45 protein-coding genes and 2 pseudogenes (2 of these 47 cut by a window edge) are annotated in these 57,671 nt (G+C 53.4%); 26 read left to right on the top strand and 21 right to left on the bottom strand.

The window, feature by feature from the left end:
• The 5 genes from ugpB to ugpQ all read left to right on the top strand — a co-directional run.
• Positions 1 to 353 carry the 3' portion of a sn-glycerol-3-phosphate ABC transporter substrate-binding protein UgpB gene (ugpB, locus tag OGX96_RS05880; RefSeq protein ID WP_003827583.1) on the top strand. The gene continues 964 nt to the left of window position 1, outside the view, so only the last 353 of its 1,317 coding nucleotides appear in the window; its start codon lies off the left edge, out of view; its stop codon occupies positions 351 to 353.
• Between the two features lie 110 nt (positions 354 to 463).
• Positions 464 to 1,351: a sn-glycerol-3-phosphate ABC transporter permease UgpA gene (gene ugpA, locus OGX96_RS05875; RefSeq protein ID WP_167820484.1), complete on the top strand. Its 888-nt coding sequence runs from the start codon at positions 464 to 466 to the stop codon at positions 1,349 to 1,351.
• The gene (gene ugpE, locus OGX96_RS05870) at positions 1,348 to 2,193 is read left to right on the top strand and encodes a sn-glycerol-3-phosphate ABC transporter permease UgpE (RefSeq protein WP_003023450.1); all 846 of its coding nucleotides are present in this window, start codon (positions 1,348 to 1,350) and stop codon (positions 2,191 to 2,193) included. Before ugpA ends, ugpE begins: the two co-directional genes overlap by 4 nt.
• 2 nt (positions 2,194 to 2,195) lie before the next feature.
• Positions 2,196 to 3,266: a sn-glycerol-3-phosphate import ATP-binding protein UgpC gene (locus OGX96_RS05865; protein ID WP_008786359.1), complete on the top strand. Its 1,071-nt coding sequence runs from the start codon at positions 2,196 to 2,198 to the stop codon at positions 3,264 to 3,266.
• On the top strand, positions 3,263 to 4,006 hold the full coding sequence (ugpQ, locus tag OGX96_RS05860) for a glycerophosphodiester phosphodiesterase (protein WP_003827589.1): 744 nt from the start codon (positions 3,263 to 3,265) through the stop codon (positions 4,004 to 4,006). The genes OGX96_RS05865 and ugpQ overlap by 4 nt, the downstream gene beginning before the upstream one ends.
• On the opposite strand, the gene OGX96_RS05855 is transcribed toward ugpQ, so the two are convergent.
• Positions 4,003 to 4,443, bottom strand: coding sequence for a DUF2756 family protein (locus tag OGX96_RS05855; RefSeq protein ID WP_048215386.1), 441 nt, complete (start codon positions 4,441 to 4,443; stop codon positions 4,003 to 4,005). The two genes, ugpQ and OGX96_RS05855, sit on opposite strands and share 4 nt — an antisense overlap.
• Positions 4,444 to 4,561: 118 nt before the next feature.
• Here OGX96_RS05855 and ggt point away from each other — a divergent pair, with 118 nt between their 5' ends.
• Positions 4,562 to 6,307 carry a gamma-glutamyltransferase gene (ggt, locus tag OGX96_RS05850; protein ID WP_048215387.1) on the top strand — a complete coding sequence of 582 codons (1,746 nt, stop codon included), beginning with the start codon at positions 4,562 to 4,564 and terminating at the stop codon, positions 6,305 to 6,307.
• Positions 6,308 to 6,617: 310 nt separating this feature from the next.
• Here ggt and tssD read toward each other — a convergent pair.
• The 3 genes and pseudogenes from tssD to yhhY form a co-directional block, all read right to left on the bottom strand.
• Positions 6,618 to 7,758, bottom strand: a pseudogene (tssD, locus tag OGX96_RS05845) (type VI secretion system tube protein TssD).
• Between the two features lie 269 nt (positions 7,759 to 8,027).
• Positions 8,028 to 8,912, bottom strand: a complete 885-nt coding sequence (locus OGX96_RS05840) for a hypothetical protein (RefSeq protein ID WP_048236954.1) — start codon at positions 8,910 to 8,912, stop codon at positions 8,028 to 8,030.
• 46 nt (positions 8,913 to 8,958) lie between these two features.
• Positions 8,959 to 9,447, bottom strand: coding sequence for an N-acetyltransferase (yhhY, locus tag OGX96_RS05835; protein ID WP_008786353.1), 489 nt, complete (start codon positions 9,445 to 9,447; stop codon positions 8,959 to 8,961).
• A 470-nt stretch (positions 9,448 to 9,917) separates the two neighbouring features.
• Here yhhY and OGX96_RS05830 point away from each other — a divergent pair, with 470 nt between their 5' ends.
• The 5 genes from OGX96_RS05830 to gntU all read left to right on the top strand — a co-directional run bounded on the left by OGX96_RS05830 (position 9,918) and on the right by gntU (position 15,079).
• The gene (locus OGX96_RS05830) at positions 9,918 to 10,955 is read left to right on the top strand and encodes an oxidoreductase (protein ID WP_198802868.1); all 1,038 of its coding nucleotides are present in this window, start codon (positions 9,918 to 9,920) and stop codon (positions 10,953 to 10,955) included.
• 123 nt (positions 10,956 to 11,078) lie between these two features.
• On the top strand, positions 11,079 to 11,774 hold the full coding sequence (gene yhhW, locus OGX96_RS05825; RefSeq protein ID WP_003023472.1) for a quercetin 2,3-dioxygenase: 696 nt from the start codon (positions 11,079 to 11,081) through the stop codon (positions 11,772 to 11,774).
• Positions 11,775 to 12,071: 297 nt separating this feature from the next.
• Positions 12,072 to 13,067, top strand: a complete 996-nt coding sequence (gene gntR / locus OGX96_RS05820; protein WP_008786351.1) for a gluconate operon transcriptional repressor GntR — start codon at positions 12,072 to 12,074, stop codon at positions 13,065 to 13,067.
• A gap of 141 nt (positions 13,068 to 13,208) precedes the next feature.
• On the top strand, positions 13,209 to 13,739 hold the full coding sequence (gntK, locus tag OGX96_RS05815; RefSeq protein ID WP_003023475.1) for a gluconokinase: 531 nt from the start codon (positions 13,209 to 13,211) through the stop codon (positions 13,737 to 13,739).
• Positions 13,739 to 15,079 carry a gluconate transporter gene (gntU, locus tag OGX96_RS05810; protein ID WP_003827609.1) on the top strand — a complete coding sequence of 447 codons (1,341 nt, stop codon included), beginning with the start codon at positions 13,739 to 13,741 and terminating at the stop codon, positions 15,077 to 15,079. Before gntK ends, gntU begins: the two co-directional genes overlap by 1 nt.
• On the opposite strand, the pseudogene OGX96_RS05805 reads toward gntU, so the two are convergent.
• From OGX96_RS05805 to yhgN, 3 genes and pseudogenes are all read right to left on the bottom strand, one after another.
• Positions 15,002 to 15,181: pseudogene (locus OGX96_RS05805) on the bottom strand (MarC family protein); the annotation flags it as partial. The gene gntU and the pseudogene OGX96_RS05805 sit on opposite strands and share 78 nt — an antisense overlap.
• On the bottom strand, positions 15,175 to 15,621 hold the full coding sequence (locus tag OGX96_RS05800) for a hypothetical protein (RefSeq protein ID WP_198802870.1): 447 nt from the start codon (positions 15,619 to 15,621) through the stop codon (positions 15,175 to 15,177). The pseudogene OGX96_RS05805 and the gene OGX96_RS05800, both read right to left, overlap by 7 nt.
• A 454-nt stretch (positions 15,622 to 16,075) precedes the next feature.
• Positions 16,076 to 16,669, bottom strand: a complete 594-nt coding sequence (yhgN, locus tag OGX96_RS05795; RefSeq protein ID WP_003023480.1) for an NAAT family transporter YhgN — start codon at positions 16,667 to 16,669, stop codon at positions 16,076 to 16,078.
• Positions 16,670 to 16,859: 190 nt separating this feature from the next.
• Between yhgN and asd the strand changes: the two genes are divergently transcribed.
• The 6 genes from asd (at position 16,860) to glgP (ending at position 27,609) form a co-directional block, all read left to right on the top strand.
• Positions 16,860 to 17,966: an aspartate-semialdehyde dehydrogenase gene (gene asd, locus OGX96_RS05790; RefSeq protein WP_286582406.1), complete on the top strand. Its 1,107-nt coding sequence runs from the start codon at positions 16,860 to 16,862 to the stop codon at positions 17,964 to 17,966.
• A 273-nt stretch (positions 17,967 to 18,239) separates the two neighbouring features.
• A complete protein-coding gene (glgB, locus tag OGX96_RS05785; RefSeq protein ID WP_286582404.1) occupies positions 18,240 to 20,423 on the top strand; it encodes a 1,4-alpha-glucan branching enzyme in 2,184 nt (727 codons plus the stop codon).
• On the top strand, positions 20,423 to 22,399 hold the full coding sequence (glgX, locus tag OGX96_RS05780) for a glycogen debranching protein GlgX (protein ID WP_153687786.1): 1,977 nt from the start codon (positions 20,423 to 20,425) through the stop codon (positions 22,397 to 22,399). The genes glgB and glgX overlap by 1 nt, the downstream gene beginning before the upstream one ends.
• 14 nt (positions 22,400 to 22,413) lie before the next feature.
• A complete protein-coding gene (gene glgC / locus OGX96_RS05775) occupies positions 22,414 to 23,709 on the top strand; it encodes a glucose-1-phosphate adenylyltransferase (protein ID WP_003827621.1) in 1,296 nt (431 codons plus the stop codon).
• Positions 23,709 to 25,142: a glycogen synthase GlgA gene (gene glgA / locus OGX96_RS05770; protein WP_003827622.1), complete on the top strand. Its 1,434-nt coding sequence runs from the start codon at positions 23,709 to 23,711 to the stop codon at positions 25,140 to 25,142. Before glgC ends, glgA begins: the two co-directional genes overlap by 1 nt.
• 19 nt (positions 25,143 to 25,161) lie before the next feature.
• Entirely contained in the window at positions 25,162 to 27,609 is a 2,448-nt protein-coding gene (gene glgP, locus OGX96_RS05765) for a glycogen phosphorylase (RefSeq protein WP_003827624.1), read from the top strand.
• Between the two features lie 90 nt (positions 27,610 to 27,699).
• On the opposite strand, the gene glpD is transcribed toward glgP, so the two are convergent.
• A complete protein-coding gene (gene glpD, locus OGX96_RS05760) occupies positions 27,700 to 29,208 on the bottom strand; it encodes a glycerol-3-phosphate dehydrogenase (RefSeq protein WP_008786343.1) in 1,509 nt (502 codons plus the stop codon).
• Between the two features lie 198 nt (positions 29,209 to 29,406).
• Between glpD and glpE the strand changes: the two genes are divergently transcribed.
• The 3 genes from glpE (at position 29,407) to OGX96_RS05745 (ending at position 31,446) form a co-directional block, all read left to right on the top strand.
• Positions 29,407 to 29,733 (top strand): thiosulfate sulfurtransferase GlpE, encoded by a 327-nt coding sequence (gene glpE / locus OGX96_RS05755; RefSeq protein ID WP_003827629.1) that lies wholly within the window; start codon positions 29,407 to 29,409, stop codon positions 29,731 to 29,733.
• A gap of 75 nt (positions 29,734 to 29,808) precedes the next feature.
• Positions 29,809 to 30,642 carry a rhomboid family intramembrane serine protease GlpG gene (gene glpG, locus OGX96_RS05750; protein ID WP_103284628.1) on the top strand — a complete coding sequence of 278 codons (834 nt, stop codon included), beginning with the start codon at positions 29,809 to 29,811 and terminating at the stop codon, positions 30,640 to 30,642.
• 45 nt (positions 30,643 to 30,687) lie between these two features.
• Positions 30,688 to 31,446 carry a DeoR/GlpR family transcriptional regulator gene (locus OGX96_RS05745; protein ID WP_003023499.1) on the top strand — a complete coding sequence of 253 codons (759 nt, stop codon included), beginning with the start codon at positions 30,688 to 30,690 and terminating at the stop codon, positions 31,444 to 31,446.
• Between the two features lie 41 nt (positions 31,447 to 31,487).
• Here OGX96_RS05745 and malT read toward each other — a convergent pair whose 3' ends face one another.
• Positions 31,488 to 34,193, bottom strand: coding sequence for an HTH-type transcriptional regulator MalT (gene malT / locus OGX96_RS05740; protein WP_003827634.1), 2,706 nt, complete (start codon positions 34,191 to 34,193; stop codon positions 31,488 to 31,490).
• Between the two features lie 618 nt (positions 34,194 to 34,811).
• Between malT and malP the strand changes: the two genes are divergently transcribed.
• A complete protein-coding gene (malP, locus tag OGX96_RS05735; protein WP_103284630.1) occupies positions 34,812 to 37,205 on the top strand; it encodes a maltodextrin phosphorylase in 2,394 nt (797 codons plus the stop codon).
• A 9-nt stretch (positions 37,206 to 37,214) separates the two neighbouring features.
• Positions 37,215 to 39,302 carry a 4-alpha-glucanotransferase gene (gene malQ, locus OGX96_RS05730; RefSeq protein ID WP_198802885.1) on the top strand — a complete coding sequence of 696 codons (2,088 nt, stop codon included), beginning with the start codon at positions 37,215 to 37,217 and terminating at the stop codon, positions 39,300 to 39,302.
• Positions 39,303 to 39,389: 87 nt separating this feature from the next.
• Here malQ and gntT read toward each other — a convergent pair whose 3' ends face one another.
• From gntT to gntX, 3 genes are all read right to left on the bottom strand, one after another.
• Positions 39,390 to 40,706: a gluconate transporter gene (gene gntT, locus OGX96_RS05725; RefSeq protein WP_003023507.1), complete on the bottom strand. Its 1,317-nt coding sequence runs from the start codon at positions 40,704 to 40,706 to the stop codon at positions 39,390 to 39,392.
• A gap of 379 nt (positions 40,707 to 41,085) precedes the next feature.
• A complete protein-coding gene (gene nfuA, locus OGX96_RS05720) occupies positions 41,086 to 41,661 on the bottom strand; it encodes a Fe-S biogenesis protein NfuA (RefSeq protein WP_003023509.1) in 576 nt (191 codons plus the stop codon).
• A 58-nt stretch (positions 41,662 to 41,719) separates the two neighbouring features.
• Positions 41,720 to 42,403 carry a DNA utilization protein GntX gene (gene gntX, locus OGX96_RS05715; protein ID WP_198802889.1) on the bottom strand — a complete coding sequence of 228 codons (684 nt, stop codon included), beginning with the start codon at positions 42,401 to 42,403 and terminating at the stop codon, positions 41,720 to 41,722.
• 37 nt (positions 42,404 to 42,440) lie between these two features.
• Between gntX and bioH the strand changes: the two genes are divergently transcribed.
• On the top strand, positions 42,441 to 43,211 hold the full coding sequence (gene bioH / locus OGX96_RS05710) for a pimeloyl-ACP methyl ester esterase BioH (protein WP_198802891.1): 771 nt from the start codon (positions 42,441 to 42,443) through the stop codon (positions 43,209 to 43,211).
• Positions 43,212 to 43,255: 44 nt separating this feature from the next.
• Here bioH and OGX96_RS05705 read toward each other — a convergent pair whose 3' ends face one another.
• From OGX96_RS05705 to greB, 6 genes are all read right to left on the bottom strand, one after another.
• On the bottom strand, positions 43,256 to 44,230 hold the full coding sequence (locus OGX96_RS05705) for an Rpn family recombination-promoting nuclease/putative transposase (RefSeq protein ID WP_198802893.1): 975 nt from the start codon (positions 44,228 to 44,230) through the stop codon (positions 43,256 to 43,258).
• 245 nt (positions 44,231 to 44,475) lie between these two features.
• On the bottom strand, positions 44,476 to 44,712 hold the full coding sequence (feoC, locus tag OGX96_RS05700) for a [Fe-S]-dependent transcriptional repressor FeoC (protein WP_198802895.1): 237 nt from the start codon (positions 44,710 to 44,712) through the stop codon (positions 44,476 to 44,478).
• Positions 44,713 to 44,723: 11 nt separating this feature from the next.
• Positions 44,724 to 47,042 (bottom strand): Fe(2+) transporter permease subunit FeoB, encoded by a 2,319-nt coding sequence (gene feoB / locus OGX96_RS05695; RefSeq protein ID WP_003827652.1) that lies wholly within the window; start codon positions 47,040 to 47,042, stop codon positions 44,724 to 44,726.
• An 18-nt stretch (positions 47,043 to 47,060) separates the two neighbouring features.
• Positions 47,061 to 47,288 carry a ferrous iron transporter A gene (gene feoA, locus OGX96_RS05690; RefSeq protein ID WP_003023519.1) on the bottom strand — a complete coding sequence of 76 codons (228 nt, stop codon included), beginning with the start codon at positions 47,286 to 47,288 and terminating at the stop codon, positions 47,061 to 47,063.
• A 432-nt stretch (positions 47,289 to 47,720) separates the two neighbouring features.
• A complete protein-coding gene (locus OGX96_RS05685; RefSeq protein ID WP_057067157.1) occupies positions 47,721 to 50,054 on the bottom strand; it encodes a Tex family protein in 2,334 nt (777 codons plus the stop codon).
• A gap of 98 nt (positions 50,055 to 50,152) precedes the next feature.
• Positions 50,153 to 50,626, bottom strand: a complete 474-nt coding sequence (gene greB, locus OGX96_RS05680; protein ID WP_198802897.1) for a transcription elongation factor GreB — start codon at positions 50,624 to 50,626, stop codon at positions 50,153 to 50,155.
• A gap of 225 nt (positions 50,627 to 50,851) precedes the next feature.
• Here greB and ompR point away from each other — a divergent pair, with 225 nt between their 5' ends.
• Positions 50,852 to 51,571 (top strand): osmolarity response regulator transcription factor OmpR, encoded by a 720-nt coding sequence (gene ompR, locus OGX96_RS05675; protein ID WP_001157751.1) that lies wholly within the window; start codon positions 50,852 to 50,854, stop codon positions 51,569 to 51,571.
• Positions 51,568 to 52,920 carry a two-component system sensor histidine kinase EnvZ gene (envZ, locus tag OGX96_RS05670; protein ID WP_003827658.1) on the top strand — a complete coding sequence of 451 codons (1,353 nt, stop codon included), beginning with the start codon at positions 51,568 to 51,570 and terminating at the stop codon, positions 52,918 to 52,920. The genes ompR and envZ overlap by 4 nt, the downstream gene beginning before the upstream one ends.
• Positions 52,921 to 53,251: 331 nt before the next feature.
• Here the strand turns inward: envZ and nadS are convergent, their stop codons facing one another.
• From nadS to pckA, 3 genes are all read right to left on the bottom strand, one after another.
• Complete coding sequence (gene nadS / locus OGX96_RS05665; protein ID WP_048236945.1) at positions 53,252 to 53,548, bottom strand: NadS family protein; 297 nt, start codon at positions 53,546 to 53,548, stop codon at positions 53,252 to 53,254.
• A 52-nt stretch (positions 53,549 to 53,600) separates the two neighbouring features.
• Positions 53,601 to 53,918, bottom strand: a complete 318-nt coding sequence (locus OGX96_RS05660; RefSeq protein ID WP_047408175.1) for a type II toxin-antitoxin system RelE/ParE family toxin — start codon at positions 53,916 to 53,918, stop codon at positions 53,601 to 53,603.
• 122 nt (positions 53,919 to 54,040) lie between these two features.
• Entirely contained in the window at positions 54,041 to 55,663 is a 1,623-nt protein-coding gene (pckA, locus tag OGX96_RS05655; RefSeq protein ID WP_003023529.1) for a phosphoenolpyruvate carboxykinase (ATP), read from the bottom strand.
• Positions 55,664 to 56,041: 378 nt separating this feature from the next.
• On the opposite strand from pckA, the gene OGX96_RS05650 reads away from it, so the two are divergent.
• A protein-coding gene (locus OGX96_RS05650; protein WP_198802899.1) for a DUF4153 domain-containing protein crosses the window boundary here: on the top strand, positions 56,042 to 57,671 show its 5' portion. Its footprint extends 89 nt past the window's final position; 1,630 of the gene's 1,719 nt are visible here — the first part of the coding sequence; the start codon lies at positions 56,042 to 56,044; the stop codon falls past the right edge of the window.

Here is a 57,671-nt window from a genome sequence, read left to right as displayed (position 1 = left end):
AAGGCGTGGCGCAGTTCCTCAACTTCCTGGCGAAGCCTGAAATTGCTGCTGAATGGCACCAGAAGACCGGCTATCTACCGATCACCACCGCTGCCTACGACCTGACCCGTGAACAGGGCTTCTATGAGAAGAACCCTGGGGCTGATATCGCCACCCGCCAGATGCTGAACAAGCCGCCGTTGCCGTTCACCAAAGGGCTGCGTTTGGGCAATATGCCGCAGATCCGCACTATTGTGGATGAAGAGCTGGAAAGCGTCTGGACTGGGAAGAAAACCCCGCAGCAGGCACTGGATGCCGCCGTTGAGCGTGGCAATCAGTTACTGCGCCGCTTTGAGCAATCGACCAAGTCTTAAGTGTATAAGTGCCTGATGGCGTTGCGCTTATCCGGCCTACAAGTTCGTAGTTTGTAGGCCGGGTAAGGTGCTTGCACCGCCATCCGGCACCTTCCAGGAAAAGAACCTACATGTCTTCATCCCGTCCGGTATTCCGCTCGCGTTGGCTTCCCTATTTGTTGGTGGCTCCGCAGCTGGTTATCACCGTTATTTTCTTTATCTGGCCCGCCGGTGAAGCGCTGTGGTACTCGCTACAATCCGTTGATCCGTTTGGTCTTTCCAGCCAGTTTGTCGGACTGGAAAACTTTGTCGCGCTGTATCATGACCCGTACTACCTCGACTCATTCTGGACCACCATTAAGTTCAGTACGTTAGTCACGGTAAGCGGTCTGCTGGTGTCGTTATTTTTTGCGGCGCTGGTGAATTACGTGGTGCGCGGCAGCCGTTTTTACCAGACGCTGATGCTGTTGCCCTATGCCGTCGCGCCTGCCGTCGCCGCCGTATTGTGGATCTTCCTGTTTAACCCAGGTCGCGGGCTGATTACCCATTTTCTCGGTGAGTTTGGCTATGACTGGAACCATGCGCAAAACAGCGGTCAGGCGATGTTCCTGGTGGTGTTTGCATCGGTCTGGAAGCAGATTAGTTACAACTTCCTGTTCTTCTTTGCCGCACTGCAGTCTATCCCGCGATCGCTGATCGAAGCTGCTGCGATTGATGGCGCAGGGCCGGTTCGCCGCTTCTTTAAGCTGGCGCTGCCGTTGATAGCCCCGGTCAGCTTCTTTCTGCTGGTGGTGAATCTGGTTTATGCCTTCTTTGATACCTTCCCGGTTATTGATGCCGCCACGGCGGGTGGGCCGGTGCAGGCGACGACCACGCTGATTTATAAGATCTACCGTGAAGGGTTTGTCGGGTTGGATCTGGCTTCTTCCGCCGCACAATCGGTGGTGCTGATGTTCCTGGTCATTATTTTGACGGTGGTGCAGTTCCGCTATGTGGAAAGTAAGGTGCGTTACCAATGATTGAGAACCGTCGTGGGCTGACAATATTCAGCCATGCCATGTTGATTATGGGGATCATGGTGATCCTGTTTCCGCTGTACGTCGCGTTTGTCGCGGCGACGCTGGACAACAAAGCGGTGTTTGAAACGCCGATGACGCTGGTTCCCGGCACGCAGTTGCTGGAGAACATGAAATACATCTGGGTCAACGGTGTGGGCGTCAACAGCGCGCCGTTCTGGTTGATGATGCTTAACAGCTTCATCATGGCGTTCAGTATTACGGTAGGGAAAATCACCGTCTCCATGCTCTCCGCATTCGCCATCGTCTGGTTCCGTTTTCCGCTGCGCAACCTGTTCTTCTGGATGATTTTTATCACCCTGATGCTGCCGGTTGAGGTGCGAATCTTCCCCACCGTGGAGGTTATCGCCAACCTGAAAATGCTCGACAGCTATGCGGGTCTGACGCTGCCGTTGATGGCATCGGCTACTGCGACCTTCCTGTTCCGACAGTTCTTTATGACCCTGCCGGATGAGCTGGTTGAGGCGGCGCGAATTGACGGTGCGTCACCGATGCGTTTTTTCCGCGATATCGTACTACCACTGTCAAAAACCAATCTGGCGGCGCTGTTCGTTATCACCTTTATCTACGGCTGGAACCAGTATTTGTGGCCGTTGTTAATTATTACCGACGTCAATTTGGGCACTGCGGTGGCGGGTATCAAAGGCATGATCGCCACCGGTGAAGGCACCACGCAGTGGAACCAGGTAATGGCTGCCATGCTGCTGACGCTTATCCCTCCGGTAATCATCGTGTTAGCCATGCAGCGCGCCTTCGTACGCGGTCTGGTCGATAGTGAGAAATAAAAATGGCTGGTTTAAAACTACAGGCAGTAACCAAAAGCTGGGACGGCAAAACCCAGGTGATTAAACCGCTGACGCTGGACGTCGCGGACGGGGAATTTATCGTGATGGTTGGCCCATCCGGCTGCGGAAAGTCTACGCTGCTGCGGATGGTGGCTGGGCTGGAGCGGGTGAGCGGTGGCGATATCTGGATTGATAATAAACGCGTCACCGAGATGGAGCCGAAGGATCGCGGCATTGCGATGGTCTTTCAAAACTACGCGCTCTACCCGCATATGAGCGTGGAAGAAAACATGGCCTGGGGGCTGAAAATCCGCGGGATGGGCAAGGAGCACATTGCTGAACGGGTAAATGAGGCGGCGCGTATTCTCGAGCTGGGTGAGCTGCTCAAACGTCGTCCGCGCGAACTTTCTGGCGGTCAGCGCCAGCGCGTAGCGATGGGGCGAGCGATTGTGCGTGACCCAGCGGTATTCCTGTTCGATGAGCCGCTTTCTAACCTCGATGCCAAGCTGCGCGTGCAGATGCGTCTGGAGTTACAACATCTGCATCGCCGCCTGAAAACCACTTCGCTATACGTGACGCACGACCAGGTTGAAGCGATGACCCTCGCCCAACGGGTGATGGTGATGAACAAAGGCATTGCCGAGCAGATAGGTACACCGGTTGAGGTGTATGAAAAGCCTGCCAGCCGCTTTGTGGCGAGTTTTATCGGCAGCCCGGCGATGAACCTGCTGGACGGGTGCATCAGTACCTCGGGCACCCATTTTGAACTGGAGGGCGGCATGACGCTACCCATCGGCAGAAGCGCGAGAGAGTCTATTGGGCGTAAAATGACGTTGGGTATCCGCCCAGAGCATATTGCGCTAAGCTCGCAGGCCGAAGGCGGCGTGCCGTTGGTTGTTGATACACTGGAAATGCTGGGCGCAGATAACCTGGCACACGGACGCTGGGGCGAGCAAAAGCTGGTGGTGCGACTGGCGCATCAGCATCGCCCAACGGCAGGCAGCACGCTGTGGCTGCATCTGCCGGAAAATCATCTGCATCTTTTTGATGGCGAAACAGGACAACGCGTATGAGTAACTGGCCTTACCCCCATATTGTCGCCCATCGTGGCGGCGGTAAGCTGGCCCCGGAAAACACCCTGGCGGCGATCGACGTGGGGGCGCGATACGGGCATACCATGATCGAGTTTGACGCTAAATTGTCGAAAGACGGTGAGATCTTCTTACTGCATGATGACAACCTGGAGCGAACCAGCAACGGCTGGGGCGTGGCAGGCGAGCTGAACTGGCAGGATTTATTGCGCGTGGACGCCGGCGGCTGGTTTAGCGGTGAGTTTAAAGGTGAACCGCTGCCGCTGCTCTCGCAAGTGGCCGAGCGCTGCCGTCAGCACGGTATGATGGCGAATATTGAAATTAAACCCACAACCGGCACCGGAACGTTAACTGGCAAAGTCGTGGCGCTGGCCGCGCGGGAGCTGTGGGCGGGAATGACGCCGCCACTATTGTCATCCTTTGAAATTGATGCACTTGAAGCGGCGCAGCAGGCGGTACCTGAACTGCCGAGAGGCTTGCTGCTTGATGAATGGCGCGAGGACTGGCGCGAGCTGACCACGCGGCTTGGCTGCGTCTCTATTCATCTTAATCACAAACTGCTGGATGAAGCGCGTGTGGATGCGCTGCGTGATGCGGGGCTACGTATTCTGGTATATACCGTCAACCGACCCCAGCGCGCGGCGGAACTGCTGCGCTGGGGCGTGGACTGCATCTGTACCGATGCCATTGATACGATTGGTCCGGATTTCCAACCTTTTTAAGGCCCAATCGTTTTTAACGGAACGTTAGGCTGCGGCGTGCTGGAGGGCTTCAGCATGTCGCCGTTCTTTTTCTCTGACAGCATATGTTGCTTATTCAGAGAGCTGTCCGGGTTACGGGTTCCACTCAACATCCCACCGTTGCTGTTGGGCAGCATTTGCTGCTGGCTGGGATTCAACTCGCCTGGCTGAGACTGAAGGACCCGCTGGGAGTTGGTGTTAATTTGGTTTTCCAGATGCTGTTGCTGCATACGCGTCTGCGTTTGCAACTGTTGGTTGAGCATCCCTTTCTGCTGAATTTGCTGCGTTTGCATTTGGGTTTGCATACGCTGCTGACTCGGGATCTGATAACCGGGTTGGTTCGGGTTATTCATGGTGTTGATGGGCTGTGCAAAGCCTGCAAACGGCAACAGCATGGCTAAAAGTAAGAGTCGTTTCATCGCTTTTCTCCTCTCGGGGATCTCTTAAGTTTACTCCTTTCTCGCCGTTACGATGATTATTTCAGAGTTATGCACCAGGCTTAGTGGGGGCAGACCCCCATACATCTGGAGAATAACGATGATAAAACCGACGTTTTTACGCCGGGTAGCCATTGCTGCTCTGCTCTCAGGAAGTTGTTTTAGCGTTGCTGCCGCGCCGGCTGCGCCACCGCCGGTATCTTACGGAGTCGAGGAAGATGTGTTCCATCCCGTACGCGCTAAGCACGGAATGGTGGCCTCTGTGGATGCTTTAGCTACCCAGGTTGGGGTGGACATACTTAAACAGGGCGGGAATGCCGTCGATGCCGCCGTGGCGGTTGGCTATGCGCTGGCGGTGACGCATCCCCAGGCGGGCAATCTGGGCGGCGGTGGTTTTATGCTGCTGCGTACCAAAGACGGTAACACCACAGCGATCGATTTTCGTGAAATGGCGCCTGCTGGCGCGACCCGTGACATGTTCCTCGATGAGCAGGGCAACGCCGATGCGAAAAAGTCGCTGACGTCGCATCTGGCATCCGGTACGCCGGGTACCGTGGCGGGTTTCTCGCTGGCGCTGGAGAAATACGGCACGATGCCGCTGAACAAAGTGGTGCGCCCGGCGATGAAGCTGGCGGAAGAGGGCTTTGTGGTTAATGACGCGCTGGCCGACGATCTGAAAACTTATGGCAGCGAAGTGCTCCCTAATCACGAGAACAGCAAAGCCATTTTCTGGAAGGACGGCGAGCCGCTGAAAAAGGGCGATAAGCTGGTGCAAAAGAATCTGGCGAAAAGCCTGGAAATGATTGCCGAGAATGGTCCGGATGCGTTTTATAAAGGGGCGATTGCCGATCAGATAGCCGGGGAAATGCAGAAGAACGGCGGGCTGATGACCAAAGAGGATTTAGCCAGCTATAAAGCCGTGGAGCGCACGCCGATCAGCGGTGACTATCGCGGGTATCAGGTCTTCTCCATGCCGCCGCCGTCCTCTGGCGGTATTCACATCGTGCAGATCCTCAATATTCTCGAAAACTTCGATATGAAGAAGTACGGATTTGGCAGCGCCGATGCTATGCAGGTTATGGCTGAAGCGGAGAAATATGCTTACGCCGACCGTTCAGAATATCTGGGCGACCCGGATTTTGTGAAAGTGCCGTGGCAAGCGCTGACCAACAAAGCCTATGCTAAAACGCTTGCCGATCAGATTGATATCAACAAGGCTAAGCCCTCCAGCCAGATCAAACCTGGCAAGCTCGCCCCGTATGAAAGCAACCAGACTACGCACTTCTCGGTAGTGGATAAAGACGGCAATGCCGTGGCGGTAACGTATACCCTGAATACCACCTTCGGGACCGGCATCGTGGCGGGTAACACCGGTATTCTGCTGAATAACGAAATGGATGATTTCTCCGCTAAGCCAGGCGTGCCGAACGTTTATGGACTGGTGGGCGGTGATGCCAACGCGGTTGGACCGAAGAAGCGTCCGCTGTCGTCGATGTCGCCGACTATCGTGGTAAAAGACGGGAAAACCTGGCTGGTTACCGGCAGCCCAGGTGGAAGCCGAATCATCACTACCGTACTGCAAATGGTGGTCAACAGCATTGATTTTGGGATGAACGTCGCCGAAGCGACCAACGCACCGCGCTTCCATCATCAATGGTTGCCGGATGAACTGCGCATCGAGAAGGGCTTCAGCCCGGATACAATCAAGCTGCTGGAGCAAAAAGGACAGAAAGTAGCGCTGAAAGAGGCGATGGGCAGCACGCAGAGCATTATGGTTGGACCGGATGGCGCACTGTATGGTGCTTCTGACCCGCGTTCCGTGGATGACTTAACGGCGGGGTACTAAGCATAACAGCCCTCTTCGGTGGGAGAGGGCTTGACAAATATTTTTTACTATAGTGAATGGTCTTGGTGATACCGGTCAATTTCGATTAGCAACTTATGGCCTTGGGCGGATACGCGATAATAATCCATTCCTGAGGGGGTTCTTGCTACTATATCGACTAAACCCGCTTTGGATAGGTTATTTATGAGCCTAACTACGTTACCAACTCCATCCATTCTCCTACTGGTCATTGCGCGATCAAGATTATACCAGGTCCAATTTACGTCATCTCTGGAAGCTAATAATTTCAATATGTTAAGTTCAGTATCGTTTACCATGATGGTGCATCCGGGTGATAAAGGTCATTACCAGTTATTCTATAATCTTCGAGTGTTGATGTATGCGTGTTATTCCATAGATCATAAGCCTCTTGGTTATCGCTTGGCCTGCCAGTTTCCCAACCTAAATTGCAATAACGTTGATACTCTCGACATTCATGAGTGTAGTAGTTTAAATCCACTTGTTCTGGTAACAATTCACCGTTCGCTATCTTTTTTAAACGGCTTACCATAAATTCATTACCAGGATCTGGATCGAAGCGAGATATGTGTTTTTCTACAATTGCAATTCCTTCATGGGTAATATTTACGCCTTCAGTTGTAAGATGTTCAACAGGGCCTCCCGCTTTATCTGGATCAAATGGCCTTAATGTATAAGTTCCTTTCGCTCCAAACTGCTCCAGTTCTTCTAATTCAGGAAATTTCATCCTTCCCATAGTTAAGCCTGCAGCTACTGAAGCACCAAGAATCAGCAATCCTTTGTTATCCATAACCTGCTCGTAACCCGCAGGAGCATCGCCCCCCAACTTTTCTGCCGTTTCCCTGAAGCCGTCGATATTCCCGTTGTAGATCCCTCCGGCGGCAAGCAGTCTGCCAACACCTTTGCTGTTTAACGTTTTGAGGCCGTTGTCTGCGGGGGTTTTTGGGCGGGGGATAAACAGGCGGTTGTAGTTCTCGGGCAACGCCAGGTAGCTGAACTCAGTGTTGGCAATAAGATGTTTACAGAGGATATATTCATAGTTGATGGCTATTGTTTCTGTGTCTAAATTATTCTCGCTGAATTGATGTTGAATGGATGATAGAAATGCTCCCCGCAGTTGAATATAATAATACTTCTCCCATCTACCGAACCTATTGATGCGGTAGAAATAAAACTCCATATACAACTGCTCGTTGTTATTAATAGCATTAACAAATAATGGGGTGCTTTTATCTATCAGTTTGCAAAATTGCAGTCCGTGAAAATGTGAACCTCTACCAGTACTGGTTATACTATTAGAGAGCGAAAAGGTAAAAATTTCGTCTTCGTGCCGCTATTTGCCAGCGGTTACCCACGGATGCAATGGTTCCACATCCGTCAGAAATAGCGCCCTGCTGTTGCCCAGAAACCATCAGATAGACGATATCACTCATGACATCCTTATCCTTTTATTACTTGTTGTCGTAAAAATGGTAATTCTTTCTTTGTTTTAATTACGCTTTCTGATGGCGTTCGTATATAGCAGAAATAAAACGTTTCACTTTAAGTGAATTTTATTGAGGGGAATCTGAATATAAATAATGTATGAGATAAGAATTTATACATTCAATAATTTGGAGTTATTAATGGAGGGTTTGCTGATGTTAATTGACCCGTATCAATGGCCTACAGCGTTCTGAACGATGTAGGCCTGACCGGTAGGTTATGGTGCATATCGCTGCAGTGATTCGGACCAGCGGAATATTTGGCTGCTTTTATCCTGTAGGCTAACGCGCTCTAAGTCATAAAATCCGTGCGTCTTTGCCGAGCGCATTTTGAGAATGTACTTACTTTCGCTGATGTCGTGCTGCCTTGTGCCGTCTTTATTCCAGTCTCCAGCAATGTCCGAATAGTAATAAACAAGGTCAGAAAACACGTTGATTATCTTGCTGTCTTTGATGGTGTAGAGTTCCAGCACTTCATAAAATGCGCCGCCGCCGGAATACGCATCAGAGTATCCACCCCGCACCCCGAATGCCAGGGTATCGGGTGCTATCCGGTACGGTGCCAGATCCAGCTTTGTATAATAAGCCAGCGGTCTGACGGACTCATCATCGCTCTCTTTTTCAGCGGCTTTATTCCACTCTGAGAGCTGGTTTAACGGTTTTTCCGAGCGTGCAATCGGCGTTAGCTGTGGATTCTGCCAGGAAAAAACGCCGAGATATAATTTATTAGCGCGCCCGTTGCTGTAGTTTTCCGGGCAGGTGTTATCCGCGTATTTTTTTGCTTGCTCGGCGTCAGCCTTATTATCGGCAAAACAAGCAATGCCAATATATTTACCGTCTTTTCCCCAAGATTTAGCACCGGTCAGGATCAGGTTGTCAGGATCTTCATTCGGTGCAACCCAGGCAATCCACTGCTTTTCAGATAAGCCCTGAGGAAGCTCACCAAATCCTTTCGCAGGGGTTGCTCCTGCCATTTGCTCAGCAAAAATCTGTTTACCTTCAGGATGTTGGATGGCACTGGCTACGGAATCGAGATTTTGTACGGTAGTGGCAAAAGCAGGGGAGAGCGAGGCCAGCAAAACCAGGGGAAGAAACTTTTTCACTATTGCGTCCTTTCAATAAGCAGGGCGATAAGGCTCGCCCTTAAATTTATTTCACGCGCGCCATAAAGTAGGCATCAACATACTCACCGTTGCGCAGGCCGTATTTCTTACCGGTGCCTTCGATTTCAAAGCCGTACTTCTTATAGACTGCTACAGCAGGCTCATTATCAACAAATACTGTCAGCTCAATGCGCTCGACGCGCAGCCAGTTGTCGCACATGTCGATCATCGTACGAATCAGCGCGCTGGCAACGCCACGATTGTGCCACCTGCCATCCACGCAGATACCAAAATCGGCCACGTGGCTGCGGCGCGGGCGCTGCGCGACCTCAATACAGAGATGCCCCACGACGATATCATCAATGCAGGCAACCAGCTGTTTGACACCGGCTTGCTCGGTTAGCCGCGCTTGCCACATTTCGAGAGAAGGATGAGGAACCTGTAGCGTGTTGTGGTACACCTCCGGCTGGGCGTGGATCTGACGAATTGCGTCGTAATCTTTCGGTTCAGCGTGGCGTATCACTATCTCACTCATTCCTTATCTCCTGCAGGGTTAATTGTGCATTTACACTCGCTGAGAAAGAAAAATCCGTCAACTGCATTTTTTTGCAAAAAGAAGTAGACAAGTGCGAATGAGAATGATTATTATTGCTCTGCGTTCAGGGGAACCCCTACGGAGAACCTGAAAGCACGACATTGCTCACATTGCTTCCAGTATTACTTTAGCCAGCTTTTGCTGGCTTTTTTTTTGGCTGGGTTTCGGGCTAGTTTGCTTGCCAGCTTAATCCCGGGCTGTGCTCGCAATCCTCACGTACTCTGTGTACGCTCCGGTTGCTGCGCGCAGGCCGTGAATAATCTGCCTACGCCACTTACGCCCGATCTTTTAGCTGTATAATGCGGTAGGCCGGATAAGGCAACGCCGCATCCGGCACGATGACAGGATGGATTCAGTCTCCAGCCGCTTTGCGCTATGGTGTAGACAATCACCTTCAAAAGGATCGTCTCATGACCTTACACTGCGCATTTATTGGTTTTGGTAAAAGCACCACCCGCTACCATTTGCCGTACGTCCTCAACCGCAAAAATAGCTGGCACGTCGCGCACATTTTCCGCCGCAACGCCAGGCCGGAAGAGCAGGCGCCGCAGTATTCGCATATTCACTTCACCAGCGACCTCGACGAGATCTTAAACGATCCGCAGGTGAAACTGGTGATCGTCTGTACCCATGCTGACAGCCATTTTGAATATGCTAAACGCGCGCTGGAAGCGGGTAAAAATGTGCTGGTTGAGAAACCCTTCACGCCGACGCTTGCGCAAGCAAAAGAGCTGTTCGAACTGGCGCGAAGCAAAGGACTGACCGTTACGCCGTATCAGAATCGCCGTTTTGACTCCTGCTTCCTCACCGCGAAAAAAGCCATTGAGAGCGGCAAGCTCGGCAAGATTGTTGAGGTTGAAAGCCATTTCGATTACTACCGTCCTGAAGCAGAAACCAAGCCGGGACTGCCGCAGGACGGCGCGTTTTATGGTCTGGGCGTACACACCATGGATCAGATTATCTCGCTGTTCGGACGTCCCGATCATGTGGCCTATGACATCCGCATCCTGCGCAACAAAGCGAACCCGGACGATACCTTTGAAGCGCAGCTGTTTTACGGCGACCTGAAAGCCATTGTTAAAACCAGTCATCTGGTGAAAATCGACTATCCGAAGTTTATCGTCCATGGCACCAAAGGCTCGTTTGTGAAGTACGGCATCGACCAGCAGGAAACCAGCCTGAAGGCCAATATCATGCCGGGTGAGCCAGGTTTCGCTGCTGATGATTCCATTGGGATGCTAGAGTACGTCAACGATGACGGCATCACGGTAAAAGAAGAGGTAAAGCCGGAAGTGGGGGATTACGGTCGCGTGTATGACGCGCTGTACCAGACGCTGACCACCGGTACGCCTAATTACGTCAAGGAATCTGAAGTTCTTACCAACCTGGAGATCCTCGAACGCGCCTTTGAACAGGCACCGCCTGCCACGATAACCCTCGCCAAATAGCCTGCACAGACTCCTCTGGGCTTGTTCATATTTTTTGAACAGAGGAGTCAATTTTCACCCTCTATGATCCCAGACGGATTGAGTCCACACTTACTCCATCGAAAACATCTGGGGGTGAACACAATGATCTACTTACGCAAAGCTAACGACCGTGGCCACGCTAATCATGGCTGGCTTGATTCATGGCATACCTTCTCTTTTGCCAACTACTATGACCCGAACTTTATGGGGTTCTCGGCACTGCGCGTGATTAACGATGACGTGATCGATGCAGGTCAGGGATTTGGTACTCACCCCCATAAAGACATGGAAATCCTGACCTACGTGCTGGAAGGCGCGGTGGAGCATCAGGACAGCATGGGCAACAAAGAGCAGGTTCCGGCCGGTGAGTTTCAGATTATGAGCGCCGGGACGGGGATCCGTCACTCGGAGTACAACCCGAGCAATACTGAGAAGCTGCATCTGTATCAGATCTGGATCATGCCGCAGGAGAACGGTATTACTCCGCGCTATGAACAGCGTCGTTTCGATGCCGCTCAGGGTAAACAACTGGTGCTGTCGCCGGATGCCCGTGATGGTTCACTGAAAGTGTACCAGGATATGGAGCTGTACCGTTGGGCGCTGGTCAAAGATGAGCAGTCGGTGCATCAGATTGCCGCGGAACGCCGCGTTTGGATCCAGGTGGTAAAAGGCAACGTGACGATTAACGGCACCAAAGCGACCACCAGCGACGGTCTGGCAATCTGGGATGAACAGGCAATTTCTATTCATGCCGACAGCGACAGTGAAGTGTTGCTGTTTGACCTGCCGCCAGTATAAAAATACACGTCATCCTTCAAGCCGCATCTGTGTTGGCTTTATTACTCGGCCCATCCATAGGCCTCGCCCCTTCGGGGCCGCTGTATGCAGCGTTCAAATCTGCTCCCGGCAGATTTGTCGCTCACCCCGGTCGCGTACTTAATGTACGCTCCCGGGGATTCACTGCGTCGCCGCCTTGATGCAACTCGAATGATTTTGTGTATTTATCACAATAAAAACTCCTTTATTTCTCTGCAAAGGTTCACGCACGTCCGTGGTAAACTGGGAAAATCTATCCCTTTTTAACGCTTCAGGACGATGAAAAAGAAAAGACCCGTACTTCAGGATGTAGCCGACCGCGTGGGCGTGACCAAAATGACGGTCAGTCGCTTTTTGCGTAACCCGGAGCAGGTCTCCGTGGCGCTGCGGGGCAAAATTGCCGCTGCACTTGATGAGCTGGGTTATATTCCCAATCGCGCTCCTGATATCCTTTCTAACGCTACCAGCCGCGCTATCGGCGTGCTGTTACCGTCTCTCACTAACCAGGTTTTTGCTGAAGTGCTACGCGGCATTGAGGCCGTCACCGACGCCCATGGTTATCAAACGATGCTCGCGCACTACGGCTATAAGCCTGAGATGGAACAAGAGCGCCTGGAATCGATGCTGTCGTGGAATATCGATGGCCTGATCCTCACCGAACGTAGCCATACGCCCCGTACGCTGAAAATGATTGAAGTTGCCGGTATCCCGGTGGTTGAGCTGATGGACAGCCAGTCTCCGTGTCTGGATATCGCCGTCGGTTTCGACAACTTCGAAGCCGCGCGTCAGATGACTGCCGCTATTATCGCCCGCGGGCACCGTCATGTAGCCTATCTTGGCGCTCGTCTTGATGAACGTACTATCATCAAACAGAGAGGCTACGAGCAGGCAATGCGCGATGCCAACCTGGTGCCGTACAGCGTGATGGTGGAACAGTCTTCTTCCTACTCCTCCGGTATTGAACTCATCCGTCAGGCGCGGCGCGAATACCCGCAGCTCGACGGCGTTTTCTGTACCAACGATGACCTGGCGGTAGGGGCGGCTTTCGAATGCCAGCGTTTAGGGCTGAAAATCCCGGATGACATGGCGATTGCCGGATTCCACGGTCACGACATCGGGCAGGTGATGGAGCCGCGTCTGGCGAGTGTGCTCACGCCACGTGAACGGATGGGCAGCATTGGCGCAGAACGCCTGCTGGCGCGCATTCGTGGTGAAGCAGTCACGCCTAAAATGTTAGATTTAGGTTTCACCTTGTCACCGGGCGGATCTATTTAAGCCAACAAGTTTGAAGTAGCTCACACTTATACACTTCGAGCACGAATGGATATTGCTTCTCTATTTATCCGGCTGGACAATGTTACCGATAACAGTTACCCGTAACAATTTCCTGATTCTTGTACCAGTGGGGGCAACGCTTTGAGCACGACTAATCATGATCACCACGTTTACGTTCTGATGGGCGTATCGGGCAGCGGTAAATCTGCTGTCGCCAGCGAAGTGGCGCATCAACTGCAGGCCGCGTTTCTTGATGGCGATTTTCTCCATCCGCGCAGCAACATCATGAAAATGGCTTCCGGTGAGCCACTCAATGATGACGACCGTAAACCGTGGCTACAGGCGCTGAATGACGCCGCTTTTGCGATGCAGCGTACCAACAAGGTTTCGCTGATCGTCTGTTCTGCCTTGAAAAAAGTCTACCGCGACCAGTTGCGCGACGGTAACCCGAACCTCTCTTTCATTTATCTGAAAGGGGATTTTGACGTTATCGAAAGCCGTCTGAAGGCGCGTAAAGGCCACTTCTTCAAAACGCAGATGCTGGTTACCCAGTTTGAAGCGCTGGAAGAACCGGGTGCGAATGAAAACGATGTACTGGTGGTCGATATCGATCAACCACTGGACGGTGTGGTCGCCAGCACCATTGAGGTTATTAACCAAGGCAGTAAGTAGTGAGCACATTAACGCTTGTTTTAACAGCAGTAGGGTCCGTTTTATTACTGCTGTTTTTAGTGATGAAGGCGCGTATGCACGCCTTCGTTGCTTTGATGGTGGTATCCATTGGTGCAGGTCTCTTTTCCGGTATGCCGCTCGATAAAATCGCGGCGACCATGGAAAAAGGGATGGGAGGCACGCTCGGTTTCCTGGCGATTGTGGTGGCGCTGGGGGCGATGTTCGGCAAGATTTTGCATGAGACCGGCGCGGTCGATCAGATTGCCGTCAAAATGCTGAAATCCTTCGGTCACAGCCGCGCACATTACGCGATTGGCCTGGCCGGTCTGATTTGCGCGCTGCCGCTGTTCTTTGAGGTGGCGATTGTGCTGCTGATTAGCGTAGCGTTCTCAATGGCGCGCCATACCGGTACTAACCTGGTTAAGTTGGTCATTCCGCTGTTTGCGGGCGTGGCGGCTGCCGCAGCGTTCCTGCTGCCGGGGCCTGCGCCGATGCTGCTGGCCTCTCAGATGCACGCCGACTTTGGCTGGATGATCCTGATTGGCCTGTGCGCCGCGATCCCGGGCATGATTATCGCCGGGCCGCTGTGGGGTAACTTCATCAGCCGTTACGTTGAGCTGCACGTACCGGAAGACATTACCGAGCCGCATCTGGGCGAAGGCAAAATGCCCTCCTTTGGCTTCAGCTTATCGCTTATCCTGCTGCCGCTGGTGCTGGTTGGTCTGAAAACCATCGCCGCACGCTTTGTTCCGGTCGGTTCTTCAACCTACGAATGGTTCGAGTTTATCGGTCATCCGTTTACAGCGATTCTGGTTGCCTGTCTGGTGGCGATTTACGGTCTGGCGGTGCGCCAGGGCATGCCAAAAGACCGCGTGATGGAAATCTGCGGCCATGCGCTGCAGCCAGCGGGGATTATTCTGCTGGTGATTGGTGCGGGCGGCGTGTTCAAACAGGTACTGGTAGATTCCGGCGTTGGCCCTGCACTGGGCGAAGCGTTAACCGGTATGGGCTTGCCGATCGCTATCACCTGCTTCGTGCTGGCGGCGGCGGTGCGTATCATTCAGGGGTCCGCGACAGTGGCCTGCTTAACGGCGGTCGGTCTGGTGATGCCAGTGATTGAGCAACTGAACTACTCCGGTGCCCAGATGGCGGCGCTGTCTATCTGTATCGCGGGCGGCTCTATCGTGGTCAGCCACGTTAACGACGCTGGTTTCTGGTTGTTCGGTAAATTTACCGGTGCGACCGAAGCGCAAACGCTGAAGACCTGGACGATGATGGAAACCATCCTCGGTACGGTCGGCGCGATTGTCGGTATGATTGCCTTCCAGCTGTTGAGCTGATGGCATTGCCCGGTGGCGCTAGCGCTTACCGGGCCTGGAAACGAGCACATATCGACACCGTAGGCCGGGTAAGGCAAAGCCGCCACCCGGCTTTTTTACAGCACCATCACACCATCCTCGGTTTTCAACCAACGCGGCGCTTTTAACGTATCGGCGAAATAGCCTACCAAATCCTGCAGTAAATCGCCCGCCACGCGTTCCATCTCGTCAGACAGCGTTTTGCTCATCAGTAAATGCGTCAAAAGCTGGCAGTAACGCCCCATCTGATCTGGTTCGGGTTCAAAGAGGGGAGAGCGGGTCGGTAAGGTTTCTACCGTCAGGCTGGCCTGTAGATGCTGCGGTACAGGTTCCGTTAAGGTTGGTTGTAGTAGTGCCAGACAGGCCGACAGGCGCGCACAAATCGCCAGTTTTTCAACAGGGTCATGACATTCAACAAGCCCTTCGACAAAACGCTCACAGTTATCTGCCAGCTCGGTGAAATCCGTTGCATGGCTAACGGGCAGGGTAAATAAAGAGTGTGAAAAGAGAGGGGTAGTAGCCATAGGGCAGCCTCCAATGAGTGAAATTTACCACCACCGAAGGGACCAACCTTTTGGTGGCGGGCTGAACGGAGTTGGTCCTACCGGCCTCATTGGATACCGGTGCGTCTCGTGACGCCACCGTCCAGCCCACCATTGAGGTGTAGCTGGTCGCACGACAAAAGTGAATTTTATCGCGAATGAGGTAATCAGGGGACCAATCCTGGCACCTGATTTTGCAAGTGCAGCGAGAAGATAATGCTAATCCGCGATGCTGACAAGAGCGTATTCCGGAAGGCGCTTCGCAGAAATGAAAATACGCTTTTTCAGAGACTTAAATGATTGAGGTGTTTCTCACAAACACATTCACGGCGCTGATTGCCCGGTGGCGCTAGCGCTTACCGGGCCTACACACGAGCATATATCAACACCGTAGGCCGGGTAAGGCGAAGCCGCCACCCGGCGTAAAGTGAGTGCGTTACCCCTTCATCCACATCCGCACGCCATCGAGGAACATCTGGGTTGCCATCATCACCAGAATTAGCCCCATCAGGCGCTCCAGCGCGTTAACCCCTTTCTCTCCCAGCAGGCGTAAAAACAGCGAAGACTGCAGCAAAATCACGAATGTACCGCCCCAGGCGATCAGCAGCGCAATCACCAGATGCCCCATCTGATTTGGGTACTGATGCGATAACAGCATTAATGAGGCCAGGATTGTCGGCCCGGCTACCAGCGGAATCGCCAGCGGTACGATAAATGGCTCTTCACCAGCCGGAAGCCCGGTGCTATTCCCGGTGGCGCTGGGGAAAATCATCTTAATGGCGATCAGGAACAGAATGATGCCCCCGGAGATCGATACGGTTTCCGCACGCAGGTTAAGAAATGCCAGAATTTTCTCGCCCGCAAACAGGAATATCAGCATCACCAACAGCGCAATAAACAGCTCGCGAATCATAATCGCGCGGCGACGTTTTGGTTCGGTATGTTTCAATACGGACATGAAAATGGGCAGGTTTCCGAGCGGATCCATAATCAGGATCAATAAAACTGCCGCTGAAATGATTTCATTCATAACTCAAATTCCCTGATAATTACCGCGGACTTTCTGCTTGCTTGCGCAGCGGGATAAGTCGCATTACTGATGGCTTCGCTATCATTGATTAATTTCACTTGCGACTTTGGCTGCTTTTTGTATGGTGAAGGATAGGCCAGTAGGATACTGGTTAGCATACACAGCACACATCTCTGCAGGAAAAAACGCTATGAAAAATGTTGGTTTTATCGGCTGGCGCGGTATGGTCGGCTCTGTTCTCATGCAACGCATGGTTGAGGAGCGTGACTTCGACGCCATTCGCCCTGTTTTCTTTTCTACTTCCCAGCTTGGGCAGGCGGCACCGACGTTCGGTGGCACCGCGACCGGCACACTTCAGGACGCTTTTGATCTGGATGCGCTGAAGGCGCTCGATATCATCGTGACCTGTCAGGGCGGCGATTATACCAACGAAATCTATCCAAAGCTTCGTGAAAGCGGTTGGCAGGGGTACTGGATTGACGCAGCCTCTTCGCTGCGTATGAAAGACGATGCCATCATTATTCTCGATCCGGTTAACCAGGATGTCATCACCGACGGCCTGAACAAAGGCATTAAGACCTTTGTCGGCGGCAACTGTACCGTTAGCCTGATGCTGATGTCCCTCGGTGGCCTGTTTGCCAATGACCTGGTTGACTGGGTTTCCGTAGCGACCTATCAGGCGGCTTCCGGCGGCGGCGCGCGCCATATGCGTGAACTGCTGTCTCAGATGGGTCATCTGTATGGCCATGTGGCCGAGGAACTGGCGACCCCTTCCTCTGCTATTCTCGACATCGAACGTAAAGTAACGACCCTGTCCCGCAGCGGCGAACTGCCGGTTGATAACTTTGGCGTACCGCTGGCCGGTAGCCTGATTCCGTGGATCGACAAACAGCTCGATAACGGTCAGAGCCGTGAAGAGTGGAAGGGACAGGCGGAAACCAACAAAATTATCAACACGTCTTCCGTGATCCCGGTTGATGGCCTGTGCGTGCGCGTCGGTGCGCTGCGCTGCCACAGCCAGGCGTTCACCATTAAACTGAAAAAAGATGTGTCTATTCCGACCGTGGAAGAACTGCTGGCGGCGCACAATCCGTGGGCCAAAGTTGTACCAAACGATCGGGATATCACCATGCGTGAGTTAACCCCGGCGGCCGTTACCGGCACGCTGACCACGCCAGTAGGCCGTCTGCGTAAGCTGAACATGGGACCGGAGTTCCTGTCAGCCTTTACTGTGGGCGACCAGTTGCTGTGGGGGGCTGCGGAGCCATTGCGCCGTATGCTGCGCCAATTGGCGTAATAGTTTGTTAACGATCAAGGGGTGAGGAATCACCCCTTTTTTTGCGTAATACAGGAGTAAGCGCAGATGTTTCATTTTTTACCAGGAGTAAGATAAAGCATTGGCTATTCTTTAAGGGTGACTTAGTACCGGAGGTATTAAGTTGTTGCCTGAAGGTGGGACGACGCAGAGAGGATGCACAATTGTGCTGCGCCGTTCAGGTCAAAAAAAGTGTCACTACCTGATGTCGAAAATCAGTTGGAAGGGGTGACGCCATAAAACAGGATGACAACCATGTCCGTTCGTATCGATAGAGACGTGATTAATGCGCTAATTGCAGGCCATTTTGCGGATCCTTTTTCCGTACTCGGTATGCACCAAACTGATGCTGGACTTGAAGTCCGCGCCCTATTACCTGACGCCACCGAAGTGTGGGTAATCGAACCCAAAACCGGACGCAAAGTCGGCAAGCTGGATTGCCTCGACTCTCGCGGTTTTTTCTGTGCAGTACTTCCCCGCCGTAAAAATTTCTTTCGCTATCAGTTGGCCGTTGTCTGGCATGGACAGCAGAATCTGATTGATGACCCTTATCGTTTTGGCCCGCTGATCCAGGATATGGATGCCTGGCTGTTATCTGAAGGTACGCATCTGCGACCTTACGAAACGCTGGGTGCGCATGCGGATACCGTGGATGGCGTAACCGGTACGCGCTTCTCAGTCTGGGCGCCTAACGCTCAACGCGTGTCAGTGGTTGGGCAGTTCAACTACTGGGATGGCCGTCGCCACCCAATGCGCCTGCGCAAAGAAAGCGGTATCTGGGAGCTGTTTATCCCCGGCGCGCAGCATGGTCAGCTGTATAAATACGAGATGATCGATGCCAACGGTAAGCTGCGAATCAAAGCGGACCCTTACGCCTTCGAAGCGCAAATGCGCCCGGAAACCGCGTCGCTTATCTGCGGCCTGCCGGAAAAAGTGGTGCAAAGCGAGGCGCGCAAAAAAGCCAACCAGTTTGATGCGCCGATCTCTATCTATGAAGTGCACCTGGGTTCATGGCGTCGTCATACCGATAACAACTTCTGGCTAAGCTACCGTGAGCTGGCGGATCAACTGGTGCCTTACGCCAAGTGGATGGGCTTTACCCACCTCGAACTGTTGCCGATTAACGAGCATCCGTTCGACGGTAGCTGGGGCTACCAACCTACCGGCATATATGCGCCGACCCGTCGCTTCGGGACGCGCGATGATTTCCGCTATTTCGTGAATGCCGCGCATCAGGCGGGGCTGAACGTTATTCTCGACTGGGTGCCGGGTCATTTCCCGTCGGACGACTTTGGTTTGGCAGAGTTTGATGGCACCAACCTGTATGAGCACAGCGACCCGCGCGAAGGGTATCACCAGGACTGGAACACGCTGATCTACAACTATGGTCGCCGTGAAGTCAGCAACTACCTGGTGGGCAACGCCCTGTACTGGATTGAACGCTTTGGTATTGACGCGTTGCGCGTGGATGCCGTGGCGTCGATGATTTATCGCGACTACAGCCGCAAAGAAGGGGAATGGATCCCAAACGAATTTGGTGGTCGTGAAAACCTCGAAGCCATTGAATTTTTGCGCAATACCAACCGCATTCTTGGCGAGCAGGTGCCTGGTGCGGTGAGTATGGCGGAAGAGTCCACCGACTTTGCCGGCGTTTCAAGACCGCAGGATATGGGTGGTTTAGGGTTCTGGTATAAGTGGAACCTCGGCTGGATGCACGACACGCTGGACTACATGAAGCTGGACCCGATTCATCGTCAGTACCATCACGACAAGCTGACCTTCGGCATGCTGTACAACTACACCGAAAACTTTGTCCTGCCGCTGTCGCATGATGAAGTGGTACACGGTAAAAAATCCATTCTCGATCGCATGCCGGGAGACGCATGGCAGAAGTTTGCCAACCTGCGCGCCTACTACGGCTGGATGTGGGCCTTCCCGGGAAAAAAACTGCTGTTTATGGGCAACGAGTTTGCGCAGGGACGTGAATGGAACCATGACGCCAGCCTCGACTGGCACCTGCTGGAAGGTGGCGATAACTGGCACCACGGCGTACAGCGTCTGGTGCGCGATCTGAATCACACCTACCGTCATCACAAAGCGCTGCACGAACTCGACTTTGACGCCTATGGCTTTGAGTGGCTGGTGGTAGATGACAACGAACGTTCGGTGCTGGCTTTCGTGCGTCGTGACAAGGTCGGCAATGAAATCATCGTGGTCAGCAACTTTACGCCTGTGCCCCGCCACGGCTATCGCTTCGGTATCAATCAACCAGGCAAATGGCGTGAGATCCTCAATACCGACTCGATGCATTACCACGGTAGCAATACCGGCAACGGCGGTGCGGTGCACAGCGATGAAATCGCCAGCCATGGTCGTCAGCACTCACTGAGCCTCACGTTACCGCCGTTGGCAACGATCTGGCTGGTCAGGGAGGGGTAATGACGCAACTGGCAACCGGCAACGCCACCCCCCATGGTGCAACGTATGACGGCCATGGTGTCAATTTCACACTCTTCTCGGCCCACGCTGAACGCGTTGAATTATGCGTATTCGATGAGCAAGGGTGCGAACTTCGCTATGACCTGCCGGGGCGTAGCGGTGATGTCTGGCACGGCTATCTGGCCAACGCCCGGCCCGGTCTGCGCTATGGCTATCGTGTTCATGGCCCATGGCAACCGCAGCAGGGCCACCGGTTTAATCCGGCCAAGCTGCTGCTTGACCCTTGCGCCCGTCGGGTGGATGGCGAGTTAAAAGATAACCCGCTGCTGCACGGTGGGCTAAATGAACCGGATCATCATGATAATGCCACCATCGCGCTGAAGGGCGTGGTGGTGTCCGATCATTATGACTGGGAGGATGATACCCCGCCGCGCACGCCGTGGGGCAATACCGTGATTTACGAAGCGCATGTCAAAGGGTTGACGTATTTGCATCCTGAGCTGCCGGAAGAGATTCGCGGAACCTACAAAGCGCTGGGCCATCCAGTGATGATCGATTACTTCAAGCGCCTCGGCATTACCGCGCTGGAGCTGCTGCCGGTGGCGCATTTTGCCAGCGAACCACGGCTTCAGCGGCTGGGGCTGTCGAACTATTGGGGCTACAACCCGGTAGCGATGTTTGCACTGCATCCGGCCTATGCCTGTTCGCCGGAGAGTGCGCTTGATGAGTTTCGCGACGCGGTAAAAGCGCTGCACAAAGCGGGGATTGAGGTCATTCTCGATATCGTTTTGAACCACAGCGCCGAACTGGATCTCGAAGGCCCCGTCTTCTCGCTGCGCGGAATTGATAACCGTAGCTATTATTGGATCAGGGACGATGGTGATTACTACAACTGGACCGGTTGTGGGAACACCCTCAATCTGAGCCATCCGGGCGTTGTGGAATACGCATGTGAATGCCTGCGCTACTGGGTTGAAACCTGCCATGTGGATGGTTTTCGTTTTGATTTGGCTTCCGTCATGGGGCGTACACCTGCGTTTCGTCAGGATGCGCCACTGTTTACCGCGATCCAAAACTGTCCGCTGCTCTCACGCGTTAAGCTGATTGCGGAACCGTGGGATATTGGTGAAGGCGGGTATCAGGTGGGGAATTTCCCCCCGCCGTTTGCCGAGTGGAATGACCATTTCCGCGATGCGACCCGACGCTTCTGGCTCCAGCGTAATCTCTCGTTGGGTGAGTTTGCCGGGCGTTTTGCCGCATCAAGCGACGTGTTTAAACGCGATGGTCGCAAGCCCAGCGCGACGGTCAATCTGGTGACTGCGCACGACGGTTTTACGCTACGCGACTGTGTGTGCTTCACAAATAAGCACAATGAAGCGAATGGTGAGGAAAATCGCGACGGCACTAGCAATAACTACAGCGACAATCATGGTAAAGAAGGATTAGGCGGCACGCTGGACCTGATTGAGCGGCGGCGCGACAGCATTCATGCGCTGTTATCCACGCTGTTGCTCTCCCAGGGGACGCCGATGTTGCTGGCGGGCGATGAGCATGGTCATAGCCAGCACGGCAACAATAACGCTTACTGCCAGGATAACGCCCTGACCTGGCTGGACTGGCAGCAGGCAAACAGCGGACTAACCACATTTACCGCTGCCCTGATCCATCTTCGCCAGCAAATTCCTGCACTAACGGGTGATCGCTGGTGGGAAGAGGGCGATGGCAATGTTCGTTGGCTAAATAAGTACGCACAACCCTTAAGTGCGGATGAGTGGCAAAACGGCCCGAGGCAGATGCAAATCCTGCTTTCAGACCGTTTTCTGATTGCAATAAATGCCACGCTTGAGGTGACAGATATCGTTTTACCTGAAGGGGAATGGTGCGCCGTTCCCCCATTTGCCGGAGAGGATAATCCGGTGCTTACGGCTGTCTGGCAGGGACCTGCGCACGGACTGTGTGTGTTCCAGAGAAGATAAAAAAGGAGTTAGTCATGGTGAGTTTAGAGAAGAACGATCGTGTAATGTTGGCGCGCCAGCTGCCATTAAAATCTGTTGCCCTGATCCTGGCCGGTGGCCGCGGTACCCGCTTAAAAGATTTAACCAACAAACGTGCCAAACCTGCTGTGCACTTTGGCGGTAAGTTCCGCATTATCGATTTTGCCTTATCCAACTGTATTAACTCCGGGATCCGCCGTATTGGCGTGATCACCCAGTACCAGTCCCACACGCTGGTGCAGCATATTCAGCGCGGCTGGTCGTTCTTTAGCGAAGAGATGAACGAGTTTGTCGATCTGCTGCCTGCCCAGCAGAGAATGCAGGGTGAAAACTGGTATCGCGGTACGGCGGATGCGGTGACCCAAAACCTGGACATCATTCGACGCTATAAAGCGGAATATGTGGTGATCCTCGCGGGCGATCATATCTACAAGCAGGACTACTCACGCATGCTGATCGACCACGTCGAGAAAGGCGCGCGTTGCACCGTGGCCTGTATGCCAGTGCCTATTGAAGAGGCCAGCGCGTTTGGCGTAATGGACGTGGACGACACCGATAAAATTATCGAGTTCGTTGAAAAACCCGCCAACCCGCCAGCCATGCCAGGCGACCCGACCAAATCTCTTGCCAGTATGGGGATCTACGTTTTCAACGCCGATTATCTGTATGAATTGCTGGCGGAAGATGACCTCGATGAAAACTCCAGTCACGATTTCGGTAAAGACATTATCCCGAAAATCACCGAAGCTGGCATGGCGTATGCACATCCATTCCCGTTGTCCTGCGTGCAGTCTGACCCGGAATCCGAGCCGTACTGGCGTGACGTGGGTACGCTGGAAGCCTACTGGAAGGCGAACCTCGATCTGGCTTCGGTGACGCCTGAACTGGACATGTACGACCAGGACTGGCCAATCCGTACGCACATGGAATCGCTGCCACCGGCGAAATTTGTTCAGGACCGTTCCGGCAGCCACGGAATGACGCTGAACTCGCTGGTTTCTGGCGGATGCATAATTTCAGGTTCGGTGGTGGTGCAGTCCGTTCTGTTCCCGCGAGTGCGGGTGAATTCATTCTGTAACATTGATTCGGCAGTGTTGTTACCTGAAGTGTGGGTGGGACGTTCGTGCCGCTTACGTCGTTGCATTATCGACCGCGCCTGCGTTATTCCCGAAGGCATGGTGATTGGTGAAAACGCGGAAGAAGATGCGCGTCGTTTCTACCGTTCAGAGGAAGGTATTGTGCTGGTCACGCGTGAAATGCTACGCAAACTGCAGATCAAACAGGAGCGATAATGCAGGTTTTACACGTTTGTTCAGAGATGTTCCCCCTGTTAAAAACCGGGGGACTGGCGGATGTTATTGGGGCGTTACCCGCAGCGCAAATAGCGGACGGCGTGGATGCCCGCGTGCTGCTCCCGGCGTTTCCTGATATTCGTCGCGGCATTCCCGATGCGCAGGTTGTAACGCGTCGGGATACCTTCGCCGGACGTATCACACTGCTGTTCGGGCATTTCAACGGCGTGGGTATTTACCTGATTGACGCGCCGCATCTCTATGACCGCCCCGGTAGCCCGTATCACGACACTAACCTGTTTGCGTATACCGATAACGTGCAGCGTTTTGCATTGCTGGGCTGGGTTGGCTGTGAAATGGCCTGTGGCCTTGACCCATTCTGGCGCCCGGATGTGGTGCATGCGCACGACTGGCATGCGGGTCTGGCTCCGGCGTATCTGGCGGCGCGCGGCCATCCGGCGAAATCGGTGTTCACCGTCCACAACCTGGCGTATCAAGGCATGTTTTATGCAAAGCATATGGATGACATCCAATTGCCATGGTCGTTCTTTAATGTGCACGGACTGGAGTTTAACGGGCAGATTTCGTTTCTGAAGGCAGGGTTGTACTACGCCGACCACATTACGGCGGTCAGTCCGACCTACGCGCGGGAAATTACCGAGCCGCAGTTTGCCTACGGCATGGAAGGTCTGTTGCAGCAACGTCATCGCGAAGGCCGTCTTTCCGGCGTGCTGAACGGCGTTGATGAAAAAATCTGGAGCCCGGAAACCGATCTCCTGCTGGCATCGCGATATACGCGCGACACGCTGGAGGAGAAGGCAGAAAACAAACGTCAGCTTCAGATAGCGATGGGACTTAAGGTCAACGATAAAGTACCGCTGTTTGCCGTAGTCAGCCGCCTTACCAGTCAAAAAGGGCTGGATCTGGTGCTGGAAGCGCTGCCGGGGTTGTTAGAGCAGGGTGGACAGCTGGCATTGCTAGGCGCGGGCGATCCGGTATTACAGGAAGGATTCCTCGCCGCAGCGGCGGAACATCCAGGACAGGTGGGTGTGCAGATCGGCTATCACGAAGCCTTCTCGCACCGCATCATGGGTGGGGCCGATGTGATATTGGTTCCCAGCCGTTTTGAGCCGTGTGGCTTAACGCAGTTGTATGGACTGAAGTACGGCACGCTGCCGCTGGTGCGGCGCACCGGTGGGCTGGCTGATACAGTCTCTGACAGTTCGCTGGAAAACCTGGCGGACGGTATCGCCAGTGGGTTTGTATTTGAAGATAGTAATGCCTGGTCGCTGTTACGCGCGATCCGGCGTGCTTTCGTATTGTGGTCCCGGCCTTCGCTTTGGCGGTTTGTACAACGTCAGGCCATGACCATGGATTTTAGCTGGCAAGTCGCGGCGAAGTCATACCGTGAGCTTTACTATCGCTTGAAATAGATATCCAGGAATCACCTATATGAATGCTCCATTTACTTATGCATCGCCCACACTCAGCGTAGAGGCACTTAAGCATTCTATTGCCTATAAGCTGATGTTCACGATTGGTAAGGACCCGGTCATTGCCAATAAACATGAGTGGCTGAACGCCACGTTGTTCGCGGTGCGCGACCGTCTCGTGGAGCGCTGGCTGCGTTCTAACCGTGCGCAATTATCTCAGGAAACTCGTCAGGTCTATTACCTGTCTATGGAGTTTCTGATTGGCCGCACGCTTTCCAATGCACTGTTATCGCTGGGCATTTATGACGATGTCAAAAATGCGCTGGAAGGTATGGGGTTGGATCTTGAAGATCTGATCGACGAAGAAAACGACCCAGGTCTTGGCAATGGCGGTCTCGGGCGCCTGGCGGCCTGCTTCCTGGACTCTCTGGCAACGCTGGGATTGCCGGGACGCGGTTACGGTATTCGTTATGACTACGGCATGTTCAAGCAGAACATTGTTGATGGCCGCCAGAAAGAGTCGCCTGACTACTGGCTGGAATACGGTAACCCGTGGGAATTCAAACGGCACAACACGCGCTACAAAGTGCGTTTTGGCGGGCGCATTCAGCAGGAAGGTAAGAAAACGCGCTGGATAGAAACCGAAGAGATCCTCGCGGTCGCCTACGACCAGATTATCCCCGGCTACGACACCGACGCCACCAACACGCTGCGCCTGTGGAATGCCCAGGCCAGTAGCGAGATTAATCTCGGTAAATTTAACCAGGGCGACTACTTTGCGGCGGTGGAAGATAAAAACCACTCCGAGAACGTCTCCCGCGTACTGTACCCGGACGACTCCACCTATTCAGGACGCGAACTGCGGTTGCGCCAGGAGTATTTCCTGGTCTCCTCCACGGTGCAGGACATTCTGAGTCGTCATTACCAGCTGCACAAAACCTACGACAACCTGGCGGATAAAATCGCCATTCACCTCAACGACACCCATCCGGTGCTGTCGATCCCTGAGCTGATGCGACTGCTAATCGATGAGCATAAGTTCAGCTGGGATGATGCGTTTGAGGTCTGCTGTCAGGTCTTCTCGTATACCAACCACACTTTGATGAGCGAAGCGCTGGAGACCTGGCCCGTCGATATGCTGGGCAAAATTTTGCCGCGCCATCTGCAAATCATCTTTGAGATCAACGACTACTTCCTGAAGACGTTGCAGGAACAGTATCCGAACGATACCGCTCTGCTGGGGCGGACGTCGATTATCGATGAGTCTAACGGCCGTCGCGTGCGTATGGCATGGCTGGCGGTGGTGGTGAGCCACAAGGTAAACGGCGTTTCTGAATTGCACTCCAACCTGATGGTGCAGTCGCTGTTTGCTGATTTTGCGAAGATTTTCCCGACTCGCTTCTGCAACGTCACCAACGGCGTGACGCCGCGTCGCTGGCTGGCGCTGGCCAACCCGTCGCTCTCTGAAGTGCTGGATGAGAACATTGGCCGCACCTGGCGAACCGATCTCAGCCAGCTCAGTGAGCTTGAACAGCACTGCGATTACCCACTGGTAAATCAGGCGGTGCGCCGCGCGAAGCTGGAGAACAAAAAGCGTCTGGCCACGCTCATTGCCCAGCAGCTGAACGTGGTGGTGAACCCGAAATCGCTGTTTGATGTGCAGATCAAGCGTATTCACGAATACAAACGCCAGTTGATGAACGTGCTGCATGTGATCACCCGCTACAATCGCATTAAGGCCGATCCTGATGCTGAGTGGGTACCGCGTGTGAATATCTTCGCCGGTAAAGCGGCTTCGGCTTATTACATGGCGAAACACATCATTCACCTGATCAACGACGTCGCCAAAGTGATCAACAACGATCCGCAAATTGGCGACAAGCTGAAAGTGGTGTTTATCCCCAACTACAGCGTCAGCCTGGCGCAGGTGATTATTCCTGCCGCCGACCTTTCTGAACAGATTTCTCTGGCCGGGACCGAAGCCTCCGGTACCAGTAATATGAAATTTGCTCTTAACGGTGCGCTGACCATCGGGACGCTGGACGGTGCCAACGTTGAGATGCTGGAGCATGTGGGCGCAGAAAATATCTTTATCTTTGGTAATACGGCGGAAGAGGTCGAGGCTTTACGCAGCCAGGGCTACAAGCCGCGTGAGTATTACGAGAAAGACGAAGAGCTGCACCAGGTGCTGACGCAGATCGGCAGCGGCGTATTCAGCCCTGAGGAGCCGGGACGTTATCGCGACCTGGTGGATTCGCTGATTAACTTTGGTGACCACTATCAGGTTCTGGCGGATTATCGCAGCTACGTTGATTGCCAGGATAAGGTTGATGAACTGTATCGTCACCCGGAAGAGTGGACCACCAAATCGATGATTAATATCGCCAACATGGGGTACTTCTCGTCGGACAGGACGATCAAAGAGTACGCCGAAAACATCTGGCATATTGATTCGGTGCGGTTGTAACACACGATGCCGGGGGCGCTTCGCTTGCCCGGCCTACGTTTATGCACTCTTGTAGGCCGGATAAGGCGCTAGCCGCATCCGGCATTTTTATCAGGACGCCAGCGACAGCTGGTGTTTTTCAATGTACTCCGCCAGCCACTGGGTCATACGCGACTGCTGCTCAGCATTCAGCCACATACCTTCTTTCGTGCGACGCCACAACGCATCTTCCGCACGACGAACCCATTCATGATCGACCAGATATTTCAGCTCGGCCTCATAAAACTCATGGCCAAAGTCTTCACCTAACTCGGCAAGCGAGGTGGCTTCGCCGATAACCCATTCGGTGTTGCTGCCGTAGGTGCGAGAATAATGGCGTGCCAGCGACTCGGTAAGGAACGGGTAGCGACGGCGCAGTTTGGCCGCGTAATCTTCGCGATCGCCGCCAATGTCACCGCCTGGCAGAATGCACTCTTTCGTCCATGCCGGACCAATTCCTTGGTAGTACGATGCCAGTTTTTCCATCGCGTGCTCAGCCAGCTTACGATAGGTGGTCAGCTTACCGCCAAAGACCGACAGCAACGGCGCTTTGCCGTTTTCGTCGTGGATATCCAGCGTGTAATCACGGGTGATCGCCTGCGGTGAGTCAGACTCGTCATCGCACAGCGGACGCACGCCTGAGTAAGTCCAGACGATATCATCACGGCCCAGTTGCTTCTTAAAGTGCGCGTTGTAGACCTTCAGCAGGTAATTGATTTCGCTTTCATCAATTTTCACTGCTTTCGGATCGCCTTTGTATTCAACGTCTGTCGTCCCGATGATCGAGAATTCGTCCATCCATGGGATAACAAACACAATACGCTTATCTTCGTTTTGCAGAATATAAGCTTGCTTCTGGGTATGTACGCGCGGCACTACGATGTGGCTGCCTTTAATCAGGCGAATGCCGTACGGTGATGGCAGGTGCATACCGTCGTCGAAGAACTCTTTCACCCACGGACCGGTGGCGTTGACCAGGCCACGCGCCTGCCAGGTGTATTTTTTGCCGGTATCGATATCTTCAGCTTCAACAATCCACAAACCGTTTTCACGGCGAGCAGAAGTGGCGCGAGTGCGGGTTAATACTTCTCCGCCTTTACGTACAACCATTTGGGCGTTTGCCAAAACCAGTCGCGCATCGTCGACCCAGCAGTCAGAATATTCGAAACCGCGCACAATCTCAGGTTTCATTACGGAATCTGCACCAAAACGCAAACCGGTAGAACTTGGCAAACTAGTGCGTTTGCCCAGATGATCGTACATAAACAAACCAATGCGGATCATCCACGCCGGACGCAGATGCGGGCGGTGGGGCAGACGAAAGCGCATCGGGAAGGCGATATGCGGTGCCATTTTCAACAGCACTTCACGTTCGGCCAGCGCTTCGCTTACCAGACGAAATTCGTAGTGTTCCAGGTAGCGCAGGCCACCGTGGATGAGTTTGGAGCTAGCGGAAGAGGTGGCGCAGGCTAAATCCTGCGCTTCCAGCATCAGCACGGATAAACCGCGTCCAGCGGCATCTGCCGCGATACCGGCACCGTTGATGCCTCCACCTATCACAATCAGATCTTTGGTTTCCATGCTGGCCTCTCGCACTTTCGTTATAGCTCATTAATGTTCGTTATCGAGCATAATAGCAAAGAATCGCGCCATTGGTAACATCGGATAAACAATTTACAGTGATACATATAACATTATGGCGTTTAACTGCCGTCGGGACGTACACTAAGCAGTAACATGTCCGAAAAGCATCACCTGCCATATAAAGAAGAGAGAGCAATGGATCAGTTTGAATGTATTAATGTCGAAGAAGCGCATCAGAAGCTGCATCAGGGGAGCGCGGTGTTAGTGGATATCCGTGATCCGCAAAGCTATGCCATGGGTCATGCCCCGCAGGCGTTTCATCTGACGAACGACACGCTGGGGTCATTTATGCGCGAGCATGATTTCGACACCGCCGTGTTGGTGATGTGTTATCACGGAAACAGCAGTAAAGGTGCGGCGCAATATCTTCTTCAGCAAGGCTATGACGCGGTTTACAGCGTTGATGGCGGCTTCGACGCCTGGCATCGACATTTTCCGGCAGAAGTGGCATACGGTTCGTAAGCTAACAAAGATGCAGCCTGAAACGGGTAGGATATATATACTGTCCTCTTTTGTGTGGAATAAGCGACAGCAACCATGTTGATGATTACCTCTTTTGCTAACCCCCGCGTGGCGCAGGCATTTGTTGATTATATGGCGACACAGGGCGTTATCCTGACGATTCAACAACATCAGCAAACGGATGTCTGGCTGGCGGATGAGTCCCAAGCCGAGCGCGTGCATGCTGAACTGGCGCGATTTCTGGAGAATCCGGGCGATCCGCGCTACCTAGCGGCAAGCTGGCAGTCGGGTCAGACCGACAGCGGTCTGCACTACCAGCGTTATCCGTTCCTGGCCACATTGCGCGAACGCGCAGGCCCGGTAACCTGGTTCGTAATGGCCGCGTGTGTGCTGGTGTTTATCGCGATGAACGTGCTGGGCGACCAGGCGGTGATGCTTTGGCTGGCATGGCCGTTTGACCCTTCGCTGAAATTTGAATTCTGGCGTTATTTCACCCACGCTTTTATGCACTTCTCGCTGATGCATATTCTGTTCAACCTGTTGTGGTGGTGGTATCTCGGCGGTGCGGTTGAAAAGCGTCTGGGCAGTGGAAAACTGATTGTAATTACCGTGATCAGCGCCCTGTTGAGCGGCTATGTTCAGCAGAAATTTAGCGGCCCGTGGTTTGGTGGACTGTCTGGCGTGGTATATGCGCTGATGGGCTACGTGTGGTTGCGCGGCGAGCGCGATCCGCAAAGCGGTATTTTCCTGCAGCGTGGTTTGATTATCTTTGCTTTGATCTGGATTGTTGCCGGCTGGTTTGATCTATTCGGCATGTCGATGGCGAATGGCGCTCATATCGCCGGATTGGCAGTGGGTCTGGCAATGGCGTTTGCCGATACGATGAATGTGCGGAAACGAACTTTGTAGGCCGGATAAGCGTTAGCGCATCCGGCAAAATTTCAGGGAACACTAATGAAGCAAACACAACGACATGACGCGATCATCGAGCTGGTAAAAAAACAGGGATACGTCAGTACTGAAGAGCTGGTGGAGCATTTCTCCGTCAGCCCGCAGACGATTCGCCGCGATCTTAACGATCTGGCCGATCAGAACATGATTTTGCGCCATCACGGCGGCGCGGCGCTGCCATCCAGCTCGGTCAACACCCCGTGGCATGACCGTAAAGCGACGCAGACGGCGGAAAAAGAGCGCATTGCCCGCAAAGTTGCCACGCAGATCCCGAACGGCTCTACGCTGTTTATTGATATCGGAACCACGCCGGAAGCGGTGGCTCACGCGCTGCTTAATCACAGCAATTTACGCATTGTGACCAACAACCTCAATGTGGCGAACACGCTGATGGCGAAAGAGGATTTCCGCATAATCCTCGCTGGTGGTGAACTGCGTAGCCGCGACGGCGGTATTATGGGCGAAGCGACCCTCGACTTTATTTCTCAGTTCCGTCTGGACTTCGGCATCTTAGGGATCAGCGGCATCGACAGCGATGGTTCTCTGCTGGAGTTTGATTATCACGAAGTTCGTACCAAGCGCGCGATCATTGAGAATTCACGGCATGTGATGCTGGTGGTGGACCACTCGAAGTTTGGGCGTAACGCGATGGTGAATATGGGCAGCATCAGCATGGTGGATGCGGTGTATACCGACACGCTGCCGCCTGCTGGTGTGATGCAGGTGATTGCTGACCATCATATCCAGTTAGAGCTGTGCTAAGGTAATTCCAGGCCTGATAAGCGTTGCGTATCAGGCATTAACTAAACGCCGTACCCCATCATCTTCAGCAGCTTCTGCGCATGTTGCACCGCATCCTGGCGATGTGCGACGCCGAGCTTTTGGTACAAATTGCGGATGTGCGTCTTGATGGTCGTTGCCGCGACGGCCAGCTCTCCGGCGATCTGTTCGTTGCTGTAGCCCGAATAAATCAGTCCCAGAACCTGCCATTCGCGCTGGGTCAGCGGGCTGGTGCGGATAAGCTCCGGCACTTCCGGGTGAGTAAGCAGACGCTCAACGAATCCTTCATCGAAGTGGGCAAATTTATGGCGGTGGTGCTGGTTAATCTCACGCAAAATGCGCTGGGCGCGGTGCTGATCGAGTTCCGGTAAGGTATTGAGCTGAATCAACTGACGCAGTTGTTGCGCCATGGCCTCGCCTTCGATAACAAAGTGGCTGATAAACCCGGTACGGTTCGCCAGCTGTAGGGCGTCGAGTAACACACGCTGGGCGTCATTTTTGCGTCCTGCCTGCCAGTAGAGCTGATTAAGCAGCAACAGGTTGCGGTTCAGATCGCTCATCAGGCGCAGGTTGCGCGCATTTTCATTCAACTCTTCCAGCACAATCTCAGCCGGTTCAAACTCGCCGAGCAGGATTTGTGCACGAGCGATGTTGCGCCACTGGCTTTGCAGGAAGTGGTTATTGGCGAATTCTGGTTTCGGCGTGTGGCGCAGCCAGTTGGCGGCCGAGTTTTTGTCGCCCACCATTTGCCAGTAAATCACCCGCACCTTATCGGCGTTGGAGATCCAGTCGCTGTGATAGTGACCGTTACCCAGCAGGTTTTCCAGGCGGTTGAGCAGGCTGCGAGCGTTATCGAGATCGCCCCGTGCCAGTGAACACTGAACCAGCAACGCCAGACACTGTAGCTGTTGCTGCGGCTGGAAAGTGGAAAGCAGTTCAATACCGCTACGGGCAGAGGCTTCTGATTCGTCCAGACGCGCCCATGCCCACAGTAGTTGTGCGCGAATACGTACCAGGAATTCGTGCATCGGCAGCTGTTCCAGGTGCTGCTCTTTGATCAGCTGGAATGCTTTTTCCTGAGTTTCCCAGGCGGCCTGTAAAAAGCCCTGGGCAAACAAAATTTCGCTTTGCTGGATAAGACTCCACAGCGCGTAATGCCAGACGTCATGATGACGCGCCATTTGCTCGGTTTGCTGCATTAACGCCAAAGAGCGCGTGAGATCGCCCTTACAGTGCAGGACTTCGCCGTGCACCGAGGTGGCGACGATCCGGCTATAGAACCAGGCGATGGGCAACTCATCCAGCGCCAGTTTCGCCAGGCGTTCGGCTTCGTCAGGGTTGCCGTCGTTAATCGCTACCTGCGCCCGTAAAGCGTTGAATTCGGCGTGCAGTGTCGGCTCCATGTCGCCTTTCATTTCCTGCTCTGCGCGCGCCAGCAAGGTGTTAACCTCTCCGTAGCGGTGCTGGCTTTGCATCAGCCAGGCTTGCAACAGAACCAGACGCGGATTTTCCAGCAGGCTTTCCCACGGCAGGGCTTTCAGCGACTCTTCCAGTAACGTCAGCTCGCTATGGTTAAACAGTCCCCACGCATGATTAAGCAGGATATCGCGTAGCATATGGGCGTCGCCGGCCGCCAGCGCGTGGTGGATAGCTTCGCTGGGGAAGCCTTGCGCCATCCAGCTTTCAGCTGCGGCGCGGTGTATTTCGGGCAGTTCGTTCGCCAGCTCCCATTGGCAGCGCTGGCGTAAAAAGCTACCAAACAGCGGGTGATAACTGAACCACTCGCCAACGTCATCCATCCGTTGCAGGAATAACCCCTGGCGCTCAATTTCTTCCAGCCGCATCTGGCCGTTTTCTTCCCCGGTAACGCGGACGATCAGCGCATCGTTCATGGAACGCAGAATGGCGCTTTTCAGCAGGAAGTGACGGGTGCCGAGGTCGACGCTGTCCAGCACTTCATCAACCAGATAATCGGACAAATGGCTGGCGTTGATCCCCGCGAGGCGTCGTGCTGACTGGTGCGCGGAATGATTGTTCTGGCGGGCGGAAAGGGCGATCAGTTGTAATGCCGTGGCCCAGCCAGCAACGTCATCGCACATCCGGCTGCTTTCAGCCGCTTCGATGGGGGAGGACAAACGTCGGTCGAAAAATTGTTTGGCTTCCTGATGGTTAAAGGCCAGCTGTTGGCTGCCTATCTCCAGCAGTTGATCGCGTACCCGCAGGTTGGCAATACCCAACTGCGGCAGGTTGCGCGACAGCACGACCAGCGTGAGGTTCTCAGGCTGATGACGCAGGAAGAAACGCATCGCTTCGTGAATGGCCGGATTAGAGATCAGATGATAATCATCTACTACCAGGTAGAGCGGGCGGTGCCACTCGGCCAGTTCGATAAATAGCTGGGCAAACAGTGACGTCAGGCTGGCGTACTGACGTTTTTGCACCATCGCTTCGCTGGTGGTGCAGTGTCCACCGGTTGCCTGTTGGATAGCGGCGATCAGATAACTGGCAAAGCGCTCTTGCTGATTATCGCCCTCATCCAGAGAATACCAGCCTAAATCATTTTTCCCTGCCGCCCATTGTGAAACCAGCGTCGTTTTTCCATAACCAGCAGGACTTGTTATCAGGGCAAGCCTGAAATTGTTCGCGCCGGAAAGTTTAGCCAACAGGCGCTCACGAACCACCGTATGGTCGAGTCGAACCGGACGACTTAATTTAGACGGAATCAACATAAGTTAGTCACTTCACTGTGTGAAAATAGGGAAGAATGATTTTTTTTGCGCTTCGTAATTAATAGGTATAAGGTCGGCCAGATTGGTGTTTTATGCAAGCTAAGCGGACTTTTTGTGTGTCTGATTTTGCACTATGTCACAAATCTATACATCTATTGCAATAAATGCTTTAAAGAGTCGCAACAGGCGTGGCGACTGGATCCGTCGTTATTTTAACTGTGTTGAAAAATCCCTCTCTTTTTATATGGTTACTCAAATAGCTAATGAATATCACCGAATTTTGTGGCCGACTTAAAAGTTTTATGTGAACTATCTTATCCGGCACAGATATTTCAGGTTAGAAACTATTTCCCTATTTACACATTGTTTCTCATCGTCATATCGCTATTTGATATTGTCGATTAATCCTTTGTTACTAATGCGTCATCCGAAGAGCGTTATGCGGGGTTTGCGCGAATTTACGGGCAATTACCTCCCCTTTAAGTGGTGGTGATCACACTTTTATGCTCATCCCCGCTCCTCCTCCCTCCCTAATCCGTGCCAGGATGAGGAATGTCAACAACGAGCCAGGCAAACTAGCGATAACGTTGTTTTATTACCTAAGGATCTGGAACCCCTATGTCACAGCCTACTTTCAACAAAGATCAATTTCAGGCTGCCCTGACGCGTCAGTGGCAGCGCTTCGGTTTACTGTCGGCTCAAGAAATGACGTCGCGCCAGTGGTGGCAGGCAGTGAGTGGGGCGTTGGCTGAGTTACTCAGCGCCCAGCCTGCGGCGAAACCGGCAAAAAATCAGCGTCACGTTAACTACATCTCGATGGAGTTTTTGATTGGTCGCCTGACCGGCAACAATTTACTCAACCTCGGCTGGTATCAGGCGGTGAGCGATGAGCTGAAAGCGCATGACGTCAACCTGACTGATCTGCTGGAAGAAGAGATCGATCCGGCGTTGGGTAACGGTGGATTGGGACGCCTGGCGGCCTGCTTCCTTGATTCGATGGCGACAGTCGGCCAGTCGGCGACGGGCTATGGCCTCAACTACCAGTACGGCCTGTTCCGTCAGTCGTTTGCCGATGGCCAACAGATGGAAGCCCCGGATGACTGGCATCGTGGCAGCTACCCGTGGTTCCGTCACAACGAGGCGCTGGATGTGCAGGTTGGGATTGGCGGCAAGGTCACCAAAGAAGGGCACTGGGAGCCAGGGTTTACTATCACCGGCCAGGCCTGGGATCTGCCGGTTCTCGGTTACCGTAACGGCGTAGCGCAACCGCTGCGTCTGTGGCAGGCCAGCCATGCGCACCCGTTTAACCTGACCAAATTTAATGACGGCGATTTCCTGCGCGCAGAGCAGCAGGGCATCGACGCTGAAAAACTGACGAAAGTGCTGTACCCGAACGATAACCACACCGCGGGTAAAAAGCTGCGCCTGATGCAGCAGTACTTCCAGTGCGCCTGCTCCGTAGCCGACATTCTGCGCCGCCATCATCTGGCAGGGCGTAAGCTGCACGAACTGGCTGATTACGAAGTTATTCAACTTAACGATACTCACCCGACTATCGCGATCCCTGAACTGCTACGCGTGCTGATTGATGAGCACCAGATGAGCTGGGACGATGCGTGGGCGATTACCAGCAAGACCTTCGCTTACACCAACCACACCCTGATGCCGGAAGCGTTAGAGTGCTGGGATGAGAAACTGGTGAAAGCACTCCTGCCGCGCCACATGCAAATCATCAAAGAGATTAACGACCGCTTTAAGACGTTGGTTGATAAAACCTGGCCGGGTGATGCTGAAGTCTGGGCGAAGCTTGCAGTGGTGCACAATAAACAGGTGCGTATGGCCAACATGTGTGTGGTCAGCGGTTTTGCGGTCAACGGCGTGGCGGCGCTGCACTCCGATCTGGTGGTGAAAGATCTGTTCCCGGAATATCACCAGCTCTGGCCGAACAAATTCCATAACGTCACTAACGGGATTACTCCGCGTCGCTGGATTAAGCAATGCAACCCGGCGCTTGCCGCACTGCTGGATAAATCGCTGAAAAAAGAGTGGGCTAACGACCTCGACCAGCTGATTAACCTGGAAAAATACGCGGACGATGCGAAGTTCCGTCAGCAGTATCGTGACATCAAGCTGGCGAACAAAGAGCGTCTGGTGAAGTTTATTAAAGCGCGTACCGGTATTGAAATAACGACTAACGCTATCTTTGATATTCAGATTAAACGTCTTCATGAGTACAAGCGCCAGCACCTGAATCTGCTGCATATTCTGGCGTTGTACAAAGAAATCCGTGAGAACCCGCAGGCAGATCGCGTGCCGCGCGTATTCCTGTTTGGCGCAAAAGCTGCTCCGGGTTACTACCTGGCGAAAAATATCATCTTCGCCATCAACCAGGTTGCACAAACCATCAATAACGACCCGAAAGTCGGTGACAAGCTGAAGGTTGTCTTCCTGCCGGATTATTGTGTCTCGGCGGCGGAAATGCTGATCCCGGCGGCGGACATCTCTGAGCAGATTTCAACCGCAGGGAAAGAGGCTTCCGGCACCGGTAACATGAAGCTGGCGCTGAACGGTGCGTTAACCGTAGGTACGCTGGATGGCGCAAACGTCGAAATCGCCGAGAAGGTGGGTGACGAGAATATCTTTATCTTTGGTCATACCGTGGAAGAGGTGAAGGCGCTCAAAGCCAAAGGCTACGACCCGGTGAAATGGCGTAAAAAAGACAAAGTGCTGGATGCTGTCCTGAAAGAGCTGGAAAGCGGGAAATACAGCGATGGCGACAAGCATGCCTTTGACCAGATGCTGCACAGTATCGGCAAGCAGGGCGGGGACCCGTATCTGGTGATGGCGGACTTCGCGGCCTACGTTGAAGCTCAGAAGCAGGTTGACGTGTTGTATCGTGACCAGGACGCCTGGACCCGGGCGGCGATTCTGAATACCGCGCGTTGCGGCATGTTCAGCTCGGATCGCTCCATCCGCGATTATCAGGCTCGTATCTGGCAGGCGAAACGTTAAGGAATCGCGATGGAAAGCAAACGTCTGGATAATGCCGCGCTGGCGGCGGGGATCAGCCCCAATTACATTAATGCCCACGGTAAACCGCAGTCTATTGGCGCCGAAACCAAACGGCGTTTGCTTGACGCCATGCATCGCACCACCGCTGCCACTCAGGTGGCGGTAACCCCGGTGCCGAATGTCATGGTCTATACCGCTGGCAAGAAAATGCCGCTGGCGGTTGAGGGAAACGGAGAGTTTAACTGGCTGCTGACCACCGAAGAGGGCGTGCAGCACAAAGGGCATGCCGTCGGTGGTAAATCTTTTAACCTTCCGGCGAAGCTGCCGGAGGGGTATCACACGTTGACCCTGACCCAGGGCGAGCTGCGTTCCCATTGTCGTATCATCGTGGCACCAAAGCGCTGCTATGAACCGCAGGCGTTGTTAGCCGGGCAGAAGCTGTGGGGCGCATGCGTTCAGCTCTACACCCTGCGATCGGAAAATAACTGGGGGATTGGCGACTTCGGCGATCTCCGCACCATGCTGGTGGATGTGGCGCAACGCGGCGGCGCGTTTATCGGGCTTAATCCGATTCACGCGCTGTATCCGGCGAATCCGGAGAGTGCCAGCCCGTACAGCCCGTCGTCACGTCGCTGGTTGAACGTTATTTATATTGATGTAAACGCCGTAGATGATTTCCGTCTGAGTAAAGAGGCGCAGGCGTGGTGGAAGAAACCCGCGACTCAGCAAGCTCTGCAACGCGCGCGCGATACCGAGTGGGTTGATTATTCTGCTGTTACCGCACTGAAGATGACGGCACTACGTATGGCGTGGAAAAGCTTCTCTGCGCGTGATGATGAGCAGATGGCGGTATTTCGCCAGTTTGTGGCTCAGGAAGGGGATAGCCTCTACTGGCAGGCGGCCTTTGATGCGCTGCATGCGCATCAGGTGAAAGAGGACGCATTGCGCTGGGGCTGGCCGGTGTGGCCAGAAGTTTTCCAGTCAGTGGACTCGCCAGAGGTAAAACGCTTCTGCGAAGAACATCGTGATGACGTAGATTTCTACCTGTGGTTGCAGTGGCTGGCGTATACCCAGTTTGCTGACTGCTGGAAAATCAGCCAGGGCTTTGCAATGCCAATAGGGCTGTATCGCGACCTGGCCGTTGGCGTGGCCGAAGGCGGGGCGGAAACCTGGTGTGACCGCGAGTTGTATTGCCTGAAAGCTTCAGTTGGCGCGCCGCCGGATATTCTCGGTCCGCTTGGGCAAAACTGGGGACTGCCGCCGATGGATCCGCACATCATCACGGCACGCGCCTACGAACCGTTTATCGAACTACTGCGCGCCAATATGCAGAACTGCGGCGCGTTGCGTATCGACCATGTCATGTCGATGCTGCGTCTGTGGTGGATCCCTTACGGTGAAACTGCCGATCACGGCGCCTACGTGCATTATCCGGTCGATGATTTGCTTTCAATTCTGGCGCTGGAAAGTAAACGTCACCACTGCATGGTGATTGGTGAAGATCTGGGTACCGTGCCGGTGGAGATCGTCAGCAAGCTGCGTGACAGCGGCGTCTACTCCTACAAAGTGCTTTATTTTGAGAATGACCATGAGAAAAACTTCCGTGCGCCGAAAGCGTACCCGGAACAATCAATGGCAGTCGCGGCGACGCATGACCTTCCTACGCTTAAAGGTTATTGGGATAGTGGCGATCTGACGCTAGGTAAAGCACTGGGCCTGTATCCGGATGAAGTCGTGCTGCGCGGGTTGTATCAGGACCGGGAACTGGCGAAACAGGGGCTGCTGGATGCGCTGCACAAATACGGCTGCCTGCCAAAACGTGCCGGTCACAAGGCGTCCCTGATGTCGATGACGCCGATTCTGAATCGCGGCATGCAACGCTACATCGCTGACAGCAACAGTGCGCTGCTGGGCCTGCAACCGGAAGACTGGCTGGATATGGCTGAGCCGGTCAACATTCCGGGGACCAGCGACCAGTACAAAAACTGGCGGCGAAAACTCACCGCCACGCTGGAGCAGATGTTTGCCGATGAGGGCGTGAATAAGCTGATTAAGGATTTGGATAAGCGGCGAAAAGCGGCCGCGAAGAAGAAGTAAGAAAGCCGGGGATTTCCCCGGCTTTTTTATGGTGATGGCTCGTAGCACGTAGGCCTGATAAGCGTAGCGCCATCAGGCTCAGTTTTATCAGACCACCATACCCAGCAGCAGACACCCTACCAGACCGCAGACGGAGATAATGGTTTCCAACATTGACCATGACTTGATGGTTTCACCGATGGTCAGGTTGAAGTACTCCTTGAACAGCCAGAACCCAGGATCGTTCACGTGGGAGAAGATGACGGAACCGGAACCAACCGCAATAACCATCAGCTCAGGGCTTACGCCGGTCGTTGCAATCAGCGGTGCCACAATCCCACCTGCAGTAATCGCTGCAACGGTTGCGGAACCCAGTGCGATACGTAGTACTGCAGCGATAGACCATGCCATTAGCAGTGGAGACACGTTAGAGCCGTGCATCATTGAAGCGATGTATTTGTCCACGCCGCTATCAACCAGAACCTGTTTGAAGGCACCGCCACCACCGATGATCAACAGCATCATCGCGATGATTTTGATTGAGGACACCAGCGTGTCGTTAATCTGATCCATCGAACGTCCGCGGTTCAGACCAAAAGTGAACATCGCAATCAGCACCGCAATCAGCGTTGCCATGACCGGGTCACCGAGGAATTCTGCAACCGTCAGGAAAGCATGACCTTTCGGCAGAATCATCTCCGCCACGGCGCGCATTGCCATCAGGATAACCGGGACCAGAGAGGTCCAGACGCTGACGCCAAAGCCTGGCATCTCTTCTTCAGTGAAGGTTTTTGCGCTGTACAGACCTTCCGGGATTGGCTTATCGATGCCTTTCAGGAAACGCGCGTATACCGGACCGGCGAGAATAACGGTCGGGATTGCCAGAATCGTACCAAACAGCAGAGTTTTACCCATGTCTGCGTGGAAAATGGTGGCAATAGCGGTTGGACCCGGGTGCGGCGGCAGGAAGCCGTGAGTAACGGACAGCGCAGCCGCCATCGGCACACCAACGTACAGCAGCGGGATGTTAGCAGCGGCAGCAATGGTGAATACCAGCGGCAGCATCAGCACGAAGCCGACTTCGTAGAACAGGGCAAAACCGACGGTGAATCCGGTTAATACCACTGCCCACTGAATGTGTTTTTTGCCGAATTTAGCAATCAGCGTGGTTGCGATGCGCTGTGCGCCGCCGCAGTCCGCCAGCATTTTGCCCAGCATGGCGCCAAAACCCATAATCAGGGCGAGGCTGCCAAGGGTTCCGCCGACGCCGGCTTTAATCGAACCGATGACTTTATCCAGTGGCATCCCTTGCATCAATCCGACAGCAAGCGCCACCAGGACGAGAGCGATGAAGCCGTTCATTTTGAAACGGATCATCAGGAGGAGTAACAAGATTACACCGATAGCAACGATGACTAATGGCATGATTTACCTGGCCTTTACTTTGTTATGGGTAACGTCAGTGTTTAGATGACAAATTCCGATTGTCCCGACCGGGAACAGAGTATTCTCAGCACCAATGCTGGTTGCCTTCAAAACTAATCAGTTTAACTGGCTATTATGTGTGTGTTAGGTGCTGACACGAATGATACGGGTAACATGCTACGCTTGAAAATCACCTGGACAGGCAAAATTTAAAATATGAGAAGCTGGTCAAATTATGCGGGGGATTGTTGCAGGATAAATGCGAAGAAATGTTGGGGTGTAAGCCGGAGACCGCGATTACGCTACCACCCGGCATTAATGCCCGATAGCGACGCGGGTGCGTCTTATCGGGCCTACGGATACTCTACAGGTTCGGGCGTTAGTAGTAAGAGTGCTCGCCGCGCTGGTGTTCGGTTAAATCGCGAACGCCTTTCAGTTCAGGGAATTCAGCCAGCAGCTGCTTCTCGATACCTTCTTTCAGCGTTACATCTACCATTGAACAGCCGTTACAGCCGCCGCCAAACTGCAGAATGGCGTAGCCTTCATCGGTGATTTCCATCAGAGAGACACGACCACCGTGGCCAGCCAGCTGTGGGTTGATCTGCGATTGCAGCATGTACTCCACGCGTTCCATCAGCGGCGCATCATCGGCAACTTTACGCATTTTGGCGTTTGGTGCTTTCAGGGTCAGTTGGGAGCCTAACTGGTCGGTAACGAAATCGATTTCTGCATCTTCCAGATACGGTGCGCTCAGTTCATCAACATATGCGGTCAGCAGGTCAAATTTAATGGCGGTGTCGGTTGCTTCCACGGCGTCCGGCGGACAATAAGAAACGCCGCATTCAGCGTTAGGCGTGCCGGGATTAATCACAAATACGCGGATTTGTGTCCCTTCTTCCTGATTTGCCAGCAGTTTGGCAAAGTGCGCTTGTGCAGCATCGGAAATATGGATCATAGTAATGGCCTAATAGTTGACTATTTTACTTGGTTATAATACGCCCATCATCGAGGCTCTACAAGGTTCGACACAGGCACCATACCTGGACAGTCGCCGCGCCGTTGCGTAAAAGCAGCTGCGCGATTTCCGCGACGGTACTTCCGGTAGTGACGACATCATCCACAATAACCATATGGAGTCCCTGCACCGGCAATTCAAGGCGAAAGGCATTTTTCAGGTTACGTTTACGTAATCGGGCGCTGAGATGGTGCTGTGTGGCGGTTGCCCGAACCCGCGAGATGGTCCGGCTGTCCCAGTCGCAACCCAGCCAGCGTGCCAGCGGACGGCACAGTAAATCGCTCTGATTAAACCCTCTGCGCCAGTGTCGACGTTGCCAGAGCGGGACGCTGACCAGCCTGTCCGGTAGAGGAAGGCCGCTGGTGCGCCGGGTCTGTAGTACCTCCAGCAACAACAAACGTGAAAGAGCTGAGGCTGTTTCGCTGCGTCGTGAAAACTTGAGCTGGTGGATAAGCCCGCTCAACGGCGGAACATAGTCGCTGACGGTAACCAGTCGCTGCCACGGCGGCGGTTTTTGCAGGCAGCGCCCACAGGGAATGACGGTATGAGTGGCAGGGAGTCCACATTGAGGGCACAGGCTGGCGTGTTGACGCGTTGCCCGCGTACAGACTGAGCAGATCCCCCAATGCCCTAACGTCAGGGGCATTCGGCATAGCCAGCACAATCCCGGTACTGTTAGCATAGATGCATCCTTTCAGGCTAAAAGAGAACAATAACTGATGAATGACATCTGGTGGCAGACCCAGGGTTCGGGAAATTGCCATCTTGTGCTGCTGCACGGATGGGGACTGAATGCGCAAGTGTGGCATTGCATAAGCGAGGAACTGAGCTCGCATTTTACGCTGCATCTTGTCGACTTACCGGGATTTGGTCGTAGCCAGGGTTTCGGTGCAATGTCACTGGAAGAGATGGCTGAGCGGGTATTGAAACAGGCACCGGAGAAAGCTATCTGGCTCGGCTGGAGTCTGGGCGGGCTGGTCGCGAGTCAGGTGGCGTTAACGCATCCTGAGCGTGTTCAGGCGCTGGTGACCGTCGCGTCTTCTCCTTGCTTTAGCGCGCGGGATGAGTGGCCGGGAATCAAGCCAGAGGTGCTGGCAGGTTTCCAGCAGCAGCTGAGCGAAGATTTCCAGCGTACGGTGGAGCGTTTTCTGGCATTGCAAACGATGGGCACAGAAACTGCGCGTCAGGATGCGCGAGCGCTGAAGAAAACGGTACTGGCTTTACCCATGCCGGACGTCGAGGTGCTCAATGGTGGACTGGAGATCCTGAAAACGGTCGATCTGCGAGAACCGCTGTGCGCGGTGGAAATGCCTTTCCTGCGGTTGTACGGCTATCTTGACGGGCTGGTGCCGCGCAAAGTCGTCCCAATGCTGGATGCACTGTGGCCGCAGAGCGAGTCTTTGGTGTTTGCCAAAGCGGCGCATGCGCCGTTTATCTCGCATCCCGACGAATTCTGTGCAGCGCTTGTGGCGTTAAAACAGAAACTATAAATTTGATGTGTTGCCCGGTGGTGCCATGCTCGCCGGGCCTGAGATTAATGGCTGCGCGTAGCCAGATCCTCAGCGGTCAGGCCAGTAATTCTGAAGATGGTTAGTGGGTCTATACCATCAGCCTGCATAGTTGATGCAATACGTAATGCTTCCTCTCGTTTGCCTTGTTGCAGACCCGTTTGTAACCCCTCCTGTAGCCCTTCTTGCAACCCTTCTTGCAACCCTTTCCTATGGCCTTCCTGAAGACCATTTAGATGCCCTTCCTGTCGTAATCTTTCGGCGATAGTCATCAACTTGTCCTTATGTTGGGGTAAACGTTCGGCGACTTCATGAAGAAACTCGCCAAAATGTGTGGTGTTACCAGCCTGCATTAAATAATTAAACAAGGCTTTCAACTGGTTGTCATTAGCGTGTCCTTTAACAAGCAGGATGGCCAGTTTTTCTACCAGCCCCATCAAATCGCGTTTACGAATATGCTTTTGGATGAGCTCCAACAGCGCCATCCGGCGATGCTGCATAATCTCGTCATCGGGCACAACAGTGATATCGATCAGTGGAAACGCGGTGCTATAAAGTTGTCTGGCGGACTCTGGGTCATCAAACTCGTCCAGCCAACAAAGTGAATAGGGGTATGGGCTTGCTGAGCCATGATAAAAAAGCATGGGTATCACCAGCGGGAGTTTCTTGTGGCCTGCAGCCAAATGACGATGCATTACCGCAATGGCGTAACGCATCAGGCGAAATGCCATATGGCTATCAGCGGTGCTCTGATGCTCAATGATGGTGTAAATATAGCCATCGCCTTCGCGAGTTTTTAACGACCACAGCACATCAGAGTAGTACGCGCGCAAATCGTCCTCAATAAAGCTGCCCGATTCCAGTTGCAGCGTTTTAAGATCGCAAAGTTTTTGCAAAGAGGCTGGAAGATGAAGCTGAAGAAAGTCGCGTGCGGTCGCCGGGTGGTTTAAGAACGTTTTGAAAATCGCGTCATGCGGCGTAGCAGTCGTGTCAGTATTCATGGCGATCCGTCACCTGAGAAAAAAGATGACGAGACTCTACTTCCCAGGTTACCAGTAATCATCCACGGATTAATAATGATGCGTGGCTGGCTGGAAGATAGATCTTTTTTGCTGAAATAATGAAATCTGTGTGGAATCCATTACGCAAAAAAGCCGGATATCAGCGTAAACGCGCTATCCGGCCTGGACGTTTGCATCATTTGTAGGCCGGATAAGCGTAGCGCCATCCGGCAAAGAGCATCTGATTAGCGTAAAGCCCACCACTCGCGCAGGCAGGCTTTACCTTCCGGGCAACTTTTGCAGCTTCCGGAAATACACCCGTCGGCATCTTCCTGAATCCGCACCGCTTTGCCCATCTTTTCTAACTGATTCAGCATGGCGTCAATCATGGGCTGCGGGGTATGCAGCGTGTGGCTAATTTGTGTCGCCTCCATGCGCCCCCGCAAAGCCAGTAAATCACGAACCTGAATAAGCGATGCCATTGTCGATAACCTTAGTGGCAATCGCCAGTCGTGCTGGAACAGCAGGAACTCGCCGTTCTGTTGGTTGCCAGCAGTGCGAGGTCCACGCGGCTGCGAGCTCGACGCAGCAGGCCCAGCAACACGATGTTAAACAGGATGACCGCTAAAATGCACACCAGGCTGTAGGTCGGGTGCTCTTTGTAGCTGACCGTCTGATAAAACAGCGTCGACAGAGAGTAGGCGATATTCAGGCCCCACAGAATCGAGAAGCTCATCCAGCCACGGCTGGATTCACGTGCGATAGCGCCCATCACTGAAATGCACGGTACATACAGCAGAACAAAGATCAGGTAGCTGTACGCGGCGGCGGCGCTGCCAAATTTCTCGCCCATCACGCCCATTGCGCCGGTAGCCATTTCACCGTCGCCCTTGCTGGCTTCGATAGGGTTAGCCAGCACGCTCAGGCTGAAAGTGTCTTTCAGGCTTTGCCAGGTTTCATCTACCGCGCCGAGCAGCTCGTCACCGAGGTGGAAATCTGCCGGGTTGAACTCTTCTTCCTGAATGTTTTCTGCGGTATAGAGCGTGTTCAGCGTACCGACAACCACTTCTTTCGCCATCGCGCCGGTGAACAGACCTACGGTTGCCTGCCAGTTATCTTCGTGAACACCAATCGGTTTGAAGACAGGGGTAATGACGCGGCTAACTGAAGCCAGAGCAGAGTCGTTGATGTTGTCGACGATTTTTCCGCTCAGTGAGAAGCTGTTAAACGCGCTGAGGAAAATACTGACGATGATGATGACTTTACCTGCACGCAGAACGAAGCCTTTCAGACGTTGCCAGGTTTGAATGATCAGACTCTTAATGTGCGGTACGTGATATACCGGCAGTTCCATCACAAACGGCGTTGCTTCGCCACGCATGATGGTGTGTTTGAGCATCAGGCCGGTCAACACCGCCATGACGATACCCAGTACGTACAGCGAGAAGACCGCCAGCGCGCCGTTCTGACCAAAGAAAGCCGCGGCAAAGACGGCGAAAATCGCCAGACGTGCGCCGCAGGACATAAATGGCGCCATCATGATGGTCATCAGACGCTCACGCGGGGCATCCAGCGTACGTGCGCCCATCACCGACGGTACGTTACAACCAAAGCCGACGATCAGTGGGACAAACGATTTGCCCGGCAGTCCCAACGCCTGCATCAGACGGTCCATCACAAACGCAGCGCGCGCCATGTAGCCGGAGTCTTCAAGGAAGGAGAGGAACAGATACATCATGCCGATTTGCGGCACCAGCGGCAGCACGGTGTTAATCCCGCCGCCAAGACCTTGCGCCAGGAAGATGGTCAGCCAGTCCGGGAAGTGCAGCGTATAGCCAATCCACTGAATACCATGGATAAAGAGTGCCACGGAGCCAACATCAAACAACGGCTGCAGCGCGCCGCCAATGTTGATGGCAAGCAGGAACATCAGGTACATCACGAACAGGAAAATCGGCAGACCGAGGAAGCGGTTGAGGATAATTTTATCTACCGCGGTGGTGAAACGGCTCGGCTCTGCCGTCAGGGTATTACTGACGGTATCGCAGATAGCAGCAATGCACTGGTAACGTGCATCGGCAATATGCAGCGCCGGGTCGTCCATTGTCTCACTCAGGCGAGCAACAGCGGCATCAAGGTTTTGTGCTGCATCACCTGCGTAAGCACGGCTGTAGATATCGCCTTCGAGCATCTGCAGGCCTAGCCAGCGGCGCTGTTTAAGCGGCATATCTTTGGCCATTGCGTCGGCGAGGGAATCAGCTTCTTGCAGCAGCGGCTGGGCATAATGGACCAGCTCAACGGTGTCGTTTTCTTTGTAGCGATCGATCGCCAGCTTCAGTGCTTCAATGCCGCGGGCGCGGGTGGAAACCAGTGGAACCACCGGACAGCCAAGACGAGCGGAGAGGGCGTCGATATCGATACGGATTTGCTGTTTCTCAGCAATATCCAGCATGTTCAGTGCGACGATACAGGGAATACCCAGCTCAAGCAGTTGCAACGTCAGGTAGAGGTTGCGTTCAAGGTTTGAAGCATCGACCACGTTGATCAAGAGATCCGCGTCGCCGCTTAAAATATAGTGACAGGCAATCTGCTCATCGAGAGAGGTTTGGGATGAGATTGTCGTCAGAGAATAGGTGCCGGGTAAATCGACCAGCGTGACCTGGTGGTCCGTCGTGGCGAAATGGCCTTCTTTACGCTCAACGGTAACGCCAGCCCAGTTGCCTACACGCTGGCGCGCGCCGGTGAGCTGGTTGAATAAGGTTGTCTTGCCGGAATTAGGATTACCAATTAAACCAATGGTTAGTTTTTTCATTTTTATAGACTCACTGTATTAACAGGAAACCGCTTCCACTTCTAATAACGCCAGATCCTTCTTACGCAATACCAGACTTACGCGACGCGTTTCGATATGGATAGGATCGCCGAGCGGGGCGACGCGTACCACGTTGAAGGATGAGCCGGGTAGCATGCCAAGTGACAACAGTTTCTGACGATAAGCCGGGCTGATTTCACGGGCAAAACCGGTAATTTTCCACGCACTGTCAGGAGTGAATTGCATAGGGACCTACTTATATCTCGCTAACTGGATGATTACCTCATGGGGCGACAGGGCGGCATGAGACCAGATGATTAGCCAACGTAAGGAAAGAGTAAATAATCAACAAATCAATGATAATGAGAATGGTTTCTATCATCAATAGAATAAGTGTGACGGAATGTACAATTAGATAATAATTTGAGCCAATTTTGATATTCCTCAATATTTATTCTGGTTGGAAACGAGTGATTCGCGGAAGTAATTATTGGGGATCTTAATGTTTAATTAAGGTTTCATCTGTTAATGAAGTGATAAATATATTGTGGTGCAACGCGGGGCATAGATTAAATATGCCGGATGACGACGCTCATGCGCCTTATCCGGCCTACAAATTAATTGTGATAACCTGGCCGGACAGGGCGTTTACACCACCATCCGGCACACGGTTTAAACTTAGCGTTTTTTACCCATTGCCGCAGCCAGCGCATCCATCATCGCGCTGTTGCCCGCAGGCTGTGCGTCACGGCCACGCGGTTTCGCGGCTTTTGGCGTCGGGCGATTACCCTGAGCGCGATCGTTATTCCCGCCGCCGCGACGCGCATTAGTTTCACCCGGCTGCTCGTCCAGACGCATGGTCAGCGCGATACGCTTACGCTGCAGGTCCACTTCCAGCACTTTCACCTTCACAATGTCGCCTGCTTTCACCACGGTGTGCGGATCTTCGACGAACTTATTCGACAGCGAAGAGATATGCACCAGACCATCCTGATGAACGCCGATATCAACAAACGCGCCGAAGTTGGTGACGTTGGTGACTGCCCCTTCCAGAATCATTCCCGGCAGCAGATCGTTCATGGTTTCTACACCATCGGCAAACTGCGCGGTTTTAAATTCAGGACGCGGATCGCGGCCCGGTTTTTCCAGCTCTTTGATGATGTCGGTGACGGTCGGCACCCCGAAGCGTTCGTCGGTAAAATCAGCGGCTTTCAGATTACGCAGTTCGCTGCTGTTACCCATCAGGTCACGCAACGATTGCTCGGTGGCGGCCAGAATGCGTTCCACAACCGGATAAGCTTCCGGGTGAACGGTTGAGGCATCCAGCGGGTTATCGCCGTGGTTGATACGCAGGAATCCCGCGCACTGTTCAAAGGCTTTAGGCCCAAGACGGCTGACTTTTAACAGTTGCTGACGGTTCTGGAATTGACCGTTCTCATCGCGCCAGGCAACGATATTCTGCGCCATCATGCGCGTCAGACCAGCAACACGGGTCAGCAGCGGTACGGAGGCGGTATTCAGATCGACGCCGACGGCGTTCACGCAGTCTTCCACCACCGCATCCAGCTTACGCGCCAACTGAGTCTGGCTTACGTCGTGCTGATACTGGCCCACGCCGATAGATTTCGGATCGATTTTCACCAGCTCAGCCAGCGGATCCTGCAGACGACGGGCGATAGACACCGCGCCACGCAAAGATACGTCGAGGTCCGGGAACTCCAGCGCCGCCAGTTCGGATGCGGAGTAAACCGACGCGCCGGCTTCACTGACGATCACTTTCTGCGCGGTCACTTGCGGGAACTGCTTTTGCACGTCGAGGAAGAAACGCTCGGTTTCGCGCGACGCCGTACCGTTACCAATCGCCACCAGTTCAACGTTGTGTTTTTCACAAAGCGCCGCAACGGCAACGGCGGCTTTGGCGGCCTGACCGGTATGCGGATAAATGGTGTCGGTCGCGACCAGCTTGCCGGTACCGTCAACCACTGCCACTTTTACACCGGTACGCAGACCTGGATCGAGGCCCATGGTGGCGCGCAGCCCGGCCGGAGCGGCCATCAGCAGGTCATGCAGGTTACGGGCAAAGACGTTAATCGCTTCATCTTCCGCACGTTCGCGCACGGTACCCATCAGCTCCGTTTCGAGGTGCATCAGCACTTTGATGCGCCAGGTCCAGCTAACCACGCCTTTACGCCAGCTGTCTGCTGGGGCGTTGTTCAGGCGTAGTCCCAGGTGATCCCGGATAATCTGCTCGCCGTGGCTCTCTTTTGGTGGCTCATCGAATTGCGGATCGGCATTTAGTGAAAGTTGCAACACGCCTTCGTTACGGCCACGGAACATGGCCAGCGCACGGTGGGATGGCACGGTAGAAATCGGTTCGTGGTGATCGAAGTAGTCGCGGAACTTAGCGCCTTCCTCTTCTTTACCGCTTACCACGGTGGCAACCAGATGGGCGTTTTTCCACAGATAATCACGTACTTTCGCCAGCAGAGCAGCGTCTTCAGCGAAGCGCTCCATTAGAATGTAGCGCGCGCCGTCGAGGGCGGCTTTGGTATCCGCCACGCCGTTTTCGGCGTTGAGATATTTTGCGGCTTCCGTTTCCGGGTCGTGAGACGGTTCGTTCCACAGCAGGTCTGCCAACGGCTCCAGTCCGGCCTCAATGGCGATCTGCCCACGGGTGCGGCGCTTTGGTTTATACGGCAGATAGAGATCTTCGAGTTCGGTCTTACTTAACGTACCGTTGATCGCTTTCGCCAGATCGTCGGTCAGTTTGCCTTGCTCGCCGATAGATTTCAGGATTGCCTGACGGCGGTCTTCCAGTTCACGCAGATATCCCAGACGGGTTTCCAGATTACGCAGTTGCGTATCGTCCAGACCGCCGGTGATTTCCTTACGATATCGTGCGATAAACGGCACGGTGTTCCCTTCGTCAAGCAGGCGAACGGCAGCTTCTACCTGTTCAGCACGAGCCTGAATTTCACCTGCGATAATGCGGCAGAAAGAATCATTCATCATGGATAGCTTCGTCTATAGGATAAAAAATCAGGGGATAGTTATACGGATTGACTGGCAAAAATGCCAGCCATCTGCCGGGGCTTCGGATTGTTCCGGTCTCACTTCACGTATTCAATCTCATTCACGTACCAGCTGGCTTCGCCACCTGGGGTGTTTACTACTGCGAGATCGCCGACCTCTTTTTTCAATAGCGCCCGCGCCATTGGTGAGTCGATTGAGATGTAATCCTTACGACCGAAGATCTCATCGTAGCCAACAATACGGAATTTGCGGATGTCGCCATCGTCATTTTCAATCTCAACCCATGCGCCAAAGAAGACTTTGCCTTCCTGCTGTGGGGAGTAATCGACGATTTTTAGATTCTCCATGCACTTGGTCAAATAACGGACGCGGCGGTCGATCTCACGCAGGCGCTTTTTATTATACTGGTAGTCGGCATTTTCGCTGCGGTCACCCAGACTTGCGGCCCAGGTAACTTTTTTGGTGACTTCCGGGCGCTCTTCACGCCAGAGATAATTCAGCTCTTGTTTAAGTTTTTCATACCCTTTACGGGTTATCAGGGGCGTTTTCATCTTATTGTTTTACCTTCGACTCTGTGATGATGCGCACAATTAGTATTACGTGAGCATATCAACAGAATAAATAATGTATTGCGAGAAACATTGTATACTTAAGCTGCTGTTTAATATGCTTTGTAACAATTTAGCCTGGAATTCATACCAGAATTCGCTGGTGACTCACGTTAGCTTTCTTAAGAATATACACTTAATTGTTGCGAACCTTTGGGAGTAATAACAATGCAAGAGAACTATAAGATTCTGGTGGTCGATGACGACATGCGCTTGCGTGCGCTTCTGGAGCGTTATCTGACCGAGCAGGGCTTCCAGGTTCGAAGCGTCGCAAACGCTGAGCAGATGGATCGTCTGCTGACCCGTGAGTCCTTTCACCTGATGGTGCTGGATTTAATGCTGCCGGGAGAAGATGGCCTGTCTATTTGCCGTCGCCTGCGCAGCCAGAGCAACCCGATGCCGATCATTATGGTCACAGCGAAGGGTGAAGAAGTTGACCGTATCGTAGGGCTGGAAATCGGCGCCGACGATTACATCCCGAAACCGTTTAACCCGCGTGAGCTGCTGGCACGTATTCGCGCAGTCCTGCGTCGTCAGGCGAATGAACTGCCGGGCGCACCTTCTCAGGAAGAAGCGGTTATCGCTTTTGGTAAGTTCAAGCTGAACCTCGGTACGCGTGAAATGTTCCGCGAAGATGAGCCGATGCCGCTCACCAGCGGGGAGTTTGCGGTACTGAAAGCGCTGGTAAGCCACCCGCGCGAGCCGCTGTCCCGCGACAAGCTGATGAACCTCGCCCGTGGTCGTGAATATTCTGCGATGGAACGTTCTATCGACGTCCAGATCTCCCGTCTGCGCCGCATGGTGGAAGAAGATCCGGCTCATCCACGCTACATTCAGACCGTATGGGGTTTGGGCTACGTCTTTGTTCCGGACGGTTCTAAAGCATGAGGCGAATGCGCTTCTCACCACGAAGTTCGTTTGCCCGCACGTTATTGCTCATCGTCACCTTGCTGTTTGCCAGCCTGGTGACGACATACCTGGTAGTGCTGAACTTCGCGATTCTGCCGAGCCTCCAGCAGTTTAATAAGGTCCTGGCGTACGAAGTTCGTATGCTGATGACCGATAAACTGCAGCTGGAGGACGGTACGCAACTGGTGGTGCCGCCCGCATTCCGCCGGGAAATTTATCGTGAGCTGGGTATTTCTCTCTATTCCAACGAGGCTGCTGAAGAGGCCGGACTGCGTTGGGCGCAACACTATGAATTCTTAAGCCATCAGATGGCGCAGCAACTGGGTGGCCCAACGGAAGTCCGCGTTGAGGTAAACAAAAGCTCGCCGGTCGTGTGGCTGAAAACCTGGCTGTCGCCCAATATCTGGGTACGCGTGCCGCTTACAGAAATTCATCAGGGTGACTTCTCGCCGCTGTTCCGCTATACGCTAGCGATTATGCTGCTGGCTATCGGTGGGGCGTGGCTGTTTATCCGTATCCAGAACCGGCCATTGGTGGATCTTGAACATGCGGCGCTGCAGGTGGGGAAAGGTATCATTCCGCCGCCGTTGCGTGAGTATGGCGCTTCAGAGGTGCGCTCCGTAACCCGAGCCTTTAACCATATGGCCGCGGGCGTGAAGCAGCTGGCCGATGACCGTACGCTGTTAATGGCGGGCGTGAGCCACGATTTACGTACCCCGCTGACGCGTATTCGTCTGGCGACGGAAATGATGGGCGAAGAGGACGGTTATCTTGCGGAGTCCATCAATAAGGACATCGAAGAGTGTAACGCCATCATCGAGCAGTTCATCGATTACCTGCGTACCGGTCAGGAGATGCCAATGGAGATGGCAGATCTGAACTCGGTGCTGGGTGAAGTGGTGGCGGCAGAAAGCGGCTACGAACGTGAAATCGAAACTGCGCTGCTGCCGGGCAGCATTCAGGTGAAGATGCACCCGCTGTCGATCAAGCGTGCGGTTGCCAATATGGTGGTTAACGCCGCCCGCTACGGCAACGGCTGGATTAAGGTCAGTAGCGGAATGGAGCAGCATCGCGCCTGGTTCCAGGTAGAAGATGATGGTCCGGGCATCAAGCCGGAGCAGCGTAAGCACCTGTTCCAGCCGTTTGTCCGCGGCGACAGCGCGCGCAGTACCAGCGGCACGGGCCTGGGTCTGGCGATTGTGCAGCGTATTATTGATAACCATAACGGTATGCTGGAGATTGGTACCAGTGAACGTGGTGGGTTGTCGATTCGTGCATGGCTTCCGGTTCCCTTTACTCGCGCGCCGGGCAACACGAAAGACGCATAACAAAGAGAGGCGAAATGCCTTAATGCTCGTCAGTTAAGCATGTATGGTGAACATGTGATTCTTGCTCAGGGTTCCGTTCACCTCAGCGATGTCATTTCTCTGAAGCGCTGATGCCCGTGAACGTGCAAGGAAGGCTCACCGCCGCCTCCCTTGCACGTTCACGGGAATCCGTGTTTCAGAGAAACAATGAGCATGAGGTGAACGGAACTCTATCTCCGGGATAGCATGTTCTTTACCTCCGCCAGTTTACTGAAACTGAGGCGCTAACTGACTGGCATTAAGGCGAAATGCCTCCCTTTTTGTTTGCGGGATAGGCCGTAAAATAACGGACTTAAATTGCTTTTAATTGATTAATTATAAAAGGATTTCTTTGAATTAATAAAAGCAGTTTTCTGGGTGCTCCTGTAGGCTGGCGTCGTTTCGTTTCCCAGCTTTTAACCAGGTCATAACTCACGCCAACGGCGATGGCAAAATCCTGTTGGCGTAACCCTGTTGCTTCGCGGATGGCTTTAACATCAATTTCGCTAAAGGTATGTACATGTTCAGGCTTAGGTGTTTCTTCACCCTTCTCTATACGCACCATTTCTTCTGCACTGGCCAGCAAATCGGCAAATAATTCGTCTTTCATTTTGGCCTCACCACACCGGATAGCGGTGTCCTGATGATTAAAATTCCCATGATTAAATCAGCATATTGGATAAGTGCATTAAAACTCTTTTTTGCTCTTCGGTTAAATCATCCTGTTCATTTTTAGGATAGAGCAAAGCGAGATAGATTCGACCTTTGCGCGTCACGTTGTAATAAATAACCCTAATACCGCTGCGTTTGCCCATACCAGAGCGGCTCCAGCGAATTTTTCTGAATCCACCTGTACCAGCGATAGTATCTCCAGCCTCAGGGTTCTCTATAAGCGTCTCTTGAAAGGCGCGAAACTCATCGTCAGGCAAAAGTAACGGACGGCGTTTACTAAATCCTTGTAGCTCAATAAATGTGAACATAGCGCGTCCTGCGCATGGGGTTGATAGTACAGATTATAGGTGTACGGAGTACATTTTAAAAGATAGACACAATAAAAAACCCCTTATCCTCTCGGATAAGGGGCTATATAACGAATCAAAAATTACAGCTTCGGTCCGGCGCTAACCAGCGCTTCACCTGCAGGGGTATCGGTATATTTCTCGAAGTTCTCGATAAACAGTTTCGCCAGTGCATTGGCTTTTTCCTGCCACTGCTCCGGAGATGCGTAGGTATTACGCGGATCGAGAATGCGAGTGTCCACACCCGGCAGCTCGGTCGGGATAGCCAGGTCAAACATCGGCAGACGGAACGTTTCCGCGTCATCCAGCGAACCGTTCAGGATGGCGTCGATAATCGCACGGGTATCTTTGATAGAGATACGCTTGCCGGTACCGTTCCAGCCTGTGTTAACCAGATACGCCTGTGCACCTGCCGCCTGCATACGTTTCACCAGCACTTCTGCGTACTGCGTTGGGTGCAGAGACAGGAATGCTGCGCCGAAGCAGGCAGAGAAGGTTGGGGTCGGTTCGGTGACGCCGCGTTCGGTACCGGCCAGTTTGGCGGTGAAGCCAGACAGGAAGTGGTACTGTGTTTGGTCTGCCGTCAGGCGAGAAACCGGCGGCAGCACGCCAAATGCGTCGGCGGTCAGGAAGATTACTTTGGTAGCATGGCCCGCTTTTGACACCGGCTTAACGATATTATCGATGTGATAAATCGGGTAGGAAACGCGGGTATTCTCAGTTTTTGAACCATCATCGAAATCGATGGAACCATCTTCGCGCACGGTGACGTTTTCCAGCAGCGCGTCACGACGGATCGCGTTGTAGATTTCCGGCTCAGCATCTTTAGACAGTTTGATGGTCTTCGCATAGCAACCGCCTTCGAAGTTAAACACGCCGTCGTCATCCCAGCCGTGTTCGTCATCGCCAATCAGGCGACGTTTCGGGTCGGTGGACAGCGTGGTTTTACCGGTGCCGGACAGGCCAAAGAAGACTGCCACATCGCCTTTTTCCCCAACGTTTGCCGAGCAGTGCATGGAGGCAATGCCTTTCAGCGGCAGCAGGTAGTTCATTACGGAGAACATACCTTTCTTCATTTCGCCGCCGTACCAGGTACCGCCAATCAACTGGATACGCTCAGTCAGGTTGAAAGCCACGAAGTTTTCGGAGTTCAGCCCCTGCTCTTTCCACTGCGGGTTGGTGCATTTAGCGCCGTTCATCACGATGAAATCAGGTTTGAAATCAACCAGCTCTTCGTCGCTTGGGCGGATGAACATGTTTTTGACAAAATGCGCCTGCCAGGCAACTTCGGTAATGAAGCGCACGGAAAGACGGGTATCGGCGTTAGCGCCGCAGAAAGCATCAATGATAAACAGGCGCTTGCCGGAAAGTTGCTGGGTGACTAATCCTTTCAGATGCTGCCAGGTTTCCGGGGAGAGCGGTTTGTTGTCGTTCTTACCTTTACCTTTGTCGGACCACCACAGCGTGTCGCGCGTGGTGTCGTCACGGACAATGTACTTATCCTTTGGCGAACGTCCGGTAAAGATACCGGTATCAACGGCAACGGCGCCCAGATTCGTTAACACGCCACGTTCATAACCTTCCAGGTTTGGATCAAGTTCTTCCTGGAAAAGCGTGTCGTAGTCTGGATTGTAAACGATATCCTGAACGTCATTGATACCATAAGCCTTGAGATCTTGCGGGGTTAAACTGTTGTTCACACGCATTTCACTGCTCCTTAGCCAATATGTATTACCTGGAATAGTAAGGTTTTTTAGGGATTGTTAACCGCGACAAGGCTCATAGATTTACGCATCCGGGAAAATCACGGGCGACCGAATGCGCTGCGACTCCTGTCACAAAGAGGCAGATATTATGGCAGGAAACCCTTTTTTGTTGTGGAAAATGTTCTTAAAACGTTAATGGAGAGTGTTTTTGGCGGGAATCTTGTGAGTGTAATCGCATTCACGTAAGAAATGAGTGTGGGTTATACATAAACAATATCGATTCACTTCCCGTCGTCGTGGTCTGAAATCGCTCTATCAATGCTCAAAATTGTGAAGTTGATGCGATAATTAGCTTTTCCCTTCATTCTGGATACTGACATGGATGGTGCTGAAATTTCACGTACGACGCGTTGGGGCATGATATTCATCGGCCTGTTGCAGGGGACATTATGCTATCTGCTGATGACATATCTGGCGCCCCATAATGACGGCTGGCTGTTTTATGGCATGCCTGCGACGATTGCGATCACCTCGGCACTTTTGCTTACTGTTGTTTCTTTCAAACAACGCGCGCTGTGGTACTGGATGGCGCTGATCTTTGTTGTCGTGCTGGCGATGAGCGTCTGGCTAAAGTGGCAAGTCGAGGACAGTGATAAGTGGAGGCAACATGAAGTTTTTATGTTCTACGGTTGGCGCTTACTGCTGATGGCGATGCTTGCTTTGCCCTGGATTCAGTACTCGCTTCATGTCTCTCGTGAGCAGGCGCGTTACCCGCATTTTTATCGGCAATTGTGGCTTAATGCGTTGACGTTGCTGATTGTCTTTGTCGCCAACGGTTTGTTCTGGCTGGTGCTCCTGCTATGGAGCGAGATGTTTAAGCTGGTCGGTATTCCCTTCTTCAGCACGCTCTTCTTTGATACCGACTGGTTTGGCTATGTGGCCTTTGGTCTGATTACCGCACTGGCAGTGGTACTGGCCCGAACACAGTCGCGTCTGGTCACGGCGGTACAAAAATTACTGACGTTTATCGCCACCGGTCTGTTACCTCTGGTCGCGCTGTTGGCGCTGATGTTCATACTGACCTTACCCTTCACCGGGCTGGAGGCTATTTCGCAACGCGTGTCTGCGGCCGGGTTGATGTCAACGCTGACGCTGCTCCTGTTGCTGTTGATGGCAATCGTGCGTGAACCGCAAAAAGAGGCGTTACCCTATCCTGGCGCGTTACGCTACCTGATCAAATGCTCTCTGATTGTCGCGCCCATCTATATGCTGATTGCCGGTTGGTCACTGTGGGTGCGAATACAGCAGTACGGTTGGACGCCTGAGCGTTTGTATGGCGTGCTGGTAGTCGTGGTGCTGCTGGTATGGTCGTTTGGCTATCTGGCCAGCATTTTGCGCCGCGGGCGCAATCCGCTTGAGCTTCAGGGGCCGGTCATTCTTGGCGTTTCGTTGCTGGCGTTGGGGCTGTTGGTTCTGCTGTCATCGCCGGTTATTGATGCCTGGCGCATCAGCGTTAACAGCCATATGGGGCTATATCACAGCGGGAAAATTAAACCGGATCAAGTCAGCCTGTATATGTTGGATCACAGTGGAAAACCGGGGCGCGCAGCGTTGGAAGCATTACAAAAAGATGTGGCGTTTAATCAAGACAGTAAACGCAGACGCGACTTGAATTCTCTGCTGCAAGGGCGCCGGGATCCGGTTAAAGAGCTAAGCGCAACACAGTTAGTATCGAAGGTTGTGATGGCTCCGGGGAGCCAGAAGCCAGACGATGCGTTCTGGGCGTTTGTCAAAACACAGGGGTATCGCATCACCTCTTGTGCTGAGCAGAATGCGTGCGTACTGGTGAGTCAGGACCTCAATGCGGATGGTCATCCTGAGCAGGTGTTATATGCCTTTGGCGATGGGGAGAGTCTGGTCTTCGGCATGCAAAAAAACAAATGGGATTTGTTAGCTGTTGCCAGGCTACCTGAAGGATTCACTAAGGATAAATTGCTGCAGGCGGTGG

It is taken from the genome of Citrobacter sp. Cpo100 (genome assembly GCF_030332595.1).
GTDB lineage: Bacteria > Pseudomonadota > Gammaproteobacteria > Enterobacterales > Enterobacteriaceae > Citrobacter > Citrobacter portucalensis.
The sequence above is the reverse complement of the archived record's forward strand: the minus strand, read 5'-3'. Positions and strand labels throughout refer to the sequence as shown.

Excerpts from the sequence above, each read along its gene's own strand:
- ugpA (WP_167820484.1), top strand. The coding sequence starts at position 464 with ATGTCTTCATCCCGTCCGGTATTCCGCTCGCGTTGGCTTCCCTATTTG.
- ugpE (WP_003023450.1), top strand. The coding sequence starts at position 1,348 with ATGATTGAGAACCGTCGTGGGCTGACAATATTCAGCCATGCCATGTTG.
- OGX96_RS05865 (WP_008786359.1), top strand. The coding sequence starts at position 2,196 with ATGGCTGGTTTAAAACTACAGGCAGTAACCAAAAGCTGGGACGGCAAA.
- ugpQ (WP_003827589.1), top strand. The coding sequence starts at position 3,263 with ATGAGTAACTGGCCTTACCCCCATATTGTCGCCCATCGTGGCGGCGGT.
- OGX96_RS05855 (WP_048215386.1), bottom strand. The coding sequence starts at position 4,443 with ATGAAACGACTCTTACTTTTAGCCATGCTGTTGCCGTTTGCAGGCTTT.
- ggt (WP_048215387.1), top strand. The coding sequence starts at position 4,562 with ATGATAAAACCGACGTTTTTACGCCGGGTAGCCATTGCTGCTCTGCTC.
- yhhY (WP_008786353.1), bottom strand. The coding sequence starts at position 9,447 with ATGAGTGAGATAGTGATACGCCACGCTGAACCGAAAGATTACGACGCA.
- OGX96_RS05830 (WP_198802868.1), top strand. The coding sequence starts at position 9,918 with ATGACCTTACACTGCGCATTTATTGGTTTTGGTAAAAGCACCACCCGC.
- yhhW (WP_003023472.1), top strand. The coding sequence starts at position 11,079 with ATGATCTACTTACGCAAAGCTAACGACCGTGGCCACGCTAATCATGGC.
- gntR (WP_008786351.1), top strand. The coding sequence starts at position 12,072 with ATGAAAAAGAAAAGACCCGTACTTCAGGATGTAGCCGACCGCGTGGGC.
- OGX96_RS05800 (WP_198802870.1), bottom strand. The coding sequence starts at position 15,621 with ATGGCTACTACCCCTCTCTTTTCACACTCTTTATTTACCCTGCCCGTT.
- yhgN (WP_003023480.1), bottom strand. The coding sequence starts at position 16,669 with ATGAATGAAATCATTTCAGCGGCAGTTTTATTGATCCTGATTATGGAT.
- asd (WP_286582406.1), top strand. The coding sequence starts at position 16,860 with ATGAAAAATGTTGGTTTTATCGGCTGGCGCGGTATGGTCGGCTCTGTT.
- glgB (WP_286582404.1), top strand. The coding sequence starts at position 18,240 with ATGTCCGTTCGTATCGATAGAGACGTGATTAATGCGCTAATTGCAGGC.
- glgX (WP_153687786.1), top strand. The coding sequence starts at position 20,423 with ATGACGCAACTGGCAACCGGCAACGCCACCCCCCATGGTGCAACGTAT.
- glgC (WP_003827621.1), top strand. The coding sequence starts at position 22,414 with ATGGTGAGTTTAGAGAAGAACGATCGTGTAATGTTGGCGCGCCAGCTG.
- glgA (WP_003827622.1), top strand. The coding sequence starts at position 23,709 with ATGCAGGTTTTACACGTTTGTTCAGAGATGTTCCCCCTGTTAAAAACC.
- glgP (WP_003827624.1), top strand. The coding sequence starts at position 25,162 with ATGAATGCTCCATTTACTTATGCATCGCCCACACTCAGCGTAGAGGCA.
- glpD (WP_008786343.1), bottom strand. The coding sequence starts at position 29,208 with ATGGAAACCAAAGATCTGATTGTGATAGGTGGAGGCATCAACGGTGCC.
- glpE (WP_003827629.1), top strand. The coding sequence starts at position 29,407 with ATGGATCAGTTTGAATGTATTAATGTCGAAGAAGCGCATCAGAAGCTG.
- glpG (WP_103284628.1), top strand. The coding sequence starts at position 29,809 with ATGTTGATGATTACCTCTTTTGCTAACCCCCGCGTGGCGCAGGCATTT.
- OGX96_RS05745 (WP_003023499.1), top strand. The coding sequence starts at position 30,688 with ATGAAGCAAACACAACGACATGACGCGATCATCGAGCTGGTAAAAAAA.
- malT (WP_003827634.1), bottom strand. The coding sequence starts at position 34,193 with ATGTTGATTCCGTCTAAATTAAGTCGTCCGGTTCGACTCGACCATACG.
- malP (WP_103284630.1), top strand. The coding sequence starts at position 34,812 with ATGTCACAGCCTACTTTCAACAAAGATCAATTTCAGGCTGCCCTGACG.
- malQ (WP_198802885.1), top strand. The coding sequence starts at position 37,215 with ATGGAAAGCAAACGTCTGGATAATGCCGCGCTGGCGGCGGGGATCAGC.
- gntT (WP_003023507.1), bottom strand. The coding sequence starts at position 40,706 with ATGCCATTAGTCATCGTTGCTATCGGTGTAATCTTGTTACTCCTCCTG.
- nfuA (WP_003023509.1), bottom strand. The coding sequence starts at position 41,661 with ATGATCCATATTTCCGATGCTGCACAAGCGCACTTTGCCAAACTGCTG.
- gntX (WP_198802889.1), bottom strand. The coding sequence starts at position 42,403 with ATGCTAACAGTACCGGGATTGTGCTGGCTATGCCGAATGCCCCTGACG.
- bioH (WP_198802891.1), top strand. The coding sequence starts at position 42,441 with ATGAATGACATCTGGTGGCAGACCCAGGGTTCGGGAAATTGCCATCTT.
- OGX96_RS05705 (WP_198802893.1), bottom strand. The coding sequence starts at position 44,230 with ATGAATACTGACACGACTGCTACGCCGCATGACGCGATTTTCAAAACG.
- feoC (WP_198802895.1), bottom strand. The coding sequence starts at position 44,712 with ATGGCATCGCTTATTCAGGTTCGTGATTTACTGGCTTTGCGGGGGCGC.
- feoB (WP_003827652.1), bottom strand. The coding sequence starts at position 47,042 with ATGAAAAAACTAACCATTGGTTTAATTGGTAATCCTAATTCCGGCAAG.
- feoA (WP_003023519.1), bottom strand. The coding sequence starts at position 47,288 with ATGCAATTCACTCCTGACAGTGCGTGGAAAATTACCGGTTTTGCCCGT.
- OGX96_RS05685 (WP_057067157.1), bottom strand. The coding sequence starts at position 50,054 with ATGATGAATGATTCTTTCTGCCGCATTATCGCAGGTGAAATTCAGGCT.
- greB (WP_198802897.1), bottom strand. The coding sequence starts at position 50,626 with ATGAAAACGCCCCTGATAACCCGTAAAGGGTATGAAAAACTTAAACAA.
- ompR (WP_001157751.1), top strand. The coding sequence starts at position 50,852 with ATGCAAGAGAACTATAAGATTCTGGTGGTCGATGACGACATGCGCTTG.
- envZ (WP_003827658.1), top strand. The coding sequence starts at position 51,568 with ATGAGGCGAATGCGCTTCTCACCACGAAGTTCGTTTGCCCGCACGTTA.
- nadS (WP_048236945.1), bottom strand. The coding sequence starts at position 53,548 with ATGAAAGACGAATTATTTGCCGATTTGCTGGCCAGTGCAGAAGAAATG.
- OGX96_RS05660 (WP_047408175.1), bottom strand. The coding sequence starts at position 53,918 with ATGTTCACATTTATTGAGCTACAAGGATTTAGTAAACGCCGTCCGTTA.
- pckA (WP_003023529.1), bottom strand. The coding sequence starts at position 55,663 with ATGCGTGTGAACAACAGTTTAACCCCGCAAGATCTCAAGGCTTATGGT.